At 64.9% G+C, this 57671-nt stretch carries 55 protein-coding genes (2 of these 55 cut by a window edge); 18 read left to right on the top strand and 37 right to left on the bottom strand.

Annotated elements, in window-relative coordinates; translation table 11 throughout:
- From NLR35_RS19495 to NLR35_RS19435, 13 genes are all read right to left on the bottom strand, one after another.
- Positions 1-1154: the 5' end (the start) of a xanthine dehydrogenase family protein molybdopterin-binding subunit gene (locus NLR35_RS19495; protein ID WP_257168144.1), read on the bottom strand. Its footprint begins 1213 nt before the window's first position; the window shows 1154 of its 2367 coding nt (coding positions 1-1154); it begins with the start codon at positions 1152-1154; its stop codon lies off the left edge, out of view.
- Positions 1155-1164: 10 nt separating this feature from the next.
- Positions 1165-1620, bottom strand: a complete 456-nt coding sequence (locus tag NLR35_RS19490) for a (2Fe-2S)-binding protein (RefSeq protein WP_257168143.1) — start codon at positions 1618-1620, stop codon at positions 1165-1167.
- A gap of 18 nt (positions 1621-1638) precedes the next feature.
- A complete protein-coding gene (locus NLR35_RS19485) occupies positions 1639-2502 on the bottom strand; it encodes a xanthine dehydrogenase family protein subunit M (RefSeq protein ID WP_257168142.1) in 864 nt (287 codons plus the stop codon).
- A 6-nt stretch (positions 2503-2508) separates the two neighbouring features.
- On the bottom strand, positions 2509-3486 hold the full coding sequence (locus NLR35_RS19480; RefSeq protein WP_257168141.1) for a biotin-dependent carboxyltransferase family protein: 978 nt from the start codon (positions 3484-3486) through the stop codon (positions 2509-2511).
- Positions 3476-4351 (bottom strand): allophanate hydrolase subunit 1, encoded by an 876-nt coding sequence (locus NLR35_RS19475; protein WP_257168140.1) that lies wholly within the window; start codon positions 4349-4351, stop codon positions 3476-3478. The genes NLR35_RS19480 and NLR35_RS19475 overlap by 11 nt, the downstream gene beginning before the upstream one ends.
- 5 nt (positions 4352-4356) lie before the next feature.
- Positions 4357-5754 carry an acetyl-CoA carboxylase biotin carboxylase subunit gene (locus NLR35_RS19470; RefSeq protein WP_257168139.1) on the bottom strand — a complete coding sequence of 466 codons (1398 nt, stop codon included), beginning with the start codon at positions 5752-5754 and terminating at the stop codon, positions 4357-4359.
- Positions 5755-5769: 15 nt separating this feature from the next.
- Positions 5770-6012, bottom strand: coding sequence for an acetyl-CoA carboxylase (locus NLR35_RS19465; RefSeq protein WP_257168138.1), 243 nt, complete (start codon positions 6010-6012; stop codon positions 5770-5772).
- A 34-nt stretch (positions 6013-6046) separates the two neighbouring features.
- Positions 6047-6775 carry a LamB/YcsF family protein gene (locus tag NLR35_RS19460; RefSeq protein WP_257168137.1) on the bottom strand — a complete coding sequence of 243 codons (729 nt, stop codon included), beginning with the start codon at positions 6773-6775 and terminating at the stop codon, positions 6047-6049.
- A gap of 83 nt (positions 6776-6858) precedes the next feature.
- Complete coding sequence (locus tag NLR35_RS19455; RefSeq protein ID WP_257168136.1) at positions 6859-8046, bottom strand: ABC transporter substrate-binding protein; 1188 nt, start codon at positions 8044-8046, stop codon at positions 6859-6861.
- Between the two features lie 33 nt (positions 8047-8079).
- Entirely contained in the window at positions 8080-9153 is a 1074-nt protein-coding gene (locus NLR35_RS19450) for a branched-chain amino acid ABC transporter permease (protein WP_257168135.1), read from the bottom strand.
- Positions 9154-9155: 2 nt separating this feature from the next.
- The gene (locus NLR35_RS19445; RefSeq protein WP_257168134.1) at positions 9156-10070 is read right to left on the bottom strand and encodes a branched-chain amino acid ABC transporter permease; all 915 of its coding nucleotides are present in this window, start codon (positions 10068-10070) and stop codon (positions 9156-9158) included.
- A 2-nt stretch (positions 10071-10072) separates the two neighbouring features.
- Positions 10073-10795 (bottom strand): ABC transporter ATP-binding protein, encoded by a 723-nt coding sequence (locus NLR35_RS19440; RefSeq protein WP_257168133.1) that lies wholly within the window; start codon positions 10793-10795, stop codon positions 10073-10075.
- A complete protein-coding gene (locus NLR35_RS19435) occupies positions 10795-11619 on the bottom strand; it encodes an ABC transporter ATP-binding protein (RefSeq protein ID WP_257168132.1) in 825 nt (274 codons plus the stop codon). Before NLR35_RS19435 ends, NLR35_RS19440 begins: the two co-directional genes overlap by 1 nt.
- A gap of 47 nt (positions 11620-11666) precedes the next feature.
- Between NLR35_RS19435 and NLR35_RS19430 the strand changes: the two genes are divergently transcribed.
- From NLR35_RS19430 to NLR35_RS19400, 6 genes are all read left to right on the top strand, one after another.
- A complete protein-coding gene (locus NLR35_RS19430) occupies positions 11667-12587 on the top strand; it encodes a LysR substrate-binding domain-containing protein (RefSeq protein WP_257168131.1) in 921 nt (306 codons plus the stop codon).
- Positions 12588-12927: 340 nt separating this feature from the next.
- Positions 12928-13134 (top strand): hypothetical protein, encoded by a 207-nt coding sequence (locus NLR35_RS19420; RefSeq protein ID WP_257168130.1) that lies wholly within the window; start codon positions 12928-12930, stop codon positions 13132-13134.
- Between the two features lie 582 nt (positions 13135-13716).
- On the top strand, positions 13717-14397 hold the full coding sequence (locus NLR35_RS19415) for a hypothetical protein (protein WP_257168129.1): 681 nt from the start codon (positions 13717-13719) through the stop codon (positions 14395-14397).
- 74 nt (positions 14398-14471) lie between these two features.
- On the top strand, positions 14472-16535 hold the full coding sequence (locus NLR35_RS19410; protein ID WP_257168128.1) for a HAMP domain-containing methyl-accepting chemotaxis protein: 2064 nt from the start codon (positions 14472-14474) through the stop codon (positions 16533-16535).
- Between the two features lie 1073 nt (positions 16536-17608).
- On the top strand, positions 17609-18586 hold the full coding sequence (locus tag NLR35_RS19405; RefSeq protein WP_257168127.1) for a sulfotransferase family protein: 978 nt from the start codon (positions 17609-17611) through the stop codon (positions 18584-18586).
- Complete coding sequence (locus NLR35_RS19400) at positions 18583-19347, top strand: sulfotransferase domain-containing protein (RefSeq protein WP_257168126.1); 765 nt, start codon at positions 18583-18585, stop codon at positions 19345-19347. The genes NLR35_RS19405 and NLR35_RS19400 overlap by 4 nt, the downstream gene beginning before the upstream one ends.
- Here NLR35_RS19400 and NLR35_RS19395 read toward each other — a convergent pair.
- The 3 genes from NLR35_RS19395 to NLR35_RS19385 all read right to left on the bottom strand — a co-directional run bounded on the left by NLR35_RS19395 (position 19271) and on the right by NLR35_RS19385 (position 24327).
- Entirely contained in the window at positions 19271-20542 is a 1272-nt protein-coding gene (locus tag NLR35_RS19395) for a hypothetical protein (RefSeq protein ID WP_257168125.1), read from the bottom strand. The genes NLR35_RS19400 and NLR35_RS19395 overlap by 77 nt on opposite strands.
- 172 nt (positions 20543-20714) lie before the next feature.
- Complete coding sequence (locus NLR35_RS19390; RefSeq protein WP_257168124.1) at positions 20715-21761, bottom strand: hypothetical protein; 1047 nt, start codon at positions 21759-21761, stop codon at positions 20715-20717.
- On the bottom strand, positions 21754-24327 hold the full coding sequence (locus tag NLR35_RS19385) for a rhamnan synthesis F family protein (RefSeq protein WP_257168123.1): 2574 nt from the start codon (positions 24325-24327) through the stop codon (positions 21754-21756). The genes NLR35_RS19390 and NLR35_RS19385 overlap by 8 nt, the downstream gene beginning before the upstream one ends.
- A gap of 498 nt (positions 24328-24825) precedes the next feature.
- Between NLR35_RS19385 and NLR35_RS19380 the strand changes: the two genes are divergently transcribed.
- The 12 genes from NLR35_RS19380 to NLR35_RS19325 all read left to right on the top strand — a co-directional run bounded on the left by NLR35_RS19380 (position 24826) and on the right by NLR35_RS19325 (position 38304).
- The gene (locus NLR35_RS19380; protein ID WP_257168122.1) at positions 24826-25770 is read left to right on the top strand and encodes a radical SAM protein; all 945 of its coding nucleotides are present in this window, start codon (positions 24826-24828) and stop codon (positions 25768-25770) included.
- 8 nt (positions 25771-25778) lie between these two features.
- On the top strand, positions 25779-27524 hold the full coding sequence (locus tag NLR35_RS19375) for a fatty acyl-AMP ligase (protein ID WP_257168226.1): 1746 nt from the start codon (positions 25779-25781) through the stop codon (positions 27522-27524).
- 63 nt (positions 27525-27587) lie between these two features.
- A complete protein-coding gene (locus tag NLR35_RS19370; protein WP_257168121.1) occupies positions 27588-28796 on the top strand; it encodes a cytochrome P450 in 1209 nt (402 codons plus the stop codon).
- A gap of 41 nt (positions 28797-28837) precedes the next feature.
- Positions 28838-29086: an acyl carrier protein gene (locus NLR35_RS19365; RefSeq protein ID WP_257168120.1), complete on the top strand. Its 249-nt coding sequence runs from the start codon at positions 28838-28840 to the stop codon at positions 29084-29086.
- Entirely contained in the window at positions 29083-30849 is a 1767-nt protein-coding gene (locus tag NLR35_RS19360) for a TylF/MycF/NovP-related O-methyltransferase (protein ID WP_257168119.1), read from the top strand. The genes NLR35_RS19365 and NLR35_RS19360 overlap by 4 nt, the downstream gene beginning before the upstream one ends.
- 34 nt (positions 30850-30883) lie before the next feature.
- A complete protein-coding gene (locus NLR35_RS34285) occupies positions 30884-32332 on the top strand; it encodes a CmcI family methyltransferase (protein ID WP_257168118.1) in 1449 nt (482 codons plus the stop codon).
- 59 nt (positions 32333-32391) lie between these two features.
- Positions 32392-33426, top strand: coding sequence for a hypothetical protein (locus NLR35_RS19350; protein WP_257168117.1), 1035 nt, complete (start codon positions 32392-32394; stop codon positions 33424-33426).
- Positions 33427-33519: 93 nt separating this feature from the next.
- Entirely contained in the window at positions 33520-34473 is a 954-nt protein-coding gene (locus NLR35_RS19345) for a hypothetical protein (protein ID WP_257168116.1), read from the top strand.
- Positions 34470-35303 (top strand): sugar phosphate isomerase/epimerase, encoded by an 834-nt coding sequence (locus tag NLR35_RS19340; protein WP_257168115.1) that lies wholly within the window; start codon positions 34470-34472, stop codon positions 35301-35303. Before NLR35_RS19345 ends, NLR35_RS19340 begins: the two co-directional genes overlap by 4 nt.
- A gap of 12 nt (positions 35304-35315) precedes the next feature.
- Complete coding sequence (locus NLR35_RS19335; protein WP_257168114.1) at positions 35316-36338, top strand: hypothetical protein; 1023 nt, start codon at positions 35316-35318, stop codon at positions 36336-36338.
- Complete coding sequence (locus tag NLR35_RS19330) at positions 36335-37501, top strand: FAD-dependent oxidoreductase (protein ID WP_257168113.1); 1167 nt, start codon at positions 36335-36337, stop codon at positions 37499-37501. The genes NLR35_RS19335 and NLR35_RS19330 overlap by 4 nt, the downstream gene beginning before the upstream one ends.
- Entirely contained in the window at positions 37498-38304 is an 807-nt protein-coding gene (locus NLR35_RS19325) for a glycosyltransferase family 2 protein (protein ID WP_257168112.1), read from the top strand. Before NLR35_RS19330 ends, NLR35_RS19325 begins: the two co-directional genes overlap by 4 nt.
- A 42-nt stretch (positions 38305-38346) precedes the next feature.
- Here the strand turns inward: NLR35_RS19325 and rfbC are convergent, their stop codons facing one another.
- From rfbC to NLR35_RS19220, 21 genes are all read right to left on the bottom strand, one after another.
- Positions 38347-38871 (bottom strand): dTDP-4-dehydrorhamnose 3,5-epimerase, encoded by a 525-nt coding sequence (gene rfbC, locus NLR35_RS19320; protein ID WP_257168111.1) that lies wholly within the window; start codon positions 38869-38871, stop codon positions 38347-38349.
- A gap of 108 nt (positions 38872-38979) precedes the next feature.
- Positions 38980-39861, bottom strand: a complete 882-nt coding sequence (gene rfbA, locus NLR35_RS19315) for a glucose-1-phosphate thymidylyltransferase RfbA (protein WP_257168110.1) — start codon at positions 39859-39861, stop codon at positions 38980-38982.
- Positions 39858-40748, bottom strand: coding sequence for a dTDP-4-dehydrorhamnose reductase (gene rfbD / locus NLR35_RS19310; protein WP_257168109.1), 891 nt, complete (start codon positions 40746-40748; stop codon positions 39858-39860). The genes rfbA and rfbD overlap by 4 nt, the downstream gene beginning before the upstream one ends.
- Complete coding sequence (rfbB, locus tag NLR35_RS19305) at positions 40745-41821, bottom strand: dTDP-glucose 4,6-dehydratase (protein ID WP_257168108.1); 1077 nt, start codon at positions 41819-41821, stop codon at positions 40745-40747. Before rfbB ends, rfbD begins: the two co-directional genes overlap by 4 nt.
- A 19-nt stretch (positions 41822-41840) precedes the next feature.
- A complete protein-coding gene (locus NLR35_RS19300; protein WP_257168107.1) occupies positions 41841-42776 on the bottom strand; it encodes a glycosyltransferase family 2 protein in 936 nt (311 codons plus the stop codon).
- Positions 42777-43898: 1122 nt separating this feature from the next.
- Entirely contained in the window at positions 43899-44351 is a 453-nt protein-coding gene (locus tag NLR35_RS19295) for a 2Fe-2S iron-sulfur cluster binding domain-containing protein (RefSeq protein ID WP_257168106.1), read from the bottom strand.
- Between the two features lie 3 nt (positions 44352-44354).
- On the bottom strand, positions 44355-44858 hold the full coding sequence (locus NLR35_RS19290) for a luciferase family protein (protein ID WP_257168105.1): 504 nt from the start codon (positions 44856-44858) through the stop codon (positions 44355-44357).
- Positions 44859-44892: 34 nt separating this feature from the next.
- Positions 44893-45882 (bottom strand): 2Fe-2S iron-sulfur cluster binding domain-containing protein, encoded by a 990-nt coding sequence (locus NLR35_RS19285; protein WP_257168104.1) that lies wholly within the window; start codon positions 45880-45882, stop codon positions 44893-44895.
- Between the two features lie 56 nt (positions 45883-45938).
- Positions 45939-46964: a toluene hydroxylase gene (locus tag NLR35_RS19280; protein WP_257168103.1), complete on the bottom strand. Its 1026-nt coding sequence runs from the start codon at positions 46962-46964 to the stop codon at positions 45939-45941.
- 18 nt (positions 46965-46982) lie between these two features.
- On the bottom strand, positions 46983-47285 hold the full coding sequence (locus NLR35_RS19275) for an MmoB/DmpM family protein (protein ID WP_257168102.1): 303 nt from the start codon (positions 47283-47285) through the stop codon (positions 46983-46985).
- A gap of 10 nt (positions 47286-47295) precedes the next feature.
- Entirely contained in the window at positions 47296-47676 is a 381-nt protein-coding gene (locus NLR35_RS19270; RefSeq protein WP_257168101.1) for a Rieske 2Fe-2S domain-containing protein, read from the bottom strand.
- On the bottom strand, positions 47669-47914 hold the full coding sequence (locus NLR35_RS19265; RefSeq protein ID WP_257168100.1) for a toluene-4-monooxygenase system B family protein: 246 nt from the start codon (positions 47912-47914) through the stop codon (positions 47669-47671). Before NLR35_RS19265 ends, NLR35_RS19270 begins: the two co-directional genes overlap by 8 nt.
- A gap of 95 nt (positions 47915-48009) precedes the next feature.
- The gene (locus NLR35_RS19260; protein WP_257168099.1) at positions 48010-49494 is read right to left on the bottom strand and encodes an aromatic/alkene/methane monooxygenase hydroxylase/oxygenase subunit alpha; all 1485 of its coding nucleotides are present in this window, start codon (positions 49492-49494) and stop codon (positions 48010-48012) included.
- A 418-nt stretch (positions 49495-49912) separates the two neighbouring features.
- Positions 49913-50236, bottom strand: a complete 324-nt coding sequence (locus NLR35_RS19255; RefSeq protein ID WP_257168098.1) for a 2Fe-2S iron-sulfur cluster-binding protein — start codon at positions 50234-50236, stop codon at positions 49913-49915.
- Between the two features lie 14 nt (positions 50237-50250).
- Entirely contained in the window at positions 50251-51012 is a 762-nt protein-coding gene (locus tag NLR35_RS19250) for an SDR family NAD(P)-dependent oxidoreductase (protein WP_257168097.1), read from the bottom strand.
- Positions 51009-51626, bottom strand: coding sequence for an HD domain-containing protein (locus NLR35_RS19245; protein ID WP_257168096.1), 618 nt, complete (start codon positions 51624-51626; stop codon positions 51009-51011). Before NLR35_RS19245 ends, NLR35_RS19250 begins: the two co-directional genes overlap by 4 nt.
- Complete coding sequence (locus tag NLR35_RS19240; protein WP_257168095.1) at positions 51623-53062, bottom strand: aldehyde dehydrogenase; 1440 nt, start codon at positions 53060-53062, stop codon at positions 51623-51625. Before NLR35_RS19240 ends, NLR35_RS19245 begins: the two co-directional genes overlap by 4 nt.
- 23 nt (positions 53063-53085) lie before the next feature.
- Entirely contained in the window at positions 53086-53688 is a 603-nt protein-coding gene (locus tag NLR35_RS19235; RefSeq protein WP_257168094.1) for an HD domain-containing protein, read from the bottom strand.
- Positions 53689-53745: 57 nt separating this feature from the next.
- Positions 53746-55554: a PEP-utilizing enzyme gene (locus NLR35_RS19230; protein ID WP_257168093.1), complete on the bottom strand. Its 1809-nt coding sequence runs from the start codon at positions 55552-55554 to the stop codon at positions 53746-53748.
- Between the two features lie 43 nt (positions 55555-55597).
- The gene (locus NLR35_RS19225) at positions 55598-56677 is read right to left on the bottom strand and encodes a PEP/pyruvate-binding domain-containing protein (RefSeq protein WP_257168092.1); all 1080 of its coding nucleotides are present in this window, start codon (positions 56675-56677) and stop codon (positions 55598-55600) included.
- Between the two features lie 82 nt (positions 56678-56759).
- On the bottom strand, positions 56760-57671 hold the 3' portion of the coding sequence (locus tag NLR35_RS19220; protein WP_257168091.1) for a cytochrome P450. The gene runs 345 nt beyond the window's last position; the window shows 912 of its 1257 coding nt (coding positions 346-1257); its start codon lies off the right edge, out of view; its stop codon occupies positions 56760-56762.

Genomic DNA, 57671 nt, shown 5'->3' with positions numbered 1-57671 from the left:
ATGCCGAGCCGCGCCGCGATCTCGTCCGTGTGCCGCTCCAGCGCGAACGTGTTGTAGACGCCGTTGCAGGCTCGGAAGGCGCCGTTCGGGGCGGTGTTGGTGTAGACCGCACGCGACACCAGCCGCGCCGATCCGAGTTTGTAGTTGCCGCCGAGCGTATGCGCGGTCATCGTGGTCAGGAAGATCTGCTCGCCGCCATAGGCGCCACAATCCATCAGCACCACGGCCTCGCGGCCGACGATGTCGCCGTCGCGCGTGACGGCCGAGCGGATGCGGATCTCGGCGTTTTCGCGAAACAGGCAGGTCAGCATCTCCTCCTCGCGCGAGTTGACGAGGCGCACCGGCCGGCGGCTCTTGCGTGCGAGCAGCGCGGCGAACGGCTCGATCGCGAGGTCGAATTTGAGGCCGAAGCCGCCGCCGACCGGCGGCACCGTGACGCGCACTTGCGCCGGCGACACGCCGAGCAGGCGCGCGGTGGCGTTGCGGATGGTCCACGGCACCTGAGTGGAGGTTTCGATATGGAAGCGTCCGTCCTCGTAAGCAGCGACGACGGCGCGCTGCTCGAACGCGACGTGATTTTGCCGGCCGACGCGGAAGCTGCTGTCGACGACCACGACGTCGGGGCGGGTGAAGGCGGCGTCGACGTCGCCGCGCACCACGGTGGCCTCCCAGGCGACGTTGCTGCCGCGCGCTGCGCCCGGCAGCAGAACCTCGTAGCTCTCCCAGTCCGGATGGATCAGCGGCGCCTCCGGGGCGAGCGCATCCGCCATGGTGAGGAGGGGCGTCGTCGGTGCAATCTCGACTTCGATCGCTGCAAGCGCAGCCTGCGCCTGGGCCAGCGTGTCGGCGGCAACGGCGGCCAACGGCTCGCCGTTGTAGCGGATCACGTCGCGCGCAAACAGCGGATGGTCGGCGATGCCGATGCCGATCATGCCGGGGGCGTCGGCGGTGGACACGATGGCGCGGACGCCGGGCATGCGCGCGGCCCGGGAGGTGTCGAGCTTGAGGATACGTCCCGACGCCACATCGGCGCGCAGCACCGCGGCGTGAAGCATGCCCGGGAGATAGCGGTCGACGGTGTAGCGCGTGCGGCCCTGCAGCTTGTCGCTTGCGTCGCGGCGGCGGAAGTCCATCGTGGCTGAGACGTCGGACATGGTTCGCGCCTTATTTCCGAACGACGGTGAGCGCCGCCTCGACGATGCGTTCATAACCGGTGCAGCGGCAGATGTTTCCGGTCAGCGCGGCCCGGATGTCATCGCGCGTCGCGCTGGGCGTCGTGGCCAGCACGTGCGTCAGGCTCACCACCATGCCGGGAAAGCACATGCCGCATTGGACCGCATCGGCTGTTTCAAGCGCGGCCTGAACCGGCGTCAGCACGCCGTTGGTGGACAGCCCTTCGGCCGTGCGGATCTCGCAATTTTCGACCAGCGCCAACGGCGTCAGGCAGGACAAGGTCGGCGTGCCGTCGACCAGCACCATGCAGGCGCCGCAGAATCCTTCGCGGCACACCGGCTTGACGCCGGTCAGGTGAAGCTCCTCGCGCAGGACATCGACGAGCGGCGTGATCGGATCGGCCGACGGTGTCGCCCGGTCGCCATTGATGCTCAAGCTCAGGCCCATGCGCGGCGTCCTCCCATCTCAAGCACCGGCCAGCACGGCGGTGGCCGCGCGCCGCACCAGGCTCGGCAGCACGCTGAGCCGATACCAGGCGGGCACCTCGACGCTGTCACGACCGGTGAAGTCGTCAGCGAACTCCCGAGCCAGTTGGGCCAACCGCTCTGGCTCGATCGGATGGCCGATGAGGGCGGCTTCCAGCCGCTCCCAGCGGCGTGCAATGGGCTCAACCGAGCCGATGGCGACGCGCGCCGTCGCGACGCGTCCCGCGGCATCGCAACTGATCGCGAGGCTGACGATCGCGACGGGATAGTCGCCAGCCTTGCGCAGCGGCAGCCGCGCATGCGCGCTGTTGCGGCCTTTCCGCTGCACGATGATTCTGGTCAGCAGGCGCCCCGGTGCGAGCGTCGACCTGATAGCGAGAAAGCGGACGAGCGGCATCCGCTCGCATCCCTCGGGCGAACCGAGTTCAACCTCGGCATCGAGGCAAAGCAACGCGGGCACGCAGTCCGCGGCGGCGAACTGCGTCGTCGCCATATTGCCGCCGATCGTGGCGGCGCTGCGTATTGCCGGATTGGCTGCGCGCCCGGCTGCCATCGTGAGAACAGCGAATTCGGGCAAGCCGTCCAGCGCCGCCGCGAGTGCCGCGTGCGTGACGGCGGCGCCGATCTCGATCGTCTCGCTCGTAATCGTGACCGCCGTCAGCTCCGGGATTTTGCCGATCGCGACGTAGTTAGCCGCAAGCGGCTCGTGCCGGATCGGCGCGCGCATGATCCAGGTCCCGCCGGCAAAGACGGCCCCCGTCGGTCCGCGGTCGTCCAGCGCAGCCAGTGCGTCCGGCAACGACCGCGCGACGAAGATCGAGCCTTTGGCCATGGCGGTCTGCATGACGAGCTACGCCAGCGCCGATCGCAGCTTGGCCGACAGCTCGGCCTTCTCCTTGCGCGCCGCCAGCGCCGTCGCCATGTCGACCTTGATGAACTTGACGGGCGTATTCGGCTGCAACTGTCCGATCTGATCCATGTCGGCGGAGATGACCGCGCCGACCTGGAAATAGCCGCCGCCGGACACCGCGTCCCGATGCAGCACGATCGGCTCGGTGCCGCCCGGCACCTGGATCGAGCCATAGGGATAGCAGGCATCGGTGATGTTGGAGGGATCGGAGCCCGCGCCGAACGGCGGCTCACGCGGCACGAATTCGAGCGGCTTGCCGCCCTTGAAGCGATAGCCGATGCGGTCCGCCTCGGGGGCGACCTTCCAGGTGTCGCTGAAGAAGCCGATGCCGGCGGCGTCCGTGATGCGATGCCAATACAGGCCCGGCATGACGCGCAGCTCGACCGGCATGCCGGCGGGCAGCCCGCGCAGATCGGCTGCGATGCTGCGGCCTTCTTTGGCGGGAGCCGTTGCCGTGCCGACTGGCAGTTCGTCGCCTGCCTCCAGCTTGCGGCCCTTGAAGCCGCCAAGCGCGCCGAGCGCATAGGTCGAGCGCGAGCCGAGCACGACGGGCACGTCGATGCCGCCGGCCACCGCGATATAGGCGCGCGCGCCCTTCTTCAGGAAGTCGAAGGCGAGCTTCTGTCCCGCCTTCACCTTGAAGGACGACCACGTCTCCTGTGGCACGCCATCGAGCTTCGGCGGCAGCTCCGCGCCGGTCACGGCCACCACCGCGTCGTCGCTGAATTCGAGCTCGGGGCCCATGAACACCGCTTCGAGCACGGCGGCACCTTCGGGATTGCCGACGAGCAGGTTCGCGGCGACCAGCGCGTGCCGGTCCATGCCGCCCGACAGGGGGATGCCGATGTGATAGTAGCCCGGGCGGCCCAGGTCCTGGACCGTCGTCGCCAGGCCCGGCTTGAGAACCTTAATGACCATGGAGAACCCCCTCCAGCTTGCGGTTGTAACCGTCGATGTCGCGATTGAACTCGGCCAGCGAGAACGACACGTCGCGGATGATGGGCGCGAAGCGTCCGGCGTCGACATCGGCCACCGCGGTGTCATAGGCATCGCGGTCGATCGGCTTCCACTTCACGATGTCGCCGGGCTTGAACAGGCACATGAAGTCGCGGAGATAGCTGATGGTCTGATTGGGATCGTAGATCGGCATCGGCGTGACGCCGTACATCTGATAACCGCCGGCGCCGCGCACCGAGTAGATGCAGCTGAAGCAGCCGCCATGGCCGATCGTCAGTTTCGGCGTATCGGTCCGCGGTCGCAGATATTTCGGCGCCTGGATCTGCCGTTGACGCTCGACCATCTGATAGAGGAAGGGCAGGCCGGCGACGAAGCCGACCATCGAGACGAACCACGGCGCGCTGGAATGCGCCTTGATGAAGCCGTCGACGCCGTCGAGATTGTTGATGCGCGCCGAATATTCGAGATCGGTCGCGGTCGGATCCTGGTGGCGCTCCCTGAACCGCATCAAGGTCTCATGGGTCCACGGATCGTTATAGAGCACGGGGATCTCGATGATCCGCGTGGCGATCACGGGCTCGGACTTGTCGGCGGCGGCATCCATCCGCTTCAGCTCGGCGAGCAGGTCGTCGGGCTTGATCACGTCGGGATCGAACTTCACCTGATAGGAGGCATTGGCCGGGCAGATCTCGGTGACGCCCTTGATCTTGGCTTCGCGCACGGCGTTGGTGATGAAGAGGCTCTTGAAGAATGCCTCCAGCGACATCGCCTCGTCGACCTCGGCGAAGATGTGCTCGTCGCCGCCAAAGGAAAATCGGGTCTGCATGGGGGTCACTGGCCTCCTGTTGCGGGCGGGGCAGATACGGGGCTGAGACGTGCCGCGTTGGTGTCGAGCCATGGCTCGAGCCAGGCGGTATGGAAGCGCGCGGCCTGCACATCGGCATCCCGCGCGAGCGCCTGATGCAGCGGCTTGGTCGTGAGCACGCCGTCGATGGTCAACTCGCCGAGCGCACGGGCGAGGCGGCGTATGGCACTCGGCCTGTCCTCGTCGTGCACGATCAGCTTGCCGAGCAGACTGTCGTAGAACGGCGGGATCGTGTAGCCCGGGTAGAGCATGCTGTCGAAGCGTACGCCATTGCCGCCGGGACTGCCGAGGGCGGTGACGGTGCCGGGATTGGGTGCGAAGCCCTTCGCCGGGTCCTCGGCATTGATGCGGACCTCGATCGCATGGCCGCTCAGGCGGACGTCCTCCTGGCGGATGCGCAGCCGCTCGCCGCAGGCGATGCGGATCATCTCGCGCACCAGGTCGATCCCGGTCACCATTTCCGTCACGGGGTGCTCGACCTGGATGCGGGTGTTCATCTCCAGGAAGTAGAAGTCGCCGCTGCGGTCGTCGTAGAGATATTCCAGCGTGCCCGCGCCGCGATAGTGCACCGCCTTGGCCAACGCGACGGCCGAGGCGCACAGCTTCTCGCGCACGGCGGGTGTGAGCGAAGGCGAGGGGGCTTCCTCCCAGACCTTCTGGCGGCGGCGCTGCAGCGAGCATTCGCGCTCGAAGCAGTGGATGACGTCGTGACCGTCACCGAGCACCTGCACCTCGATGTGACGGGCGCCCTCGATCAGCTTCTCGACATAGAGGCCGCCGTCGCCGAAGGCGGCTTGCGCCTCGGCCTGCGCCTGCGGCATCAGGCGGGCGAACTCGTCGGCCGAGCGCGCAATGCGGATGCCGCGGCCGCCACCGCCGGCGGCCGCCTTGATCATCACGGGGAAGCCGGTCTGCTCGACCAGCGCAAAGGCTGCGTCGACACCGTCCAACCGGCCGTTGCTGCCAGGGACGGTCGGCACGCCGGCGGCGGCGGCTTCGGCGCGCGCCGCCACCTTGTCGCCCATCAGGCGGATGGAATGCGCCGTGGGTCCTACGAAGATCAGGCCGGCGGACTCGACCGCGGCCGCAAACTCCGCGTTCTCTGCGAGAAAGCCGTAGCCGGGATGGATGGCGTCCGCGCCGGTCGACCTGGCCGCGTCGAGAATGGCTTCCTGCTTGAGATAGGATTTGGACGCCTGCGCCGGGCCGATCTCGACGCTCTCGTCGGCGAGCCGCACGGCGAGCGACTCCGCGTCGGCCTTGCTGTAGACCTGCACGGTCGGAATGCCGAGCTCGCGGGCCGCACGGATGATGCGGACCGCGATCTCGCCGCGATTGGCAATGAGGAGCTTCTTGATCGACATGGAATCCGGAGCGCCTCAGACCTCGATCTCGGCGATCGGCTGGCCGGCCATGACCGCATCCTCGTTCTCGATCAGAAAACGCACGATCTTGCCGGCCGCACCGGCCTTGACCTCGTTGAAGGACTTCATGACCTCGATCAGTCCGATCGTGTCGTTCTCCGTCACGGTGTCGCCGTCATTCTTATAGACGGGCTGATCGGGCGCGGGCTTGCGGTAGAAGACGCCGGGCAGTGGTGAAAAGATCTGCTGGATGGCCATGAGGTCCCCGTGAGTGATGGTGTTGCCGGCCGCGTCAGCGCGCCGGCAGATAGGAGTGAGCCGCCTTGCGCACGGCCTGTGTGATCTCGACGGCGTTCGGCGTGTCGGAATGCACGCAGATGGAATCGGCGCCGGTCGGGACGTCGTTGCCGGCGACCGTCCGGGTCTTCCCGTCGGTGATGGCGCGCAGACAGCGCGATGCCGCCTCGGTGGCGTCCTTGGCGTCGTGCTCGCGGGTGACGATCAGCGAGCCGTCCGGATTGTAGTCGAGATCAGCATAGTATTCGGCGACGAAGGTGTGGCCGCGACGCTGGTAGATGCTCTCGTGCAAGGTGCCCTTCATGCCGAACAGCGGCACCTTGTAGACGTCGGCGGCGTCGGCGACGGCTTCGGCGATTTCCTCCATCCGCGAGGCCATGCCGTACAGCGAGCCATGCGGCTTGATATGGTTCAGCGGCAGGCCCTCCGCGTCCAGGAATGCTTTGAGCGCGCCGATCTGGTAGAGGATGCAGTTCACCATTTCCTCGCGGCCGATCTTCATCTCGCGCCGTCCGAAGCCCTGCAGGTCAGGCAGAGATGGATGGGCGCCGACCTTGACGCCGTGCTGCTTGGCGAGCCGGACGGTCCTGCGCATATGATTGAAATCCGAGCCATGGAAGCCGCAGGCGACATTGGCCACGTCGATGAGCGGCATCAGGCGCTCATCATCTCCAAGCTTGTAGATGCTGAAGGCTTCGCCCATGTCGCAATTGATGGTGACCATGGTCCCTTCGTCCTCCCGGTTTAGGCTTGCTGAACTTTGTGGAGAGCGGCCGCCGCGACGGGTGTTCGCGGCGGCCGCCCAAGTCACTTCGAGACGAGATAGTCGACTGGAATCTTGGAAGAGATCGTCCACTCGTCGACGACCTTCGGCTTGCCGTTGTCGGTGCCGATGATCAGGTAACGGCCCTGGTTCTGGTGGTGCAGCTCCTTGGTGAAGGTGCGCGGCCCGAACAGGGTCGGCTCGCTGTTCATCTTCTCCAGCTCGGCGACCACCTTTTCGGCGTCCGTCGTCTTGGCGCGCTCGACCGCCTTGGCCCAGACATCGATCATGACGTAGCCGGGGTAGACGTACTGGCTGGACGGATCGGCGCCGGTCGCCTCCTTGTACTTCTTGTTGAACTCGTTGACCTTCGGATTGGGATCGTCGCCGTAGATCGAGCCCTGGACCGGCACGTAGAAATTGGAGAGATCCGGAATGGCATTCAGCCAGTAGCTGCCGTCCATGCTGGAGCCGTTGAGGATCATCGACTTGATGCCGGCGGCGCGGATCTGCTTCACGGCCGAGACGGCGCCCGGCATCATGGTGCAGAGCATGATGGCGTCAGGTTCCTTCGGCAGGCTCTTGATGCGCGTGATCTGCGAGGCGATCGAAGCATCGTCGTTCTTGAAGGTGTCGCTGCCGACGAGCTTGGCCTCCTTCAGGTTCGGCAGCTGCCAGTCGAAGCCGTCGCAGATGCCCTTGTTGTAGACGGTCCAGCTGTCGAGCAGCCGGTAGAAGGTGCGCGCGCCCTTCTTGTTGTAGGCCCATTCGGACATGCTGGCGCCTTGCACGGCGGCGAGCACCGAGGCCGAGAAGGAGTAAGGGCCGACGCCCTGGATGCCAGCCTTGACCGACTCGGCGCACAGGAAGAACGATACCTTGCCGGCGGCCTGCGCCTGCAGCGCAGCGGGCGCGCCGAAATCGTAGTCGCAGGAGACGACGACCAGATCCGCGCCCTGGTCGAGCACGGCAAGGCCTGCCTTGGCGCCTTCGGCCTGGTCGGTCTTGGTATCGGCGGTGACCACCTTGATCTTCTTGCCGAGCAGGCCGCCGGCCTTGTTTATCTCATCGATGCGGATCATCGCCGCGTCCTGCGCCGGCTTGTCATAGGCCTGCATGAAGCCGGATGCCGCGGTCGCAAATCCGACGACGATGTCGTCGGCGGCCTGGGACGGCGTTCCCCACAGCGCTACCAATGCGGCGAGCCCCCCCGCCAATTTCATCACACGCATCAGACTAACTCCTCCGGTTTACAGGATTAAGTGTCAGTTCGACTCTTCCAGCGCGGGCTGGGCCGGACGCGGAACGGCCTGTCGGCGTCGCCAACTTGGCCAGGTCAGCTCGCGATTGCGCATCAGGCCGCTCGGCAGGTAGATCAGGATGACGATGGTGATGACGCCGATCGCGACCTCCTGAAATCCGTTCGGCAGGCCGAGCGTCACGCCATCGATGCTGACGCCCTTCTCCAGATTGCGGAACAGCTCGATCAGCACTGATATCGCGACCACGCCGACCACGGCGCCGCTGAGACTGTACATGCCGCCCACCACGAGCATCGACAGCGTGACAAAGGTCGTCCGCAGATAGAATGCGCCGGGATTGACGATGCTGAGGAAGTGCGCGTAGAGCGCGCCCGCAAGCCCGATGATGAAGGCGGAGACCACGAAGGCGATGAGCCGCTCGCGCACGATGTCGATGCCCGATGCATTGGCAGCGACCGCCTCGTCGCGGGTCGCGCGCAGCGCGAGGCCTGAGCGGGAGATCGCATAGAGATAGGCGATCGCGATGGCGACGGCAGCGCCGAGCCAGCCGTTCCAGACGGTCATGGTCGGCGGGATGCCCACGATCGAACCCTGTCCGCCGGTGACCGAGTCCCAGTTCGAATAGACGTTGTTGACCACGCCGAGCAGGCCGAAGGTCGCGATCGACGCGGCAATGCCGGAAAGACGCATGATGATGCGCCCGACGATCAGCGCGATGATGGCGACGAACAGGCCGGATAGCGGCGTCGCGATCCACATCGAGAGCTTGGTCTGCAGCAGCCAGGCCGGCAGGCCCTTCAGCGTGATCGACTTCATCATCGGCGGGATGGTGAGCCAGGCGGTCATGTAGGCGCCGAGGCACATGAAGCTGATATGGCCGAACGACAGCAGGCCGGAATTGCCGATGAACACATAGAGGCCGACCACGACCATGATGTTGATGAACATCTCGACGACGGTGCGGTTGAAGGCGCGGCTGCCGAACTGATAGCTCAGGGCTGCGATGACGAGCAGCAGCACGGTCAGGATCAGCGGCGTCGCGATGGTCCGCCAGAGCACCGAAGGCCGTTGCGACATGGTCAGACTCTCTGCTTGGCGGATTTGGGCGCGAACAGACCCTGCGGACGCACCAGCAGGACGATGATGACGGCGCCATAGACGAAGGAATCGCGGAACACACGGGCCTCGTTCGGCAGCGTGGCCTGGAAGATGACGCTGGCGGCCCCGATCAGGAAACCGGCCGCCACGGCGCCGGGAACGCTGCCGAGTCCGCCGATCACCGTCGCGATGAACGCGATCAGCATGACGTTGGCGCCCATGTTGATGTCGGCGGTGCCCGAATTGGTGGCGAGGATGAGCCCGATCGCGGCCGCCAGCATGCCGGAGATGGCGAAGGCGAACAGGATGACGCCGTTGGCGCGCACTCCCAACATTCGCGCCATGGTGAAGTTCTCGGCCGCTGCGCGCATTTCCAGGCCGTAGCGGGTGCGCTTGAGGAACAGCGTCAGCGCAGCCAGCACGACCAGCGTGATGACGATGGTGACCACCTGCAGCATCGGGATGCGGGCGCCGAGGATCTCCACGGGCAGTCCGAGCGTCGGCCACAGCGTGATCGATTTGGGACGGCTCGAGTACAGCATGAGAAGGAAGTTGCGCATCGCGAAGCCGAGCGCGAAGGAGGCAATCATCATCGTTGCCGGGTTCGCGTTGCGAAAACGCCGGAATACGATGATCTCGGACAGCACCGACAGTCCCGCGCCGACCAGCAGCAACAGCGGCACCAGAAGCCAGGACGGCAGATTGCCGGCGAACACAATGGCGGCAGCGTTGGTCGACGGCCACAGCATGGCGAAGACACAGAATGCGATGAAGTCGCCATGGGCGAAGTTGACCAGCCGCATCACACCGAAGATCAGCGCGATTCCCAGCGCGCCGAGGGCATAGAGGCTGCCGAGGCTGAGCGCATCGAACACGATCTGCAGCAGTCCTGTCATCGCTAGTGATCCCCGAACCCGAAATAGGCCTGCTTCAGTCGCTCGTCCTTGACCATCTCGCTGGCAGGTCCCTCCAGCACGATGCGGCCGCCGCGCATCAGGATCATCCGGCCCCCGGTCATGAGGGCGCGCGTGGAGCTCTGCTCGACGATCAGCAGCGTCAGCTGGCGCTGGGCACGCAGGCGCATCAGGATCTCGTAGACCTGGTCGATGATCTTCGGCGCCAGTCCGAGTGAGGGCTCGTCGATTGCGATCAGGCGCGGCGAGGTCATCAGGGCGCGGCCGATGACCAGCATCTGCTGCTGGCCGCCGGACAACATGCCGGCGACCGCGTGGCGGCGCTCGGCCAGAATTGGAAACTCGCGGTAGACCGCGTCCAGATCCGCGGCGACGCCGTGCTTATCGGTGCGCATGCCGGCGCCGACCTTGAGATTCTCCTCGATGGTGAGTGCACCGAACACGTTGCGACCTTCGGGAACCATCGAGAAGCCGCGGCGCGCGATCTGTTCCGGCGGTGCGCCCGTGATCTCCTGGCCGTCGAGCGTGATGCGGCCCGACACGGGAGGCACGACGCCTGCGATCGCGTTGAGCAGCGTCGACTTGCCGGCGCCGTTAGGCCCGGTGACAAACAGAATCTCGCCTTGCGTGATGCTGAGGCTGACGCCGCGCAAGGCCGTCAGCCGGCCATAGCGGACAGTGAGGTCATCGACTGCGAGCAGCGTCATCAGGCGGCTGCTCCGTCGACGGCAAGCGCAGGCATGGGCTCGTCGCGCTGGGTTCCCATATAGGCATGGCGCACGGCGTCGCTGTCGCGGATCTGCTGCGGTGGTCCGACCTCGATGATTTCGCCGGAATCGAGCACGAAGACGCGCTCGCACAATTCGAGCACGAGCCCGATATTGTGCTCGATCAGCAGCACGCCGATGTTCAGCTCGTTGGCGATGCGCCGGATGATCGTCGCGAGCTCGTGGCTTTCGTGCTCCGACATGCCGGCCGCCGGCTCGTCCAGCAGCAGATAGCGCGGCGTGCACATGATGGCGCGGCCGATGGCGACGCGGCGCTCGTCGGTATAGGGCAGGGCACCGGCGATGGTACCGCCGAGATGCGCAATGCCGAGCCATTCCATCACGCGCTCGGCCTCGCCGATCGCGTGATGGCGGTTATGACCGAGGCCCACACCTGTGACTTCGAGATTGTCGACGACGGTTAGCTCACGAAATAGCCGGCCTGACTGAAATGTGCGCGCCACGCCCATACGGCGCAACTTATGAGCTGCGACACCATTGATTGTCGGGCCTTCGAGTTCGACGATGCCCGAGCTGGCCTGCTGAAACCCCGTCAAGACGTTGATCAGCGTGGTCTTTCCAGCACCGTTCGGCCCGATCAGTCCGGTGATACGGCCGCGTGGTACCGCCAGCGAAACGTTGGAGAGAGCCTTCAGTCCGTCGAATTGAACGCTGACATCTTGAGCACTCAGAGCCAACTCAACCGAAGCCATCGCAACGCCTCTGGGAACACGAGCAGATGGCTTGATTTCCGCATCGCGCAACGCAATTGTAAAACTCGAAAAAATGTTCGCTGATATCGGAAAATTTGATGTCTCTGACGTTCCGTCAGGTTCGGCACTTCATCGCAACGGCTGAGACCGGCAAGCTCTCGGCCGCGGCTGCGGCGCTCAATGTGACGCAGTCGGCGGTGACCGCGTCGATCAAGTCGCTGGAGACCGAGCTCGGCAAGAAGCTGTTCGAGCGGCACTCGAACGGCGTCACGTTGACCGTCGATGGGCAACAATTTCTCGAGCGCGCCCGGGTGATCGAGGCGAGTGTCGCGGATGCGCTGCGCGGGCCGCATCGCTGGGGGAAGCAGGTCGACGGCGCGGTCGATGTGGCTGTCAGCTACACGGTCGCCGGGTATTTCATGCCGGCCCTGCTGTCACGCTTCTGGCGCGCGTTTCCCGGTGTGACCGTGCGGCTCCATGAGTACGAACGCGATGCGATCGAGTTCAGCCTTGTCAAGGGACGCGTGGATGTCGCGGTGATGCTGGTGTCGAACCTGCACGACCGCGGCGCGATCCGCTCGCGGCTGCTGATGCGCTCGCCGCGGCGGTTGTGGACATGCGCCAACCATCCGCTGCTTCACCGACCCAGCGTCAACCTGTCGGATCTCGCCGGACAACCCTACCTGATGCTGACCGTCGACGAGGCCGAGCGTTCGGCGATGCGGTACTGGCGATGCACTCCGCACGTTCCGAACGTGATCTTCCGGACCCAGTCCACGGAAGCCGTGCGAAGCATGGTGGCGACGGGGATGGGGATCACAATCCTGTCCGACATGGTGTACCGGCCGTGGTCGCTCGAGGGACACCGGATCGACCTCAAGACGCTCGACGACGACGTCCACACGATGGATGTCGGTCTGGCCTGGAAGAGCGGCGCGCCGCTGTCGCCGGCGGCGCGCGCGTTTTGTGAGTTCGTCGTGCTGGCCTATCCGGGAACGGAGCCGGCTCATTTCGATTAGTTCCGTGAACGGCCGCACGATGACCGTGTGCGGAAACCACAGACGGCCGATCGAGGCAAGAGCTCGTTCGATCGATCGAGAGTCTGTACCGCCGGAATCATCAGCCTTCAGAGGGCGGTTGCGGTGCTGCCCGCGCCTCCGATGCTCGCATTGACGGCAGCGCGCCGGCATCAGCTGACCATTCTGTCCCGCAACCTCCGGCACTTCGAGTCGCTGGGCGTTGCCGTGCGCGATCCGTTTGCGGCGCTGCCGTGAACATGACGAGAGGACGGTGGTTCGAGACGCGCCGCCATGAAGACTCTTCGTCATGGGCACGACCGGTGGCGCGGTGCTCCTTACCATGAGGGTCAAAAGCCGAGGGCGGCATCTGCTCGGCATCGGCGTCCCCAGGAAGATCGCCGCCAACGCGTTGCCGTGCACGCCATCGGCCTACATCATGGCGCGTCTGCTTGGCGGCGACCATCACGTCGCCGCCCGCATCATCAGCGTTCAGACGGCGCTGGCCGTGGCGACCATGCCGCTGATCCTCGTGCTGACGGCACAATAGCCGCGATCGGCAGCCCCGAGCGCAGGCTTGAGTTCGCTGTGTGAATCGAAGCTGCTTGGTTCGCGTCAGTGCCTCTCAATCCCGGCGCCTCTTCGTCAAGAGAGGACGTTCACTCAGGTGGAACTCGGGCGGAGATCACCGCGAGATGGCGAAGCCATGCCTGCTGTTTGCGACGTGAGACCGGATGCAGGCGTGATGTCCCACGCCGGCGTTGCTGAGGACGACCATAACGTCGCCGACGTGCTGGTTGATCCGAAGGATCGCTCGACGCGAGTGAGCATGTCGCAGTTTGAGCAGTCTTGCGGACGCGTTCGAAAGAGCGGTGTCGCTCGCACTCGCCTCTTACCTGATTAGATCATGCGTCTCGTTTCGGCGGCACGGCCGGTGATCGTCGGCGATGCATCAGTCATGCATTCGCAAGTGACGTGCCATGCGCAGTCACCGCTGCGATCGCGCACTCATTTAAGCGCCTCTTAAAGGTAACCCGATATTCGGCTTGGCGAGCTCAACTCAATGAGACGACAAGGCGACAAGATGCGGAATGCGATGGGACGGCGGCAGTTTTTGTGCGGGTGTTGTGCGGTGCTTGGCGCGCAGGTGGTCGGCGCCGCCATGCTGCCAGGTCGCGCCAACGCGGCAGGCGAGCCTGAGATCGTTCCGATCGAGTTCGCGAGCTTCCACGATCAGACGTTCAAGAACGAATATCTGCAGTTCATGAACGTCACGATCCCCGCCGGAGGAATGGCGGCCTACCACAGTCATTACAGGGATTTCGCGCAGGTCTATCTGGCCGTCTCGAATGCGGAGGGGACGCCGCTCGGCGGGAAGCCGCTGATCGTTCCCCGCAAGGTCGGGGAGGTCCTGTTCACCAACTACACGAAGAAGCCGGGCGTCCACCAGGTCGTCAATGTCGGCTCAGGCGATTTCCGGATCGCTGGCTTCGAGCTGTTCGACTCCGAGCCGGGCCGGTTCACGCCGGCCGCACGTCCCGAGCCCTATGTCACGGTCATGGACAATCATCGGGTCCAGGCTTGGCGATTGATCCTGCAGCCTGGCGAAACCGCGCCGGCGATGCGCCAGGTCGCGCCTGGCGTGCGGATCGTGGTGCAGGGTGGCGAACTCATCGAGGGCCGCGAAGGCAAGCCGGACCACAGGCTGAACCTGAAGTTCGGCGACTTCGCCTGGCAGGACATCGGGCCGGCGCGAACGATCCGCAATACGGGCAAGTCGACCATCGAGCTGGTGGAATTTGAACTGAAGTAGGGCAGGGCGCGCCGCGCGGGGGCGCTCAGTGCGCCCTCGGGCACGGGTTGTCGTGGGAATGGGGAGTTGAGGACGTGTCCATCAAGCGGACGGGAATTGCCATCGCGGCGTTGATGTCGGGCGTGATCGTCCTGACATCCGGCCTTCAACTCAGCGAGCGCTGGGGCGCCTATCAGAATGCGATCGCGGCGCACGCCCTCGAGGCGCGGCTGGCGGCCGGCTTCGATGCGGTGGGAGCACTGACGGTCGAACGCGGTCCCGTCAATCGCGCCCTGATCGGCAAATCTCCGGCTGACGGTGCCGTGCTGAAGGAGTTCGCCGACAATCGCCGTACGAGCGACGAGGCGCTGGAGAAGCTGACTGTGCTCGCGCGCGGCGACGACGACCTGACGCAGCGGGTCAAGGCAGCCATGGCGAAGATTGCCGCCGTGCGCGACGAAGCGGCCGCCAACTGGAGCAAGCCGCTCACCGAGCGTGGAAGCGGCATCGCTGCCAAGGCGATGCGCGACTACGCCGATGCGATGGCGAGCCTGAACCAGCTGCTCGAAACCGGCATCAAGGAGACGATGCGGCTGAGCACCACGGCCGGCAATCTGCTCGACGTCGCCCAGAAGGGCTGGGTGATCCGGCAGACGGCGGGCCAGGTGTCGCTGCTGATTTCGGGGCTGGTCACGGCCGGCCGTTCGGCCACGGCTGCGGAGCGGGATGAATTGAACGTCGCGACTGGCCAGATGGCGCGGCTGTGGGCCGAGATCCTCGATCGCGGCGACGACGCCCATGCGCCCAAGGCGACGCGCGCGAGCGTCGGCGAGGCGCGTGAGCGTTATTTTGGCGCAGACAAGACGCTGCGCGAGGCGCTGATCAAGGCCGCATTCAACGCCACGCCTTATGAGGTGTCGATCGACGATTGGCGCAGGCAGGCCACGATGGCGAACGCCTCGCTGCTCGGCATTCGCGACGCCGCGTTGCGTGATGCGCAGGCCGTCGCCGAGCAGGACGAGGCCGACGGGCTCAAGGGCATCCTGTTCGCCGGTGCAGCCATCCTGTTCGTCCTGGGATTGTCGGCGGCGTCGTCCGTCCTGCTGGTGCGCCATCTGCTCAACCCGATCGCGAAGCTGTCGGAGGTGATGACCCGGCTCGCCCGCAACGAGGAGGCCGAGGTGCCGTTCGCCACGCGCAAGGACGAGATCGGCGGCATGGCTCAGTCCGTGCAGGTCTTCAAGGAGGCCATGCTCACCACCAACCGGTTGGCCGGCGAACAGGCCGCCGAGCGCATCGTCAAGGAAAAGCGCGCGATGCGTCTCGAAAGCCTGGTGCGCGATTTCGAGGCCAAGGCGGGCGCCATGGTGGCGCAGCTGGCCTCCGGCGCGACCGAGTTGGAGACGACGGCGCGTTCGATGTCCTCGACCGCGACGCAGACCAAGGGGCAGGCGACCACGGTGGCCACCGCGGCCGAAGAGGCGAGCATGGGCGCCAGCACGGTCGCCTCCGCGGCCGAGGAGCTGACCGCCTCGATCACCGAGATCAGCCGCCAGGTCGCGCAGTCCTCGACGATCACTGGGCGTGCCGTTGCAGATGCGCAGCGCACCGACAGGATCGTGCAGACCCTGGCGGAGGGCGCCGAGAAGATCGGCGAGGTCGTCACGCTGATCCAGGCGATTGCCGCGCAGACCAATCTGCTCGCACTGAACGCGACGATCGAGGCGGCGCGGGCCGGCGAAGCCGGGCGCGGGTTCGCGGTGGTTGCCTCCGAGGTGAAGATGCTCGCGACGCAGACGGCGTCGGCGACGGCGGATATCGGGGCGCAGATCTCGCAGATCCAGGCCGCCACCAAGGAAGCCGTCGACGCGATCCGCGGCATTGCCGGGACCATCGAAGAGGTCTCCTCGATCTCGAACGCGATCGCTTCGGCGGTCGACGCGCAGGGTGTTGCGACGGGGGAAATCGCCCGCAACGTTCAGCAGACCTCACATTCGGTCAAGGACGTGACGACGACGATCACCGGCGTGAGCAAGGCGGCGACCGAAACCGGCGTCGCAGCAGGCGAGGTGCTCAACGCGGCCGACGGACTGTCGCGACAGGCCGAGCAGCTGAAGACCGAGGTCGGCAGCTTCGTCGAGGAGGTCCGCGCCGCCTGATCGGCGCGGCTCGGACGGCGAGCTCTCTTCAACGGCTCGAGGAATGAGCAGTTCGTCGAGCTGTTGCTCGAAGTGTTCCGGATGTGGACGAGGATTCGGTCGACACCGTAGCGATCGTCGTCCAACTGAGGATCTGCCCGACGAGCAACCCTTGCATACCCCGCATGCACCAACTGCCCGTCGTGCCGGTTTGTCGCGCACTTCTCCCTTGTCACGTCGGGCAAATCAGCTCCACATTCTCGCGCATCCCGGCTCGCTGAAGAGGGACGTTTCGCGATCGTCACGAGCGTCGAGCAGGGGTTGCGATGGGCGCGTTGCTCTGCAGCCTGGTCTCATGATCGGGCCGACGAACAGAGTGAGGCGACGGCGAAATGGTGTGGTCCTGGCGTCCCGAAGCTGACGCCAAGCCGGCGGTGATGATGAGCCGCAGGCGACGGGGGCAAGACAGCCGGTCCCCGGGGAGAGCGCCTATAAGTCGCAAAACCGTCGCGCAGGGAAGGCCGGATATTGGGCTATACCTGTGGTTCTGCCGCGTGCTTGTTTGCTGCACGCGGACCGCGGGTATCAGCCGATACCCGGTCTTCCCTGCGCCTCTTCTTTTCGAGGGAGAGGTCGACTGATGGGAGAGCTCGGGCGCAGGACGCCGCGAGATAGCCGAGGCATGCCTGCTGTTTGAAACGTACAGAAGGGCGCGAGACACGGTTGCTTGCTGGCGTTTGCTGGATGCGCTTGTAAACGGCTCGCTTGCCGGTGAACTGTTGGTCTCGTCGACCGGCCGCCGCAGTTTCATCCAACAGCTTCGAGAGTCCGAGTGGTCGTCTCCGCGATGGTCGTCGGCTCGCGGGATGCCGGCATGGCCTGCGAGATGTGCAACCTGCCAACCAGCCGCGACGGTGCGGTGGCGCTCCAGGTGGAGCGCGTGCTCCACAGCGTCGGTTCCGGCCAGGATGGATTTCCCCGGCGGACGATCCAATAGGTTTGCCGGGGACGGTGCAGGTGTGATTGAAGTGATGGCCCGAATGCTCGGCTGCGGCCGGAGTCGGGAGGGCGGGTAGGGAGCCACGGACTGTTCGATGATGCAATCTTCGTCGCAGGCTTATGCCTGCATCGTTCTCGGCATGCATCGCAGCGGAACCTCCGCGTTGGCTCATCTGCTATCGTGCCTCGGCGCGACGCTGCCGCTACGGCTCAGCCCTCCAGGCCCCGATAATCCCGAGGGCTATTTCGAACCGGCCATGCTGGTCGCTCTGCATGAGCGGCTTCTGACCGCCGCGGGCTCGGTCTGGTTCGACGTGAAGCCGTTTTCCCTCGCCGCCGTTCCCCGCGATGTCGCGGCCGGGCTGATCGGTGAAATGGTGCAAGCCATGGCGGAGGATTTCCCCGAGGCGGCTCTGCCGGTGATCAAGGATCCGCGCATGTGCCGCTTCTTCCCGCTGTTCCGCCAGGTGCTCGGGCTGGCGGGACGGGAGAGTTGCGTCGTGCTGGCCCTGCGTCACCCAGCGGAAGTCGCGGCCTCGCTCGCGACGCGGAACCGAATGTCGGCCAGCTATGCCGGCCTGCTCTGGGCGCGGCATGTGATTGCGGCCGAACAGGACAGCCGTGACGTGCCCCGCATCACCTTGCGCTATGAGGACATGCTCGCGGACTGGCGAGGAACGGCCGCGCGAATTCGCACGCTGCCGGGCCCCTGGCACGCCGAGGATCCGGAAGACGCGCCCGTGAAGCCGTCGTTGCGTCACCACCAGGCGCTCCAGTCGACCGATGTCTTCGGTCCTGGCTTCGGTGGTCTGCTCGACCGCCTGCATGAGTCTCTCTCGAGCCTCGCCGATGCGGATGATGATGGCGGGCGGGCGGACGTCGATGCGGCGGCGGCGGAGGTCCTGTCCTGCGCGGCGAGGATGTCGCTCTCCACCGAGATCGAATTTCTCAACCGCCGGCTCACGACGGCCCATCCGGCCTGGGCATCGGATGATCCGGAGCGCGACGAGCAGGCCATGGCGGAGCTGTTCGAGCAGTTGAACAGATCGCTGTATCAGGGCAGCAGGCGGTGAGTGATCGGGTCGGGCTGTTCGTGGCCGGCGTACAGAAGGCCGGCACCACCAGCCTCGACGCCTATCTGCGGCTCCATCCCGGCCTCGCCGGCGCGTCCGTCAAGGAAACCCACGTCTTCGATGACGAGAGCCAGGATTGGAGCGAGCCGGCGGACGAGCGGCTCGAGTCCTACTATCCGCTCTCCGCGCGGAAACGAGGCCGGCTCCGGTTCGAGGCGACTCCGATCACGAGCTTCTGGCCGCCCGCTCTGGCGCGCGTGAGGCGCTACAATCGGCAGGCGCGGATCATCATCATTCTGCGCGATCCCATCGAGCGGGCCTGGTCGCATTGGTCGATGGAACGGCATCGTGGCGCTGACAACCTGGACTTCGCGCAGGCCATCCGTGATGGGCGCCGCCGGATGACATCGGGTGAGCGCGGGCCGGCGCTGCGCGCCTTCTCCTATGTCGAGCGCGGCTTCTACGCGGCCCAGGTTCGGCGCGCGCGCAGGCTGTTTCCGGATCGGCAGTTGTTGTTCCTGGAGTATGCGCGGCTGTTTGCCGATGTGCCCGCGGCGCTGTCACGGATCGCCGATTTCTTAAGTCTTCCCGCGTTTCCGCCGGTCCCTTGCATTCGGGCCAATTCGAACCCGCGACCCGGCGAGAGAATGTCGCCAGAGGATGTCGCGTATCTGCGAGAGATCTTCAGAAGGGATGCGCAGGAGGCGGTGGCGCTGGCGGGGATCGAGGCCGCCCACTGGCTGACCTTCCGGACCCGCTGAACGATCCGGCTCGGTCTTTCGCTGCCGCGGCCAGCTGGGCAAGCGCACCGCAGCAGGCGACCGGCAGCAGAAACAAATAGCGGACATCGCAGGCGATGCCGATGAGGGCGAAGCTGGCGCAGAAGGCGAGCGCTGTGCCGAGCAGCAAGACCATCGTCACGTCGCCGCTCCGGCGACGGCGCAGCAGGACGGCGCCAAGCGCCACGGCCAGAAGCGCCCACGCACCGTTGACGAACAACGGCGTGCCGAACCACCGCGTGGCATAGGCATAGAGCGCGCTGTCTTGCGGACGCGCACCGCGGCTGAGCCCGAGCGCTGATATTTGTTCGGCAGGCCCGTCCACGCCGACCCAGACGGGCAGACATTCCCTGACGTCGGAGGGAAACACCATCCAGCGGAAGACGGCCGCACGATGCGCCAGCCAGGCGCCGGGATTTTGCCGCACCATGCGCCACCACTGGCCGCCATCCAAACCCGTGCGGGTGAAATAGGCGATGACCTCCGGCGTCTTCATCACCCGATCGAGCCGGCTCGCCTCATAGTCGCGGCGGAAGGCGGCCGTGACACGGGCCGCGTCGTCGGTGTCGGCCGCGGCGCCGTCGAAGGGGGGCGCGCCATGGGCGATCATGCCGACGATGTCGTATCGCTGCAGGACGATCAGGCCTTTGGCGAAGCCGCTTCCGACCGGCTGCGTCGCCACCCTCGCGATCGCGGCCTGCGTCGCGAGGAAGGCCACTCCGACAAGCAGAAGCCATGCGCTGCTCGCGAGGATCCTCCGTCTCAGCCCAGCGAAATTTGTCATCGGCCAGGCAAGTGCCGCCGCCGCGAACACCGGCACCAAAAGTCCGTTCTGGCGCGTGGCCATGGCAAGCGCCGCGAGCACGGCCGCTGCGGCGAAGCAGAACAGGCGGGCGGGGCGCCTCGCCTCGCGGTCCGCCTGCACGAGGCAGGCAAAGGTCGAGAGGGACAGATTGGCAAACAGCACGTCCTTCCAGACGATGCCCTGATAGATGAGGAGGAAGGGTGTGGCGATCAGCAGCACGAGAGCCGCGCTCGCCAGCCAGTTCAGAGGCCGGCGCCCTGCGTCGCCTCCGGCCAGTGCGATCAGCGGCAAATAGAACAGAGCTGACACGCCGACGAGATAGAGCGCCGTGCCTGGGAGGACATGATCAAAGAAGCCGAGCAAGGCCGACATGAGCGGAGGGTGGAAGCCGGCGAATACGCCGGTCCGCCCTTCCGTGAGCTGTACGATGGAATCGTAGGAGAGGTGTCCCGGCGCATTCACGGCGAGCGAGACGAGCCAGATCAGGAGAATGAGGCCGCGCATCATGCGTGAGCCGTCCGCCTCACGGAGATGCGCGGCAGGCTCATGCGGGATATCCGGCAAGGCGCGCGAAGTCGCGCGAGGCGACGGCGAACGGGTCTGCCACCTCCGCCCGCAAGGCGGCGTTGGCGCGCCAGGATCGACGATGCGCGCGGGGAATCGGCCGGCCATCCGCATGGCTTCCATAGGCCCACCAGCCGGCCGGCAAGTCCCGCGGCGCATGGGATGCGAGGGCGGCGCCGTACCAGGCCATCACTTCGTCCAGCGCGCTGCCAGAACCGGAATAACGCTCCAGCATCGGGCGGCCCGCGCCGGTGAACTTGGTGAAGTGGAAGAAGCAGAGCGGGGCGCCCGCTGCGCGGATGACGCCGTCCTGCCCGATGGTCAGGGGGCGGTTCGCGAGATTCCAGCTTGCGACATTGCAGCCGGGATCGCGCAGGATGTGGGTGGAGGGGAAGAAGGCCGGCACATGGTCGCACCAGCGCTGGTCGGTGAACAGCCCGGCGGGAATGTCGTCCACGCAGAACAGGCGCAGCCGGTCCGCCCACCAGCGGGCGAAGCGGCGTCCTTCGGGGCGCGACGATACGGCGATGAAGCCGAGATTGTAGATGCCGTGCTTGAGGGCGCCGATTTCATTGTCCAGCACGCCAGCCACCGTGGGCTCGGGATCCAGGAGGTGCGGAGTCAGAACGATGTCTGCCACCTCGAGCCGCTCGGTGATGGTCGTGAGCGGCGCGAACACTGCAATGTCCGGATCGAGATAGATGACGCGGTCCGCGCCTTGCGCCTGCATGTGCAGCATCATGGCGCCCTTCACTGCGGTGCAGGCTTCGACGACGTCGTGGCCGAACAGCCAGCTGCGCACATCCGGAATGGGCAGGTCTTCCGCCGGGACCACATGGTCGAAGGCCGCTGTCAGTGCTTCCATGGAGAAGCCGGGGGGCGGCACGTCGACGAGACACAGCCAGAGCACCCAGTCCGGATGGGCGCGGCGCAGGCTCGTGGCGAGCACGAGGGCGCGGTCGGCATAGGCGAGGGATGCGGACGTAAAGCAATGCACGGGGTTGCCAGGCAGGCTGCGGTCAGGCATGGCGCGCCAGCGTCCGCTTGCGGGCATCCCCTCGTCGCGCCAACAGCCATTCGGCGCTGGCGCCGCCGAACACCATCATGTGCCGCGTGGCCGGGGAGCGGGCGCACAGCTCTTGAATGGCGCCCGAGATGAACAGCGCCTGCAGCGCTTCGGCATTGTCGAGAACCAGCCCGCGTCCCGGCGCGTACTCCGCGATGGCCACGGGAATATGGCCCGCTTTCGGGTGGGTGATGAGCAGGGCGCCGGCCGCCAGCGCCTCATGGGCGGTGAAGGAAAACGTTTCGAAGCATTCCGACCAGTTGATGACGACGTCGACCTGTTCGGCGGCGATCATGTCGGCCATGGCTGTCCGTTTGTTGGCAGCGACGTCCACGTTCACGCGACGAATATGAGGCGGCAACGGATGGCCGAGGTCGAGCCCCAGTTGGAGGAACGCGTAGCGGTCGTCGCCGGCGAGCACCTCCGCCAGCGCGGCAAAGGTCGCCCAGCCCTTGTGCGTGTGCCGCATGCCGACATGGGCGATGCGCAGCCGCTGGTCCTGCGCTCGCTGGCGGGTCGGCAAGGGCAGGGGGACCAGGCGAAGCGGCGGCACGATCTCGCCTGATGAGGCCCCGCCCGCCAAGCCGATGCGTTCCTGCCAGAAGGACAGCGCGGTCCGGGAAGGAGCGAGGAAGGTCGGTGCACTGGCCGCGAAGAAAGCGCGCAAGCGGTCCATATGCGCTTCCCGGCTTGCGCCATAAGCGCAGATGCCGCAGGCGGCGGACTGCGCCTGCGGCGCTCCGCAGAAGACGATGTCGTTGCGCAGCAGGAACGGGTTCGAACAGAGCGTTCCGAAATCGTGCAGCCAGACGATGGCCTGCGGCGATCCGGCCGCCTGGTGCAGGGCCAGGATCTGTTCCGGTGCGTGGCCCGAGAAATGATGGATGATCGTGGCCAGGACCGCGTTCTCCTGGTCGAGGCCGGAGAGTACGGCCATCAGGTCCTCGACCGACGCGGTGCCAAGGAGCACGCCATCCAGCCGCACGGACAGCACGTTGGGCTGGGCCGGGGCCAGGCCGCTGGTCGGCTTCGTGGGCGAAAGATGCAGGTAACTCACCCCTTCGCCGGCAAAGGCCTGCTGTTCCTCGCAGATGACATTCTGAACGCCACCCGTATAGATCGCGTAGTCATCATGGCTGACGCTGAGGACCAGCGGGGTGCGCGAGACCGCGCGCGTCAGACTCTCCGCGCTCAGCGTCGGTGTCACCGGTGCGGCGGCGGCAGGCTGGCTGCGTTCCCACGCCGACCTCAACGGCAGCTGCCACGGCTTTTCCGTGGCTGGCGCCGCCGTCGGCTCCGGAGGCGCGACCGCGTCCTTCGCGGGCGTGACATCGGAGTTGAGAGAGGGCTGCGGCAGCACGGCCCGCCGCCGACGGCGCATGGGCCGCTCGAGCGACGCGAGATGATCCTCCAGCAGCGCCAGCGAAATCGGCGCATCACGCGGGATGAGATCTCGCCACTGAAGCGCATCGAGGATGCGCGCGGGATTGCGTTGCACGAGTTCCGTTTTCAGGAAAGGGAAACCGCACCGGCGCACCAGAAGCCCCGCGAAGTGGTGGACGGGGTTCAAGGGCAGGTCGAGCAACTGGCGGCGCAGGCCGAACAGGCCGGGACCGCCGGGCCTCAGCCTGAAGCGGGGAAGCTGCGCGGAAAGCGCGGCGACGTCCGTGTCGGAGCGCAGCATTTCCGCTTCCAGCGTCTCGTAGTTCCAGATCGCCGCGACCCTGTGGCCGAGATCGCGCATATGGCCGCTCAGGGCGACCTCGAACCGCTTCACGACGCGCCGTTTGGAAACGCTGAGCCTGCGGTCCCTCAGGAAGTCCGCGAGATCCGCGATGGCATCGCCGCCGCGCGCGAGCAGGAAGTAGGATTGCAGGTGCGGGGCATATTGGACGCTGTCCGTCATGCCGAACAGGCCCTCTCCGCCGCGCCGCATCTCGGCCAGCGGGCCATCCAGCGGATGGATCGGGCCGAGCACGGAATCGTTCACCAGCAGCAGTTCGTCGATGTCGTCGACAAGGTCGGGGAGGAGGGTGATCGCATCAACCCAGCTTCCGAAATCCAGCCCGAAATTGCGCCGGTGCAGGACGACGTCCACGCTGTCGCGGATCGAGGCGAAATCCTCCTCCGTAAAATGAGGAGCGGCTGACACGAACACGATGCGAAAGCCGAGGCGCGCATAGTCCCGCAGTTGACGGGCCACCATCGCGCTGACGCCGGAATAGGGGGCAAAATGGGCATAGATCGCGACCGAGCGACCCTGGCCTCCACCAGTACCATCGAACCGGCGCAGCAGCCGACGTTCGGCGCCGCCCCAGTTCTCCCGCACGTCCAGCACGGCATCCCGACCGGCGAGGCCGAGCTGCCAAACGCCGACACCTGCCCCGACGAGCAGTTCGACGACTCTGGTCAAAAACCGCGCCGGCCGGCGGCGGCGATAGGGCATGTCGCTCAGGTCTGTAAGCCCTTGGCGCAATCCCGGTGCGGTCATGTTCTGAGCCGCGACGAACGTGTCGTTCTCGTTCATAATACTCGCGGACGTGAAAAGTGCTGGAGCAGGCCGATACTAGAACCGAGCTTCAGCAGGAACGTGAAAGCAAGAGCTTGTCTCCTAGGCAAATTGGTTGGCATTGTAAAACACGAATTGTGCGCGGGGGAATTGACCGACGCACCGCGCTCCTTCGTCGACGGCAAATGGACAGTGCGGGCCGCCTTCCCGATGGTGTGCGCCGAGATCGCTATGAGGCGTCCCGCGGCGCACGCACTTGTCCACAGGAGCGGGCAAGCAGCAATCCTTTAGTCCGCGCAAAAGAATATGCGCAGGTCTGTTTCATCATGCATCTGCTCAGCGGGATGCTTATGCCCTTTGCCGCGCTTGACGCCTTGTGAAAGCTTACAGTACGAGAGTCTGCATCATTGGGAGTTGCCGCGGGTTGAAGTGCGAAGAGGTCGCAAAAGGCCACGCGCGCTGATCAATCAGCTTTTGTGAGCTGCAACGCAGCTCATTGTCAGTAATGCATCGTCCATGGCTGCTTCGCTGAGTTCTCAATTGGATCATTCGGAGCGTGCTTCGCTGCAGCGGCAACTGACCACGGTTCATTTTGACGTCGTTGGCGGCTGTCAGTTGCGGTGCGTGGGATGTCCCAATTCAGGGCTCAACCCGAGGCCGGAGTTCATTTCGCCGGATCTGTTCCGGCGTTGCCTCGCAAACATCGACGTGCAGAAGATCACCTTGCTGCGGCTCTTCAATTATGGCGAGCCGCTGCTGCATCCGCAGCTCGAGGAGATCGGGCGCAGCCTGCGCGACTGCCCGACCGATATCAACTGGATCGAAATCTCCACCAATGCCCAGTGCAATGCCGAGGACAGGCTCGAGGCGCTGGTGGCAATGGGCGTCGTCAATCTGCTGACCATCAGCTGCGACGGCGATGGTACGCCCGCGCAATATGAGGCGCTGCGGCCACCGGCCAAGTGGTCCAAGCTCATGTCCTTCCTGTCCGTCGCCCGTGATCTGGCGGCCCGCTACCCGAGGCTTCATCTGCGGGCGCGGTGCGTCATCGAGGCTCCCGAGGACAAGCGGCGCTGGCGGGACGTGCTGAGGCCTTATGGCGTCCATCCGGAGTTCAGGGGATGGCTCCAACTGCCTGACAGCATCCGAGACAAGGCGCGGGACAAAGTGCCGATGGGCGAGGGAGGCTGCGCGATCGCGGCCGATCCGCATAACCTGTACGTGGATCATCGCGGCAACATCGTCCCGTGCTGCTTCCATCCGGGCGCGGCCTTTCTCGGCAATCTCGGCGAGAGCCGTTACAGCACCCTGTTTGCCTCGGAGACGCGTGCGGCCTTCCTCGACGCCCTGGTCTCGCGGCGCGCCGACATGCCGGTGTGCAGCCGGTGTGACGTGGGGGCCGACCTCAATGTCAGCCCGTCAACGGAAGCGGTGAAGCGCTTCCGGCAGGGAGGGCATTAGCGGTGCATATGCGCGGGCGCGACGACGGCCCAGACGGAGGTGCCCGGACATTCCAAGCCAGCCTCGCCCATGTCCTGCATCACCACGCGAATACCATTTCCGGCAAGATCGCCCTGCGCTTCCTGGAACGGGGCGAGGGAGACGGGACAAGCCTGACCTATGGGGAGCTGGATCTTCAGGCCCGCATCCTGGCGGAGCGATTGGTCCGGGAGGGGGCGCAAGGCCAGACCGTGCTGCTGGTCTATTCCGCGGGCCTTGCGTTCGTCGTCGGCTTCTGCGCGTGCCTTTACGCTGGCGCGATCGCCGTCCCGACGCCCTTCATCACACCGTCGCGCTCGGCGCCGCGCATCGCGGCCATTGCCGCCGATGCCCGCCCACGTGTCGTTCTGACCTGCGCGCCGCTTGCGGCCGACGCAACGATCCGCGGCGCCTTTCCCGCCGATCTCTCCGGCGTCCCCTGGATCGTGACCGATCAGGGCATGTCGAACGAGCGGGTGCGCTCGGAGCTTCCTGTCATCGTGCCGAACGATCCGGCCTTTCTCCAGTACACCTCCGGCTCGACCGCGGATCCCCGGGGCGTGATCGTGACCCACGGCAATCTGATGGCCAATATGGAGATGATCCGCACGGCCTTTGGTCATGATGCGGAGACGCGCATGGTGAGCTGGCTGCCTTTGTTTCACGACATGGGGCTGGTGGGCGGGCTGCTTCAGCCGCTCTATGTGGGTGGCCTTGCCGTGCTGATGTCGCCGATGGATTTCATCCAGCGCCCGTTGCGCTGGCTGCAGGCGATCGCGCGCCATCGCGGGACGACCAGCGGCGGTCCCAATTTCGCTTATGCGCTGTGTGCGGATCGCATCCGGCCCGATCAGATCAGCGGCCTCGACCTGCGCTCCTGGCGCGTCGCCTTCTGCGGTGCCGAGCCGGTGCGGGCCGATGATCTGCGCCGCTTTGCCGAGCGCGCGGCCCCCGCCGATTTCGATCCGAAAGCGCTATTTCCCTGCTACGGCATGGCCGAGACGACGCTGTTCGTATCAGGCGGGCCGGCCGGCAATGGGCTTTGCTGTGTTCGGGAGCCTGCCACCTCGCTAGGTGGCGAGGGCGCGGAACGTGTGATCTGCGGGCAGGGGACCGTCGGGCAGACTTTGGCCATCGTCGATCCGCAAAGCCTGCGTCGCCTGCCGGAGGGAGAGGTGGGCGAGGTCTGGGTGGCCGGCCCCCATGTCGCGGCAGGATACTGGCAGCAGCCGGCTCCCTCGGAGGCGACCTTCCGGGCCCGGCTTTCCGATGACGCGGAGGCCGGACCATTCCTGCGCACGGGCGACATGGGCCTGATGCGCGGCGACGATCTCGTCATCGTGGGCCGCCTGAAGGACGTGGTGATCGTCCACGGTGCCAAGCATCACCCGGAAGATATCGAAGCCACGGCCTGCCGGGCGCATCCTGCCTTGGCTCCGACGGCAGCTGCCTTCGCCATTGATCGCGACGGGAGGGAAGGGCTGATCGTGCTTCAGGAAGTCAAGCGCGGCCATATTGCCGATCCGGAGCTGGAGCGCGCCGCCAAGGCCGTCGCGGCTGATATTTGCGAGAATTTCGGCATGCGACCGTCGGATGTGGTGCTGGTGCGACCGGGGGCTCTGCCGCGCACCACCAGCAACAAGATCAGGCGCCGCGCCTGCCGCGACGCCTACGTGTCTGGGGAACTCGCGCCCTTCCGGCTGGACGCAGCGACACTGTGCCCAGTAAAGCAGTAGCAAGACGCAATGGGGCGCCGGTTCGGGCCACTCTTTCATTTTCGGCAAACGTGAACGGGGCCAATGCTTGATCTTGGGGCATTCAACAGCTTGGCGGCTGATCTGCGTGAAGACCCCTATCCGGTCTATGCCGCCCTGCGGGAGCGCGCGCCGGTGTTCTGGACCGACGCAGAGCAGGCCTGGGTTCTGCTGCGCCACCGCGAGGTGAGCGAGGCATTTGCCAATTCCAGCCACCTGACCCTCGATCTCGGACAGTTCGTTGGTGACGTGGCTCGCGCGCTGGGTGAGGACCCGGTGGAGCTGCTGCGCCTTCTCGAAATGGTCCTGTTCTTTCGCAATCCGCCCTCGCACGGACCGCTGCGCTCGCTCGTGGCGCGGCTGCTGGCGTTCCGCTCCCAGGCGAGTTGCGCTGCTGCGGTGGAAGCCATCGCCGAGCGCCTGATCGGCTCGTTGGCGCGCGATGGCGGCATGGACCTCATGACCGACTATGCCGACCCGCTGCCGCCTTTGTTCATGGGCTGGCTCTTCGGCCTTGCCGACGAGGACGCGCTGTGGCTCGCCCGCACCCTCGCCGGTGTGCCCGTCATCCTCAACCGAGGTTGTTCGATCCGGGACTACCGAGCGGCCAATCGCAGCCTTGGGACAGCCCACGCTTTCCTGCGGCAGCGCATCGCGGAGCGCCGTCGCACGCCGCCGGATGATGGCCTGTCCCTGCTGGTCAGCCTGAATGATGCAGCCGAGCCGGCGCTGGATGACGAGCGGCTGGCGGCTCTTGCCAGCTTCGTGTTCATGGCCGGATTCGAGACCACGTCAGCGTTGATCGGCAACAGCCTGTGGCTGCTGCTGAGTCATCCCGACATCTATGACCGGGCAACAGGCAACCCCGATCTCATTGCCGGCGCGGTGAACGAAGGGCTGCGGCTGGAGCCTCCCATCCAGCAGGTTCGCCGCCGCGCGAACGACGATCACTTGATCGCGGGCTGCCGTATCAAGGCGGATCAGCAGATTATTTTGATGATCGCTGCCGCCAACCGGGATCCCGACGCGTATCAAAACCCGGACCGCTTCCTGCCGGATCGTGTCGGCCCGCCGGTGCAGTCCTTCGGGGGCGGCATGCACAACTGTCTCGGGGGATGGATCGCCCGTCTCGAGGCCGGTATCGCGACGGCCGCGGTTCTCAAGGGACCGCGTCCTCGCGTCGAGTTGCCGAAGCCCGTCTGGCGACCTCATCACAATCAAAGACGTATGAGAAACCTTCCCGTCCAGATCTGATCGTCAGCAATTTTCGAAATCAATTCTACAGGTAGACACTCATGTTGAAGGCAGACGCGGTCAGAGCGTGGATCATCGGCTTTCTCGTTTCGCTGCTCGATGTCAGCGAGTCCGAGATCAAAGGTGATACCCGGTTTCACGTGATGGGATTGAACTCGGTCGATGCGGTCGTGATGGCGGGCGCGATGGAGGAGCATTTCGACGTCGAGATCGAGGCCACGCTCTTCCTGCGCAACTCCACGATCGACAGCCTGCTTGCCGACATGCAGGCCAACGGCATCGTCGAATGAGCACGGGACGTCCCGAGCTCAGCCTGATCGTCATCAGCTACGAGATGGCGCGGGAGCTGCCGCGCACGCTCTACAGCCTGTCGCCGCGCTATCAGCAGGGCATCGCGGCGGATGACTACGAAGTAATCGTCATCGACAACGGTTCGACCCATCCGCCCCGGCTCGAGGATTTCGCCGATCTCGGGATGAACCTGCAGATCCACTGCTTTCCTGATCCCAAGCCTTCACCGGTGCGTGCCATCAATCACGGCCTCAGCCTGGCGGCCGCTCCGTTGGTCGGTGTCAACATCGACGGCGCCCGCTTGGCCAGCCCCGGCCTGCTCGACGCGTGCCGGCGCGCGGCACGGACCGACGCTGACGCGGTGGTGACGACGCTGTCGTTTCAGCTTGGGCCCGGCCCGCAGTGGATCACGATACAGCAGGGCTACGATGCCGTCTGGGAAGACCGGCTGCTGGATACCATCGATTGGCGCAACAACGGCTATCGCCTGTTCGAGATCAGCCCCTTCGCCGAGAACATCACCCGAGGCTGGTTCGGGCCGCTGAACGAAAGCAATCTGATCGTCATGCAGCAAGGTCTCTGGCAGGCGCTCGGAGGCTTCGATCCGGCTTTCGAAAGCCCCGGTGGCGGCGCCGCCAATTCCGATCTCCTCCGGCGCGCGCTCGAACATCCCGGCACACGGCAGGTGACCGTGCTGGGAGAGGGCGTATTCCACCAGATCCACGGCGGGACCCACACCAACGCCGCGTCGCTCGACGTCTACAAGAACGCTGCTCGCGAATACTACCGGCTGCGGGGGCGGATACGCGTCGTGGATGCGGAGCGTAGCTATTTCGGCCCGGTGTCACGCGCAGCGGCGGAAGCCTATCGCCGCCAATTGGCCGCTGGCCATGCCGCGCCTTCTGAAGCCGCCACCGTGATGCGGGCTAGTCCCGATGCACGGAGCAGATATCTGAGCCTGCTGAAATCCGTTCTACTGAATGAGACGGGGCTCGAAACCGAGGTCGCGCTCGATTCACTCCGCGGCATGACGCAGGTGCCCCCGGCGTTCTGGTCGGATATTCTCTATGACGTGCCTGGCAAGCTGGGGCTGGCGCTGGAGGAAAAGCGCCGCGTCCGTGCGATGGGCTTCGACACGCTGAGCGGGGATCCCGGCCGATCCCTCGGCTATACGATGATCGGCCGCAAGCGCCTCGACCATCTGGAATGGTGCGTCACCACTGCGCTGGACGAGGGCGTGGCCGGTGACCTCATGGAATGCGGTGTCTGGCGCGGTGGCGCCTGCCTGCTGATGAAGGCCATTCTGGATCTCAGCGGGGACCAGGACCGCAATCTCTGGCTCGCCGATTCCTTCGCCGGCCTGCCGCCGCCCTCGCAGCCGGAAGATCAGGGCTTGGATCTTTCCCGCGAGCATTTTCCGTCGCTGGCGGTCTCGCGCGAGCGGGTGGAGCGGGCCTTTGCCGATTTCGGGCTGCTCGACGCGCGCGTGCGATTCCTGCCCGGATTTTTTGCCGACACGTTGGCGGGATGTGCGGTCGAACAACTGGCGGTGCTGCGGCTGGACGGCGACCTCTACAGCTCGACGATGCAGGCGCTGGAGGCACTTTACGACCGCGTCTCCCCCGGCGGCTTCATCGTCATCGACGATTACGGCGGCCTCGGCCAATGCGCGCAGGCCGTCGACGCGTTCAGGGCGGCACGCGGCATCACGAGCCCCATCACCATGATCGATTGGACCGGCGCCTTCTGGCGCAAGTCTTGACCCCGCTCTTGAACCTTCGCCGGAGGCAGCGTCCGTGTTCCAATTCTGGCCAAGCGTCGTCAAACCCATTCTTCAGGCGATCGACGCCCGTCGCGTCATCGAGATCGGGGCGGGGGACGGCCGAAACTCCCGCTATCTCGCCGCCTGGGCGAAGACGGCCGCGGCCCGGGTGGAGATCGTCGACCCGGAGCCGGGCTTCGACATGGAAGGCCTGCGCGATCGCTTTCCTGATGCCATCGGCCTCCACCGCCGCCCCAGCCTGGAGGTCTTGGCCGATCTGCTCCCGGCGGACGCGGTGCTGATCGACGGCGACCACAACTGGTACACCGTGCATCACGAACTCCAGGCGATCTATGGCGTGGAAGGCGCATTGGACGCGCGGGCGCCGGTCGTAATTTGTCACGACGTGGAGTGGCCCTATGGGCGGCGCGATCTGTATTATTGTCCCGAGCGCATTCCCGCGGACTTTCGCCAGGACTACCGCATCGGCGGTGTGCTGCCGCAGGACCGCGGCCTGTCACCGGGCGGGTACAGTGCGGGCTCGTATCACGCGGAAAACGAGGGTGGCCCGCGCAACGGGGTGAGGACCGCCATCGAGGACTTCCTGGCGCGCCGGCAAGGCGAATTCGAGGTGGTCTGGCTGCCGATGCTGTTCGGTCTGGCGGTGATCGCGCCGAAGGCGCGGCTTGCAGCATCGGATCAGCTTGCGGCGATCCTCGCACAACTCGACCTCAGCCGCCCGTTGCGCAGCCTTTGCAAGATCAGTGAGCTCGAGCGGCTCAACGCCAACCGTCCGCAACTGGCCGCCGCGGGCGCCGGGACAAGGCAGGGCACAACGGCCCGCAGTTTTTCCAGCGCACTGCCTGACGATGTGCTGATCGCCTTGCTGAAGGGCAGCCTTGGCTATCGCTACAAGGGCCGCGCGATGCTGCTCAACCCGCTGGACATGGCAAACTATCTCGCCTTGCTCGGCCAGTTGAAGCCGGCGGCGGTGATCGAGGTCGGCAGTCTGGAGGGCGGCCGCACGCTATGGCTGGCGGATACCATGGCGGCTCTCGGCCTCCCGGTGCGGGTCATCAGCATCGATCTGCTGCCTCGCGACCACGGGGGTCATCCGGGCATCGATGCGCGCGTGGGCGACGCCCGTCATCTGGCAAAGGTGCTGCCTCCGGACGACGTGCGAAGCCTCGGGCATCCTCTGCTGGTCATCGAGGATTCCGCCCATGACGAGGACACCTGCGCCGCCGTGCTCGACTATTTCGATCCGCTGCTGGCGGCCGGTGATTATGTGGTTGTCGAGGATGGTGCGTTTCGCAGCGACGGGGACAGCCAACTCGGCTCGACATCGCTGTCGCCGCCGTCCCGTGCGATCGACGCCTTTCTGAGCCGGCGGGCCGCGGACTACGAGATCGACGCGGCGTATTGTGACCGTTTCGGTTACAACGCCACCTTCAATTTCAATGGTTGGTTACGGCGGCGATGAACGAACAATTCCGATCAGGCCAACAGGAGGTCCCGAGCGCTGCGCGTCGGCGGCCAGCCTTGCTCGATAACGCGTTGCTCGATCAGCTTCGCAAGACCGTCGTCGCCGTCACCGAGCCATGGTGGCGGGGCGAACTGGTCAGCGAAAACCGGTTGATCTACGGCGCCAACATTGCCGGTACGCGTCCGCCATTGTTCTGGTGCTTCCAGGGGTATGAGGAGTTCGCCAACTTCGCGGGTGCCTTGGGGCCGGACCAGCCGCTTTACGGCATGCGGTCAGGGCATATGGTCGTGGCCACCAGCGCCGAGATTCATATGCACCTGGCGGTCAGCTATGCCGCGGAAATCCATTCGCTCGGACTGCCCGGTCCGTTGTTTCTCGGCGGCAACTGCCAGGGTGCCTTGCTCGCCCAGAAGATCGCGCAGATCCTGACGACCGCGGGCGAGGCCGTGTCATTGCTGGTCAGCCTCAACCCCTTTCTCTTCATGCCATACCCCGGACGCACGGCGATCATCGTCGGGCAGCATGACTGCACCAATCCCTTACTTCGCCTCCATGATGCGGAGGCCCTGCTGCGCGCCAACATGCCGCAGAGCACGGTCGATACGCTGCCCTATGAGCACGGCAGGATCTTCAGCGGCCGAATTCTCAGCCTGTTGAGCGAGGTCGTGCTTCGGCGCATGGATGAGGCGCTCGACACTTATCCGGGTGGATTTCCCATCTGGTCCGCGCGTGCAGAAATAGCGGCGCCCTCCACGATGACGGCAGCCGCAGGCAGCCTGTTTGATGTGCCGGTGACCTTGCGCAACACGTCGGACATCACCTGGGGACCGACCAGCCAAAGCGGCTTCTCGCTCGGCAATCACTGGCGGCATGCCGACGGCAGCATCGCGCAATGGCTCGACGGCCGCCAGCCGCTCAATCATCCGCTCCGGCCCGGTGACGCGGTGGAGATCAATCTCCTCGTTCGCGCGCCTGCGAGAGCCGGCGACTACCGGCTGGAGATTGACGTCGAACATGCCGGGGTGATGTGGTTGAGTGAAATCGGCGTTCAACCGGCCACCTGCCGGGTCCCCGTTTCTCCATCCGGATAGATCGCGCCGCGGTGCGCAACGGTTCGGCTCATCGAGCCTGTTCGAGAGTCTCAAAGTGTCGAATACCCTTTCGGAACATCGTGTGAGATCAATTTGACGGACGTGTTGATTGGATCAACGGGTTTTGTTGGCGGGCACCTGGCTCGGCAGCACGATTTCGGCACGTTGCTGAACAGCCGCAACATCACGGACTCTTCCGGCAGCGCATTCGACACCTGCGTCTGCGCGGCGGCGCCAGGCTCCATGTTTCTGGCGAACCGCTTCCCGGAGGCGGACCGCGCGCGGATCGAGACGCTCAAGTCGAACCTTGCTGCTATCAAGGTGGAGAGCTTTGTCCTGGTCTCGACCATCGCGGTGTTCGACGATTTCTGCGCCGCTGACGAGAGTGATATCCGGCACGCGCAGGCGTCCGCCTATGGCCGTCACCGCCGCGACCTCGAACTGTTCTGCGCCGCCCGGTTTCCCCGCTGCCTGGTGGTGCGGTTACCGGCTTTGTTCGGTGCGGGGCTGAAGAAGAACTTCCTGTTCGACATCCTCAATCCCATGCCGTCGATGCTTCCGCGTCCACGGCTCGAGGCGATGGCCGGCAGGCTCGATCCCGTCTTGGCCGAGGGATTGGCGAGCATCTATGAATGGGACGACGCCTTGGGCCTCTTCGTCATCAACCGCGAAGCCCTGGAGGCCAGCAACCGCCGGCGTGACTATGATGCCGCCGTCCGGGAGATCGGTTTTGCTGCCGAACTGTTCACCTCGCCGCAGACGCGCTTCCAGTTCTATGACATGAACCGGCTTTGGAGCGACATCGCCCGCTGTCTCACAGCCGGCGTCGATCTGGTCCATCTGGCCCCGGCGCCACTCTCCGCCGCCCATGTCTACGCCACCTTGACTGGCCGGCCGACGCCCGCCAGCGAAGCGAGGGTTCATCGCGAGGATATGCGTACCCGCTACGCGGCGTTGTGGGGGCACGCGGGCCCGTACATCGAGACCGAGGAAGACGTGCTCTCCCGCCTCACGCGCTTCTTTGCCGAGGAGAGGCCCGCCGCATGAAACTCGCGATCTCCAACATCGCCTGGTCTCCGGAAGAGCGCGCCGGCGCCTATGCCTCGATGCGGCGTCACGGGGTGGCCGGGCTTGAGATCGCCCCGGGCCTCTTCTTCGCCGGCGCGGCCGATCCGTTCGCGCCTGATGAGGCGGAGGCCGCGCCTGTTCTGGCGGAGGCGGCCGACGCGGGGCTCGCCCTTGTCTCCATGCAGTCGCTGTTGTTCGGCGTGCAGGGCGCAGCTCTGTTCGGCGATGCCGACGCGCAGGCACGCTTCATCGCCGGCATGCACCGGGCGATTGCCTTGGCCCGGCGCTTCGGCATTCCCAATCTGGTGTTCGGCTCCCCCACTCAACGCGTCGTCCCGGAGGGGCTTGCAGCCGACGCCGCGCGAAATATCGCGGTCGGCGTCTTCCGCTCCTTGGGCGATGCGGCGGCGGCGGCACGCACGCGCCTGGGAGTCGAGTTCAATCCCGCCGTTTACGAAACGAATTTTCTCACGACGCACGACGAGGTCGCGGACTTCGTCGCTGCGGTCAACCATCCCGCCGTGACCATCATCCTGGACCTCGGCGCCTTGCACATGAATGGACATTTCGAGGATATCGAGGCCATCGCAGCACGCCTCGCGCGCCATGTCAGCCACGTGCATGTCAGCGAGCCGCTGCTCGGGCCCGCGCCGGCACAGCCGGAACAGGCGGCGCGCGCCATGCGAGCGATGCGGGCGGCGGCATATGACGGCTGGTTCTCGGTGGAGATGAAGCGCCCTGGCGATGGCCTTGCCGGCGTGGATGCCGCGCTGGAGCGCCTGACGGCAGCGGCCGCCTTGGCCGAATGACGGGGGACTGAGATGACCGATCGCCCTCCCACCGAAGAGCTCTTCGTCTCCGTCTGCATTGCCGATCCCGAGGGTGAAGCGGCAGCGTGCATTCCGGTTCTTCATGTGCTCGCCGCGCGTCTGGCGGAGCGCTTCCGCTACTGGGAGATCCTGCTGGGGATCCCGGCCGAGTCCGAGCATCACTACTACGAGCTGGCGAGCCGGATCCCCAATCTGCGCTTGCTGAAGATCCGCGCGGGCACGCCGTTCTACCGCCGCCGCGTCGCGATTGCCTCCGAGGCCATTGGCGACGCCGTGGTGCTGACCACCCCTTCGGAGCTTTCAATCGTCGATCCGGTGAGGGCGCTGGAAATGGCGGCGGGCACCGGCTCCATCGTGATAGGGCGATTGGGCGGGTCTCATGCGCTGCGACGCGCGCTTCGGGTTCTTGGCCGCGGCGCGGGCTTCCGGGTGGATCCGCGGGACATGCAGACCGTCGCTTTCCCGCGCACGCTGCTGAACATGCTGCTGGCCCATCCCGACCGCACCCTCGCCATGCGCTTCCCGCCGTCCGACAGCGCGATCCCCGTCCGCTGGATCAATGCCACCGGCCAGAGCGTCCGGCGCTCGCTGTCCGCGACCGAGTTCGCCCGCAGGCTCGACCTGATGCACAGGTTGCTGATCGCCTCGGCGCCGCGGGTGCTGTCCACGCTGGCGATGTTCTCTCTGCTCGTGGTGGCCTCTGCAATAGCCTACGGCATCTACTGCGTCACGGTCTGGCTGATCTTCTCCAAAGTGCAGCCGGGTTGGTTCACCATCTCGATCGTCACCAGCCTGACGACCGGATTTCTCGGCAGCGCCGTCTTCGGACTGTCGATCGGCATTCAGCGGCTGATCGACCTTCTTTCCGCTGATCTCAACGAGGACATCGTCGACGAGATCGCCGCAGTGGACCTGTTCGGTCGCGCCGTTCGCGAACTCAACATCGAGATTGCCGGACAGGGCGCCGAACCGGTGCAGGGCGGTGCCAGGGGCGGCGAGGCATCCGCCGAATGACCCGCCCGCGCGTCGACTTCCTGGTCATCGGAGGCGGGTTCTACGGGTGCAACCTCGCGCTGCTGCTGCGCTCCATCAGCGAGGATATCACCATCGTAGAGGCGGGGGACCGGCTGATGAACCGCGCTTCGCGGGTCAATCAGGCGCGGGTCCATACCGGCTTCCACTATCCGCGCAGCGCGTTGACCGCGGTCAAATCCATGGTGCTGCACCAGCGCTTCGCGCGTGATTTCCCGGACGCGGTGGTCGACAGCTTCCAGATGCTCTACGGCATCGCGCGACGCCGCTCGAAGGTGTCGGCAAAGCGGTTCTATCGCATGTTTTCCGACATGGGTGCGCCGATCGCGCCCGCAGATCCGTCGCGCGCGGCGCTGTTCGATCCGCACACGATCGAGGCCGTGTTCGACTGCGTCGAATATGCCTTCGACTCGACGGTGCTACGCGCCGGCATGGCCGAACGGATCGCCGCCGCCGGCATCGAGTTGCGGCTGCAAACGGAGGCCATCCGCCTGGAGGAACGGCCCGACGAGGTGGTGGCGGAGCTCGCCAACGGCACCTCGATCAGCGCCCGCCATGTCTTCAACGTGACCTATTCGCAGATCAACACGTTGCTGAAGACCGCAGGGCTCGCCCCGGCCGAGGTGAAGCACGAGCTTGCGGAAATCGCATTGGTGCGCCCGCCCGCTCAGCTCGCGCCCTATGGCTTCACCGTGATGGACGGGCCGTTTGTCTCGATGATGCCGTACCCGGCGGAGCAACTGCACTCACTGACCCATGTGCGCTACACGCCTCATGCGAGTTGGACCGACGCGACGGCGGGGCGCCCGGCCTATGACGTGTTTCGCGGGCTCGAGAAGACAAGCCGGCATCGACATATGATCCTCGACGGCGCGCGTTATGTTCCTGCGCTTGCGGAAGTCGAGTGGGCGAAGTCCCTGTACGAGATCAAGACCGTCCTGTTGAGAAACGAGCGGGACGACGGCCGCCCGATCCTCTATCAACGCCACCCGGCGGACTCACGGATCATCACCATCATGGGCGGCAAGATCGACAACATCTACGACCTGTTCGATCTCATCCGCATGAGCCGGCCCGAATGGGCCGGCGTGAACGAAGGCTACGTCCACGGAGAAGCTCCGCGGCGCCTGGGAGCAGCCGAATGAACCACGCCTCGCCTGATACGACCTTCCCGGCGGATTGGGATTTGCCAGCCTTCGAGACCGAGGTGAGAGAGCCCAGGCGGCATAGCCATGCCTTGGTTATCCCCGTCATCAATGAGGGAGAGCGTATCCGCGCGCAGCTGCGCCGAGTGGAGGCCGCTCAGCTGCCTGTGGACGTGGTGATCGCCGATGGCGGCTCGACGGACGGCTCTCTCACTCCGGACATCCTGGCGGCGACCGGTGTGCGTGCGGTACTCACGAAACGCGGACCAGGCCGCCTCAGTGCGCAATTGCGCATGGCTTATGCGTGGTGCCTGCAACAGGGCTATGCCGGAATCGTCACGATCGACGGCAACGGCAAGGACAATGTGAACGCCATCGCGGTGTTCGTCGAGTGCCTCAAGGCCGGCGACGACTACGTCCAGGGGTCGCGCTACCGAAAGGGCGGGAAAGCTGTCAACACACCGCTTGAACGCACCTTGGGCAACCGGCTGATCCACGCCCCGCTCATGAGTCTTGCCGGGAGAAGATGGTTCACCGACACCACCAATGGCTATCGCGGCTACTCCCGTCGCTATCTGCTCGACCCGCGGGTCGCGCCCTTCCGCTCCGTGTTCATGAACTACGAGCTGCTGTTCTACCTCACCGTTCGTGCCGGGCAGCTCGGCTACAAGGTCCGGGAAATCCCGGTGGAGAGATCCTACCCAAGGAGCGAGCCGACGCCGACGAAGATCAACGGCGTCGGCCCGAAGCTGGCCGTGCTTCGTCAGGCCATCGACGCCGCCCGCGGCCGCTTCGCGCCCTGAGAGGGCTTCGTTGCAGCGGCCCGAGCCGCCGGCAACTGCGCGTTATTCGTCGTCGGCGGCAGCATCTTTCAGAGAAAGGATCGGTGTAGCCGTCGGCCACGCAATCCGAATCTGCGGGTCGTTCCAGGGAATGACGCGTTCGCTCGATCGATCGTAGTATTCCGTTGCCTTGTAAAGGACCTCGGTGTTGTCCTCCAGCGCCAGGAAGCCGTGAGCGAAGCCCGGGGGAATCCAGATCTGCCGTCGGTTCTCAGCGCTCAATTGCTCACCAACCCAGCGTCCATAGGTGAGCGAGTCCTGGCGAATATCAACGGCGACGTCAAAAATCGCCCCTCGAACCACGCGAACGAGCTTGCCTTGCGCATGTGGCGCGAGCTGATAGTGAAGCCCGCGCAGCACGTCCTTGCGGCTGATCGAGTGATTGTCTTGAACGAACTCGGTGTTCACGCCGGTGAGGCGGACGAATTCGCGCTTGTTGAAGCTTTCGAAAAAGCAGCCGCGGACATCGTCAAAGACGGTGGGCTCGAATACGACGACATCAGGAATGGCGAGGCGGATGATTTTCATTGTACGTTTCGATGCGATGGCAAGACGGATCGCCGATGCTGCTCACGATGCATCCGCGCATTCTCGAGGGCGATGCTGGGAGCGGCCTGCGGAGCGGCGTTGCTTCCGTTACACCGTCTGCTCCCGAGGAAGGCTTTCAAGGTAGTGCCCGTAGCCGCTCTTTCCCAAGGGCTTGGCCAGCGCGAGCAACTGTTCATCGCTTATCCAGGACTTTCTCCAGGCGATCTCCTCCGGGCAAGCGACCTTGAAGCCTTGACGTTTTTCGAGGGTGGCGATGAATTGACCTGCTTCGAGCAGCGAGTCGTGGGTGCCCGTATCAAGCCAAGCGTATCCACGACGCAGGACTTCCGTTCTCAGTTGGCCATCTCTGAGATACAGCCGATTGAGGTCGGTGATCTCCAGCTCTCCGCGCGTCGAGGGCTTCAAAGACCTTGCCCGCTCGACCACCGTATTGTCGTAATAGTAAAGTCCCGTAACGGCATACGACGACCGAGGCTGCTTCGGCTTCTCTTCGATGCTCACGACCTGGCCGCGGGAGTTGAATTCGGCTACGCCATAGCGTTGAGGGTCCTGGACGTGATAAGCGAATATCGTCGCTCCCTCGGAGCGAGCGTTGGCTTGCGAAAGCAATTGGTCGAAGCCGTGCCCGAAAAAAATATTGTCTCCGAGCACCATGGTGCACGCGCTCCCGGCCAAAAAGTCCTCGGCGATCAAGAACGCTTGCGCCAGACCATCGGGGGAAGGCTGCACAGCATAGGCCAGGTTGATGCCCCATTGATGGCCATCGCCCAGGAGGCGTTGAAAGCGGGGCAGATCGTCCGGCGTAGAGATGATCAAAATCTCGCGCAGACCGCCCAGCATGAGCGTTGTCAGCGGATAGTAGATCATCGGCTTGTCGTAGACAGGAAGAAGCTGCTTCGAAAGCGACAGGGTTGCGGGGTGAAGGCGGGTTCCAGAGCCGCCTGCGAGGACAATGCCTTTGCGCGTCATGTTGGGTTCTCGATCAATGCGCGAACGGTTCGCTCGACCCCTATCCGCCAGTCCGGCAACAAGACCTCAAATTGCTGGACCAGCTTGGTGCAGTCCAGTCTTGAGTTGAGAGGGCGGCGAGCTCGCGAGCGGTAGTCTTCCGATGTCACCGGGATGACAGCCTCCGGGCTGCAAGCGAGTTTCTCGCCATGTCGGTGGGCGATCTCGAGAAGGTAACGCGCACAACCGTACCAAGTCGTCTCGCCCGCACAAGAGAGGTGATAGATACCCGAGCGGACCTTGGTGGTGAGGATGTGCTCGAGAGCGCGCACGGTCACGTGGGCGACCGTGTCGGCCCCGGTTGGGGCGCCGGTCTGGTCGAAGACGACCCTCAAATGGTCGCGAACACGCGCCAGTGTCAGGATCGTTCTGATGAAGTTGCTCCCGTGGGGCGCGTGGAGCCAGCTCGTCCGAAAGATCAGGTGTCGACATCCTGACTGCTCGATCGCAATCTCGCCTTCGCGCTTTGTGAGGCCATACACACCAAGAGGATCGGTTTCGCTGGTTTCAGTATAGGGCGAAGTTGAAAACCCATCGAACACATAGTCGGAAGAGTAATGGACCAGCCAGATGTCTCGCGCTCGCGCGAATTCTGCCAGGACCCGGACGGAGTCCACATTGACTACTCGCGCGCGCTCTGGCTCGACTTCTGCTTCGTCGACATCGGTATAGGCGGCGGCATTGATAATGACGTCTGGTGATTGCGAAGCTAGGAACGCTCGTACGGAATCTGGACGATCAAAGTCAGCATCGCTGCGCCCGGCCAGGGTGAGGCTATAGGTCGCGGGCACTGCACGCTGGAGTTCAGTGCCGACCTGCCCATCCTTCCCAAAGATCAAGAGTCTCATTCGTCGTGTTTCTGAGCCCAATCTCGATAAGCGCCGCTGGTCACGTCCGCGACCCAGTCCCTGGCGTTGAGATACCAGTCAACCGTCTTTTCAAGGCCGATTTCGAAGGTTTCGACCGGTCGCCAGCCGAGATCGCGTCTGATCTTATCCGCATCTATAGCATAGCGCCGGTCGTGCCCAGGCCGATCTTTCACAAACTGTATTTGCTCCGCATAAGATCGTGTGTCTGGGCGCGGTCTGATGCGATCGAGGATCGTGCAGATCGTGGTTACCACGTCGAGATTGGTTCTCTCGTTGTTCCCACCGATATTGTAGGTTTCGCCGGGCCGGCTGTTGGCCAGGACCAGCCGAATGGCACGGCAATGATCGCCCACGTAGAGCCAGTCACGCACGTGCTGTCCGTCACCGTAGATTGGAAGCGGTTGAATCTTGAGAGCTCGATCGATGATCAGCGGGATAAGCTTTTCCGGAAACTGGTAGGGCCCGTAATTGTTTGAACAGTTCGTAATCATGGTCGGCAAACCGTAGGTATGATGCCAAGCTCGCACGAGGTGGTCTGACGCGGCCTTTGAGGCGGCGTAAGGGCTGTTTGGCATATAGCGATCGGTCTCGCTGAACGGTGGGCCGGCTGGCGTGAGCGAGCCGTAAACCTCGTCTGTGGAGATATGCAGGAAGCGAAAGCTTTCTTGCTCGTGAGCCGGTAGTCCTAGCCAGTATTCTTTTGTGCACTCCAGCAGGCGGAAGGTGCCCTCGATGTTGGTGCTGATGAAATCTCCGGGTCCGTGAATGGACCGGTCGACATGCGACTCGGCGGCGAAATTCACGATCGCGCTGGGCCTCATGCGAGCCAGCAACGATTGAACGAGATCCACGTCGCCGATGTCGCCCCGCACGAACATATGCTTCGGGTTGCCATGCAAAGCCGCTAGATTCTTGATGTTGCCGGCATAGGTGAGTTTATCCAACGTGACGACGGGCGAATCATTCGTTGCGAACCAATCGAGTATGAAGTTCGCGCCGATGAATCCCGCGCCACCGGTAACCAAAATGGTGCGGGACCCAAGCTCCGCCATCGCCGCAATCCCCATCGATTCAAAATCGCCTGAACGTTGCCGCGATCTTAAGACCGATGTTGTCGAGAGCTGTCTGCCGATAAACGCCGGATCGCTTCAAATTGCCTAGACGAGACGGCAGGGTGCCAATCCTGGCTCTCTTGAAAAGCTCGAAGGTCTTGCGGTTTTCGGGTGTCATCTGGGACATAAAATCTTGAAGAAAGCTGATATTGGTATCGATCCATCGAGCAAAGCGCCCGGCGCTGAGCATCTGAATTCGCCGCAGGCGCGCCGACAGGTGCCGGTTTGATCCTTGCGCATTCGAAGAGTGCTGCCGGTAAGAAAGGCTCGGAATCGAATCGTAACAGACTGCCCCCCCAACCGCTGTGACGAGTTGGTAGGTGGCCCAATCGTGCGATACGATCTCATTCCTGATTTGCTCGACGAGTCGTTTTGCAGCGCGATTGAATACCATCGTATTGCCTCCGCCGATATTCTCGACGAGTGCGTTCTGAAAGCTCGGTGGTCGGACGAACAGCGGTGAACGTCCGATTGGTCTACCAGAAGCGTCGATCAAATCGGTACGAGAGCAATACAGCCCTGGTACGTCTTCGGGTATCGTGTCCAGCCAAGCCACGGCGCGCTCAAGCTTGTCTGAGTGCCATATGTCGTCCTGGTCGCTGAAGGCAAAATAATCGCCTTCGATGGTTGGATGCTTGACGAGGCTAAGGTAGTTCGCCGCAAATCCACGTTGGGGTCCGACCACAATCTCGACAGCCTGCTGCACTGTCGTTTTGAAGCGCTGGATCAAATTGAGCGTGTCGTCCTCTGATCCGTCGTCGGAGACGTAAAGTTGCCATTCGCGATGGGTCTGCCGCTTGTATGAGTCGAGTTGCTCCGGCAGATACAAGGCTCCATTCCAGGTTCCAAGCAATATTGCGACGCGCTTGGTGGATAAAGACGGATGATCTTTCATTTTGATTGTACAGGTATTCATCTTTCACTGGCAGGCTTCATCACAAGATACCCTGGGTCTGGTCAATACAAGGACTATTCTGTCGGGCTGACGGACCGAGCGTCGTCCGCGTCTGCCATGGAAGCTCGAATGGGTCGCAACTAAGAACGCGTGCGACATGTCGGGAATTGTCTCCCGCAGGCTCTAACGGCCGCAGGCAGGCAAGTCGAGCCAAGCCCGCCGACGAATGGCGGTGCTTTCGGTGATCGGCGGAGGCAATCGGCTGAACGACAGGCTCGGGGCGGCGATCATCGAGCTTGTGGAGAACGTCGAACTCTTTGCGGGTCAGGTGGTCGAGGAAAGTCCGCCAAGGTGCGGACGCGACTAGGCCGAGCGAGAGTTGGAGGACGTATTCGCTTTTGATAAAGTATTATAATACCGCTCATCCTAAGGCAATTTCTGTGAGGCTGATCGAGTCGGAGAGCTGATATCAGAGTGAAAGGACGAGCAGAAGTGGTCGTGTCATTCGAGAGCGGGTGAGTCGGTCGCGTCTGTCACGGACATTCGCGATGCACGGACGGAGGGTTTGACTTCATGCCGATGCATGGCTGGTCGCGCCTGGGGCGAGCGGCGAAAGTTCAGCTCATCATGCGAAGCATGGTCGGAACGAGACGACCGCAATCCGCTGCGTGGCGACAAGCAAGGCTAGAATCCAGCGACGATCAGGGATGAGCGAGCGCCGGCGGGAGCGGGACGGAGGGAGGGCGTCACCCGACCGGAGGACCGTTATGAAAGGGTCGTTGTCACGGTCACGGTCTTCCGGTGGTACGGCGCTCCTCACCGGGAGGGGGGAGCTCCGCACCTCCGAGCGGCAGCTGAATCGAGACCAGCGTGCTCATGGAGAAGGTTGAGGCTTTGCCTCGGTACTCCTTCGCTTTCGCTAATCGACTGGATGATCCTCTGCCCGACGGGCAACCTCGCATGCCCGGTATGCACTAAGTGTCCGTCGTGCCAGTTTGTCGCGCACGTCTCCCTTGCACCGTCGGATCAGATCATCTTCGCATTCTCGCGCATCCCAGCTCGCTGAAGAGGGCTCGTTTCGCGATCGTCACGCGCTGTTGCGAAGAAGGCCGTGCACCAGGATCATGACGAGTGGTCATCGCGCGTGTCGACGTGGGCCGCGGCGCGTCCGCGACGGAAACGGGAGCGGGCTCCCGGCGGATAGGCGCGTGCAAGACAGTTGTGCTCGATCCGATGTTGCATCATGTCTCTGCGGGTTTGACGCTCATCCTGGCTCAGGATGAGGTCGGAACGCGGCATGGTCGAGCACAGCAGAAGAAAGCCGGCCTCGACGTCCTCGGGATATACCGTGAGCGCGCCGGAGCGATCGACGCTGCCCGCCAGAAGACGCGCCGCGCAGGCGATGCACCAGCCTTGCTCGCAGATGTAGGGACTGTCGATTCCGGCATCGATCATGGCATAGAGGAGATACTCGTCCGCCGCCGCGAGGAAGCTGTAGATGCGATCCGGCCGCTCAAGCCGGACGAGAAACTGCTTGGCGTCGCCTGTATTGGACTTGGCCGAGAGCTCCGTCATCGTTCACCACCGGCTGTCCGGGAGCGCGACTTCGCCGATGCGGCCGGTCGCGTAACAATGCGCCGCCGCGATGATGCGTATGGCAATGGCCAGCTCGCTCTCATCGCGCGGCGCGTAGATGATCAGGCTCTGCGGCGGCACGGCGCCGGCCATGTAGCGCGCGAAGGGATGCACCGTGCCCCAGCCCTTGGCCGCAACCTTCTGCGCCCATTTGGGCCGCAAGGCCAGGTGCAGTGATCCATCCGGACGAACGATGAGCCAGACCGGGGCGAAAACGAACGCCTCCGGCTGGCCCATGGCGTGGGCGCCATCGAGCGCGAAGGCGCGGCCGGCGGCCTTCAGCGGCGCAGGGACCTCGTCGACGCCGGACAGCGCGCGCGCGTAGCAGCCAAGTTGCGCGGCGAAACTGGGGGATGCGGCATCGTCGAGCTGGTGGCATGGCCATGTCGATGCCAGTCGCGGGCGGCCGCCGCGACGTGCCGCAAGGCGGCGCAGTCCCGGGGCCATCGCCCAGGCCGGGGGAATCCCGTGCAACCTTCGGCTAGCCGAAACTGTCATAGTGAAGCTGCGTGATCGGAACGTCGGCGCTGCGCAGCAGCGACTTGACTGCGTTCACCATCACCGGAGGTCCGGCGACGTAGAACTCGGCCGCGGCCGGCGCGGCGATCGTCGATGTGATGGCGTCGGTGACGAAGCCCGACGCATGCGGCCAACCCGGCGGCGCGATTTCGACCACGGGCAAATAGCGGGCGTGGGGAATCCGTGCGACCGCCGCCGCCAGCATGTCACCAGCGGCGAGATCGGTCGGAGCGCGTGCGCCGTACAGGATATCCACCGGCGCTTCGAAATCGAGACGCGCGGCGGCCGCCTCGCGCAACATCGCAAGGATCGGGGCGACGCCGGTGCCGCCCGCCACGAACACCTTACGGCCGGGCTGGCGCCGCAAGGTGCAGGCGCCGAACGGCGCCTCGATGGTGAGGCGCGCGCCGGGCGCCAGTGCCGCGAGCGTATTGCTGCCTCTGCCGCCATCGTAGCGCTTGGCGATGAACTGCAGGAGTCTGCCGCCGGGCAGGTTGCACATCGAGTAGCAGCGCCGCAGGCTATCGCCGAGATGCAGGATCGCATATTGGCCGGGCCGGAAAGCGATCGGCTCGGACGTCTCGAAGCTGAACTGGCGAATCTCCGGCGCGAGATCCTCGACATCCGATAGGATCGCCTCTCGCTCGACGCATCGCGGCACCGGCGCGGACCATTCGCCGGGACCGCGCGCGATGGTGATGTCGGAGATCGCGCGCGACTGGCAGGCAAGAATGCGGTTGCGCCGCGCATCGCGCGGATTGACGGCCGGCGCACCCGGAAACATCAGATCGACCTGTCCGTCGACGATCGTCACCTTGCATGCCCCGCAACTTCCCCAGCCGCATTCGTAAGGCAGCGCGACGCCCCCACGCCGCGCGGCCTGCAGGATGGTGGCATGGTCGGCGATGTCGACTGCGACACCATCGGGCTCGATGCGGAGTTGCCGGGTCATGAAGGCCATCCTTCCGGGCTTGGCGGTTTGCGCAGCACACGGACCGCGCCTGCCAACTACAAGCCGCACTCCGCAACCAGCCTGGCCTGGGCGGTCATGGTGCGGTTGAGGATCGTCTGCATACCGTCGGCGGCCGGCGCGGTGGACAGCGCCTCGCTGAGGCCGCGTGCGGCGCGCTCGCCAAGCGGCAGCCACTTGGCAATCCACTCCCGCAGCAGATCCGCATGTGCCGGAACCTTGCCTATGGCGTAGGCCACCAGGGCCTTGGTGGTCTCGACCGCATAGGCTTCGTCGTAGTTGCGGAAGTCGTCGTGCAGCAGCGCCAGCAGGTCATCGTCGTTCGCGCGCGCAAGCTCGGCAATTTCGCGATTGAAGATGTGATCGAAGATCGGCCGCAGCACCAGATTGCGGGAGACGAAGGCCTCGCCCCAGTCATAGGCGATCAGCTGCTTCTCGACCAACTCGCGCAAACCCTGCCATTGCGGTGCCTGCGTCCAGATCGTTCGGGCAATGCCGCTGTCGGCGAGCTCCGGGCGTCCGGTATCGAGCGCGAGCGCCTTGGCCAGATAGGCCTGGCGCTGCACCCGGCGCATCTCGTTGCCCATCTGGAAGTAGAAGGTGTTGGTGACGAAGGCGGACGGCGCCATTTGCGCGACATAGGCCGCGCTCATCTGCATCGCATGTCCGGGGAAACGCACCGGCAGATAGGCCTGGCCCAGGAAGTCGAGCCACGCAGCCGGCAGCTTGCGATAGCTGTCCTGGCGTTCGAACTCGTCGATCAGATTGTCGCAATAGACCTCGCGATCCTTCTGATCGGTGACATAACGCCGATAGGTGTAGGTGAGGGGATCGCGATAGCCCTCCCAATCATCGAGGTTGAACCTCGAGCCCTCGCGATTCTGCAGATAGAACTGGTTGACCGGCCAGCTCTCCGACAATTCGAACGGCGCCGGTGCGCGGCGGAAATGGCTGTGGAACTTGTAGGTGACGGCCTCGTATTCCGACGGCAGCCGGCGTTCGGTCCACAGGCTCCAGGTCTTCTTCTGCTTGCGCGCAGCCGGCTTCGCGGTCATTGCGGTCATGACGTGTCCTCCCGGAATTTATGCTGTATGGATGGTCCAGACCCATTCGTCGTCCATCGAATCGAGCCGGCCGCCGAACGACACCAGGCTCGGCTCGATCTCGGCGAGCCGGAACGGCCGGCCCAGCGCCGCCTGCATGCTCTTCTGCGTCAGGCGAAAATTCCGATCGGCCTGGATGCGGACGTAGCCGCCGCGGTCCTCGACGACGATCTCGGCGTCAGGATTGTCCTGCTCGCTTGCTGCGATCACGGCGTCGATGATGTCCTCGTCGACGCCGCGGATGACGGGGCCGACCAGTTTCGGTGCTGCTGTCGTGGTCATGAGCTTCGTCCTATGCATCCTGTTCGGTCTTGTGGCGCAGGCGGCGCAGCCGGCCGTCATGGGGCACGCCGACGAGAATGGCTTCGCCTTCCTTCTTCACCTCGTAGCGGAAGAGGCGGCAGTCGCGCGGGTTGAGGCCGCGGCCGTCCTCCATGCTGAACTCCCACTCATGGGCCGAGCAGGTGATGGTGCCGGCTTGGAAATCGACCTTGCCGTCGGCCAGCAGGATCTCCTGGTGCGGGCACATGCCCTGGAAGCAGCGCAGTTCGCCGCCCGGCAGATGCACCACGATCACCTCCTCGCCGTCGACCTCGACGCCGAGAAAGTCGCCCTCCCAGAGGTCGTCCAGAGTGGCGACTTGCCGCCATGTCACGCTGGCATCGTCAGACATAGGCCACCTCGATCCAATCCATCGGCTGGATGCCGGATTGCGCGACCGTCATCGACGACGGCAGCTCGCGGCCGTTGTGATAGACGCATTTCGGCGCGCTCTTCTCGGCGACGCGCAGTCCGACTGCGTGCTGCGCGACCTTGTCGGCCACGATGCTCATGTCGTCGCTGTCGTCGACGGGGATGAGCAGGACGACGAAGTCGCCGCGGAAATTGGCTTGGAGCGGGAACAGGGCCACGCTTGCCTCCCAGATGTGTTGTTATCTGTTGTGATGTCGCGGTCGGGCCGCTCGTGAGCGGCGCCTCTCTGTCTATGCTGTCAGCCGCGAGCAGATCACTCCGCCGCGAGGCGGGATGCGCCGTGCCAGGCGTAGTCCTGGGCGTCGTTGCCGGCGACGTCGGGCGTGATGCCCATGTATTGCAGCGCGCCTTCCAAGGTCGGCGGCTGGATGTGGCCGGCCAGGAAGCGGTCGACAATCGAGAGGTGAGTATCGTAGCGCTCGGGCTGGCTCTTCCACACCCACTCGCAGACCTCGCAGCAGAAGTTCAGCTTGCGGCCGTTATGCGTGGTGATGCGCGGCGCCTTGCCGATGCTCGGGCTGCAGATCGGGATGTGGCAGCAATTGCAGACGATCGGCAGGGTCGCCGGATAGGTCTTCTCGATCTGGCCGGTGCGCACGTTGTCGCCGATCACGTCCCACTTCTTGCCGAAGCGGTCGTTCCAGCCGGGATATTTCTGCTCCAGCCAGTCGCGCTCGGCGGCGGACACGCCGGCGTCCGGATTCCACCACACGGTCGGTCGCCAGAACCAGACGCCCATGTGATAGGCGTGATGGACCCAGTCGAGCTCCGGCAGGAAGTGCTCCTCCCAGTACCATGGCACGTTCATGCCGAGGTCCTTGAACTGGTCCATGAACTGCCGGCAGATCCAATCCTGCATGAACTCCTTGAACGACATCGTCCGGCTTTCCAGCGGCGTGTAGTAGTCCATGGAGATACCGGTCAGCAGCGCGAACAGCTTCCACGATCGCCAGAACATCTGGTCGACCATCTTCTGCGCCTCGGCCTTCCTGCCGTTGTTGATCATGATCTTCAGTGTCGGCTCGCCCTGCTGCGAATGCCGCGCCTCGTCGGTCTGGATCGAGGAGATCAGCGCACCGAACTCGATGTCGCCGACATGCAGCGCGTCGGAGGCCATGCCGAGGAACTGCAGATTGGTGAAGCCGGTCTCGAACGTAAATGTGAGCTGGATGGCCGTCGACATCGCATCATTGGCGGTGAACATGTCATCGAACAGGCTCCGCGCCGCGATCACGCCCCATTCGTTGGTGTGCATCGCCTTGTGAGCCCAATCGAATTGCGGGTCCTTTCCGAGCAGGCAATAGGGGAAGTAGATCTGTGCCTGGCCGTGGCGGCACTCGTCCAGCGTCCCGAACGTGGCCATGTTGCGCCAGGCGGCGGCACGGCCGAACCGCGCCATGCGTGCCTCTCCGATCGAGGCGAAATATTCCGGAACCGGAATCGCGCCGTAATGCGCCTTGATCGCCGACTTCCACCCGGCATCGAGATTGTCATACAGATTGGAACGCGCGATCGTCGAGCGGATCGAATAGATGCCGTCGTCCTTTCCGGCCTGGTTGTGGACGTATTCGCGATAGGTCAGCTTGTACGGCTCGTCCCAGCCCCACCATTGCTCGCCATGGATGCCGAAGCTCTTGGAAAGCTCCTCGGGGAAGACCTCGTCCTCGCTGACATAGGAGAAGGCCCAGTTCATGTCGCGGGCTGTATCGTAATAATCCCGCCGCTGCAGCTTCGGCATCGTTGCTCCTCCCGAGCTTGATGGTCGCGTTCGTTCTTCTTCGTTGCGGCCGCTGCGCCGCCCTTGAACGGGCGGACATTGTGCGGCTGCTGTCGGGCGCACGATCTCTTTTCTTGGATTGATCGGTCGTCGCTCGATGTTACGTGTTCAGTGTAGAACCCGTTCTTTGGTTTTTCTTTAGGTCGTCCTGAACACCCAGATCGACGGCAACTCGCGGCGATGCGAGCGCAGCCGACCCGCGGCGAATGCGGCTTTGTCACCCACGGGATGATGCGATGCGAGATGATGAATCGGTAGCGTCGATGATCGACGCGTTCGTATCGACGCGACGTATTGGCCCGCTCGAGCGAGCAGCTCGGGGCGCGTCATCAGCCGGTCATGTGGAGGACACGAGGAGGCCGGCGCTGCCTCCGGACGATCAGCGGCTGCGGCCGACGACGCGCAGCGTCAGTCCGTCGAGGGCGTCTGTGATTGCGATCTGGCACGCGAGGCGGCTCTCCGGCCGCACGTCCGTGGCCTCGAATTCGAGGACGTCGGCCTCGATCTCACCCGCCGGGCCGACACGGTCGAGCCAGGCCTCGTCGACGTGGCAATGGCAGGTGGCGCAGATGCAGGAGCCGCCGCATTCGCCGATGATACCGTCGACACTGTTGCGCTTCGCTGCCTGCATGGCGCTTTCGTCGCGCTCGGCATCCACCGTCCGCACCGTGCCATCGGGCTCGATGAAGGTGATCCTGGGCATGAGCGTTCGCGTCCCTAATTGAACTGCCGGCCGCCGTCGACGATGAGGGTCTGGCCGGTGATGAAGGCGGCTGCGGGCGAAGCGAAGAACAGCGCGCCGCCGACCATGTCGTCGACATCGGCTGCGCGTTTCAACGCTCCGCGCGAGACGCCGTATTCGGCGGCATTCTCCATCAGGCCGAGGCTGGCCTCGGTGAGCGTGAAGCCGGGCGCGATGGCGTTGACGGTGATCTTGTCGTCGCCGAGCTCGCGCGCCAGCGCGCGGGTCATCGCGATCACGGCGCCTTTCGAGGACACGTAATGCAGCCACATCGGCGAGCCGCTCATCACCGTCGCAGAGGAGACGTTGATGATGGCGCCGCCGCCGATGCGTCGCATCCAGGGGGCGGCGGCCTTGCTCATCATCCACACCCCCTTGACGTTGACGCGCATGACGCGGTCCCATTCGGCCTCGGGGATTGCCTCGAAGCCGCGGCGCTCCAGCCCGGCATAGATCGCGGCATTGTTGACGAGAACATCGACACCGCCCATGCGTGCGGCGGCGAACTGTGCCAGCGCTGTGGTGGACGGCTCGCTCGCGACGTCGACCTCGGCGGCATGCGCCTGGCCGCCCGCGTCGCGGATCAGCCGCGCGGTCTCCTCGACCCCGCCGAGGCGGATGTCGGCGGCCACGACCTCCGCGCCTGCGGCGGCGAAGGCGAGCGCGAAGCCGCGGCCGAGCCCGCCGGCGGCGCCGGTGACGACAACGCGCTTGCCATGCAGCTGGATCGTGCTCATGCGGACACCTGGATATGCAGCAGGTCGGTCATGTCAGCGGAGGCCGTACTCTCGGCGATCAGCGCCTGGGCCATGGTGGTACCGGCATCGGTCAGCATCGACGGCAGCACGAAGCTCTCGAGCATCGCGAGCGTCTCCTTCGGCGGCGTGTCGAACCAGCCGCCGATCGTGGCGACCCCGTGGCCGGTGAAGCGCCACAGCTTGTCGGCATCCTTCATCAGAGCATCCTCCCGCGAGATCGCGGCCTTGCGGGTGTCGTGGCCGTCGATGATCGCCAGGATGGTCTCGACCTGCAGTCCGGGAATGGCGAGCCGCTTGAACGCCTCCGCCGCAATCTTCACGCCCTCGATCTCGTGGGCGCGCTGCAGCTCGGGATATCTGGGATTGGGACCGACGGCAGCGGCGAGCTGCTCCGGCGGAAACTTCTTCCAGCCGACGTCGTGCATGAGGATCGCAGGCAGCACGATCGAGGCATCGACGTCCGGATGCAGTCGCAGCAGCGCTTGGCCCAGCCGATAGGAAATCAGGGTGTGCTCATCGTTCGAGCGCACGTCGAGCCAGGGCCGCGCGGCCAGCCAGATCGGCAGATCCTGGTCGCGCAGGAAATACGTCATCGCAGCTCCGCGTCGTAGGTGAGATAGATCGTCTTGTATTCGAGATAGTCCTCGACCCCGTAGAGGCCCTTCTCGCGGCCGATGCCGCTCTGCTTGATGCCGCCGAATGGCGCGCGCTGGCTGGAGCGCTGGATGTCGTTGACCCACACCGAGCCGGCTTCGAGGCGTTCGGCCAAGGTCAGTCCGGTCGCGAGATCGCGCGAGAACACGAAGGCGGCGAGGCCATAGACCGTCGCATTCGCCAGCCGCAGCGCCTCCCTGCGATCATCGAACGGAGCGACACCGAGCACCGGCCCAAAGGTTTCCTCGGTCATCACGAGAGAAGCGGGATCGGCATCGGCAATGACCGTCGGCGGCAGGAACCAGCCCTTGTCGTAGAGCCCGCCCGTGAGCCTTGCGCCTCCGGTCAGCAGCCTCGCGCCGCGAGAGCGCGCATCGGCAATCTGCTGCTCGCTGTTGCGGAAGATCTTCTCGTTGACGAGGGGCCCGAGCGCGCAGGTCGAGATCAGGCCGTTGCCGACGTCGAGCTGCAGGACCTTGTCGGTGAGCGCATCGAGGAATCTCGCATAGGCGGCCCGCTCGACATAGACGCGGTTGACGCGGTAGCAGAACTGGCCGGAATTGGCGAAGGCGTGGCGCGCGATCGCCGCGGCCGCTACGCCGACATCGGCGTCGGCGCAGACGATGGCCGGACACTGGCCACCGAGCTCGAGCGTGACGCGCTTCATCGTGCCCGCGGCTGCCGCGGCAATCGCCTTGCCGGCCCGCGTGCCGCCGGTGAAGGCGATCTTGCGCGGCGTCGGATGCTCGATCATCTGCATGCCGATGTCGGGGCCGCGGCCGGTCACGACGTTGAAGCAGCCATCGGGATAACCCGCCGTCTTGAAAAGCTCGGCGAGCCGTAGGGTCGACAGGGGGGTGTCCTCGGCGGGCTTGGCGACGACCGTGCAGCCGGCCATCAGCGCCGCGCCCAGCTTGAAGCAGAGCAGGGTGACCGGATAGTTGAACGGCGTGATCGCGATGACGACGCCGACGGGCTCGCGGGTGATGATGATTTTCTCGCCGGCCACGCCCGTCAGCGGCATCTCGGCGTGCAGGCGCAGGCCTTCCTCGGCATAGACCTCGAGCAATTCGGCCGAGCGCTGGATTTCGGTGATGGCGCCCGACAGCGGACGGCCGAGCTCGCGGGTCAAAAGACGGCCGAGCTGCTCGGCGTTCTCGCGCATCAGCCGCGCGGCGGCCTTCTGCAGGCGTGCGCGCTCCGCGACTGGCGTTGCCTTCCAGGCCTGGAATGCCGTCTCCGCCGAGCGGATCGCGGCGTCGACGTCGGCACGACCGGCGTCGGGAACGCAGTCGATGGTCTCGCCGATGGCGGGATCGAGCACGTCGAAGGTCGCGCCGCTCAGGGCTGCAACCCAGCGGCCATCGATGAACATGTCCATGTCCGCGGGCCCTCGGCTCAGATCAGGTCGAGCATCAGCGCAACGCGGGTCTTGGCCAACGCCTCCTCGGCCATCTGTCGTCCGATCTCGGTCTCGAGCAGGGCGAACTGAGCCGTCAGGCGCGCGGCATATTGGTGTGGCGTCATCTTGAACCAGTCGCAGGCGACGGCGACACCCGTGGTGGTGAAGCGCCACAGCTTGTCGGCGTCGCGCACGATCCGGTCGTTGAGCGAGCGCGGATAGGGGCGGGTGTCGTGGCCGTCGATGATCTCGGCGACTGCGACGATGACGGCTTCCGGCCAGTCGGCCTGCTCCAGCACCGCGCGCGACATGCGCACGCCTTCGCTCTCGTGCAGGAAGCGCACGTCGGACTGCATCATGTTCGGGCCAAAGCCCTTCTCGATGATGTCGGTCATGTCGATCGAGTACCAGCCGATGTCGTGCAGGATGATCGCGAGCGAGACGATGTCCTCGTCCGCATCTGGATAATGTGCCAGCAGCTTGCGCGCATAAGCGTAGGACAGCGGAATATGCACATCGTTCTTGCGGGCGCGCATGTACGGCTCGCTGATGCGCCACACCTGATCGTAGCGGCTGCCGATCTCGGGCCTGTCGAGCATTGCAATGTCCAATCTTGCGGGGAAGGCCGGCGCCACCGGCCTTCCAGGGTTCGTGGGTCAGGAGAGAACGGTGACTTCGCCGGTCGAGCCGTCGACGCGCAGCATCTGGCCGTTCTTGATCGAGGAGCTTGCGCGCCCGGTGCCGGTGACTGCGGGCAGTCCGTATTCGCGGCACACGATCGCCGCGTGGGACATCATGCCGCCGATATCGGTGACGATCGCGTTGATCTTGCCGAAAATCGGCGCCCAGCTCGGCGCGGTCACCGGCGCCACCAGGATTTCGCCCTGTTCGATCTGGCCGAGCTCGTCGGCCGAGCGCACCACGCGGGCGCGGCCCTCGACGATGCCGGGCGAGGCGGCCATGCCGGACAGCTTGGTCGTGTTCGCCGCACCGTCGAGCCAGCGGCCGATGCTTTCCGTGGTGATGCCCCAGAGCATGATCGTGAACGGCTCGGTGATCACATCGGGCGGATTGTTGAGCGCGGGCTGCGGCGGCGTCGTCGCCAGCGCCGCAAGGATCTTCTTGCGCCGCTCGATCTCCGGCGGCCAATAGGTCGGACCGATCGCAGGCGCGCCGACCGCCCAGCCATTGCCGTAGTCGAACAAGGCGTCGCGCACCTCCTGGCGATTGAGATAGAACAGGTCGTCCGCGTCCTTCCAGAAGCCGGCATCGCGGAAGATCGCGCCGAGCTCGCGCATCTTGCGCCAGAACACGCTCATCGACCAATGCTCGATGTAGAAATTGTGGTTCTCGACGTAGGGGAACACGGTGCGGGCAAGCCCGAGCTTGCCCTCGAAGGCGGCGCGCGCATCGGCATCCAGCATCTCGGCATATTCGGAGGTGATGCGGTCGCGCTCGCGCGCGATGGCTTCCGTCGGTCGGTCGATCTCCTCGCCGCGCTGGACGCGGACGATGTAGTCCCTGATGTAGCCGAGCGGGATGTCGAGATGCTCGATCCAGTATTTGTCGGTCGAGTAGAAGCCGTTGCCCGAGGTGAAGTTGAACCAGGGGTCCTGCGCCTCCGTCCAGGCCTTCAGCCATTCGGCGCCGTTCGGTTCACGACCGACTGCAGCCAGTGTCTCGTCGACCGGGCCGCTCTTCATTGCCTCGGTGACGCCGAGCTTCACCGCGAGCTTGGCGAGCTTCTTCAGCTCGTCGTCGGGACGGAACAGGTCGACCTCGACGCCCTGCACCATCTTGGCGATCGCCTGGTCCGGAATGGTCGGGAACTGACCCTTCATGAAGCTGAAGAAGTCGAGATAGGCGGCGTAGCCGAGATTCAGGAACTCGAAATGATACTGCCATGTCTTGTACAGCAGCTGGATCGCCCGGTCGTAGGTCTCGGTCAACGCATAGGTGTTGTCGAGGCCAACGCCGCCCGTGATCCAGTCGAGCGGCACGGCATCGGGCAGCGGCTCGAAGCTGAGCGCCTCGAGGTCGGCGATGTTGGCGCGGACCTTCTTGTCCCAATTGGCCAGCAGGCGATCCCAGTTTTGGAAGTAGTAGCCGGCGCGCTCCATGAAATGCGGCACGCGGCCGCCGATCAGCTCGGGCGCGACCGCGACCGGGCTCATGTAGCAATAGCCGTTGTGGATGCGGTACTCGACGCCGTTGGCCGGCGGGATCAGATAATGCCGGGTGTTGTATTGCCCGAGGCACTTCACGGCAAACTCGACCGTGACGGCATCGAATGGCTTGAACGGGCTCGGCCAGTGCTGCGAGTCGCAGAACCAGAACTTGCCGTCCTCCTTGTCGCGCAGGCTGTTCTGGAACTGCAGATAATAGGGATAGAGCTTCTCCCAGCCCTCGGCGCCAGCAGGCGTCTTCAGGTCATAGGGACTCGGAAATTTCGCGTGCGCCGTCATGGTCGTTTCCCCTCATTGTCTCTGTTGTTCTTTGTCGTGATGCTCAGCCCTTGGCCTGGATCGGTGCGAGTAGCGTCCCCAGCACGCCGGCAATGCCGGTTTCGTAGACGGCTGTCGTCTGCTTCTTCTTCTGGCTCCACACCGTCTCTGGCCGGCTCTGTAGCGCCACCAGGTTCTCGTCCTCCGGCAGATCGGCATCGATCGCCCATTCGACGTCCTGCGGGCAGCCCATGCTGCGCTCGAGCGATTTGGCGAGCCGGGCGACGGCAAGGACCTGGGCATTGGTCAGAGAGGGCAGGGTGCGCCGCTCCGGTGCGATGACACGCTCGACGGTGCGTCGCGCCGCCCGATCGGCGACCAGCTCGAAATCCTTCTCGGAGATGCGCTGCTTGATCACCTGCAGCAGCACCTTCTCGACGACGAAATTGTCCGGCGTGATCTCGCCGGAGACCACCGGCTCGCCAAGCCCGAACGCGGCATCGATCACGATCTTGGTGCGATCGCCGTTGATCGGATCGAGCGTCATCGCCACGCCGGCCGCTGATGCATTGACCATCTTCTGGACGCCGACCGACATCAGCACGTCAATCTGGCCGAGCCCGTTCTCGGCGCGGTAGGAGATGGCGCGGGCATTGAACAGGCTGGCCCAGCACGCCTTGACCTTTTCGACCACGGCATCCTCGCCGACAACCCAGAGGTAGGTGTCCTGCTGGCCGGCGAAGCTGGCATCGGGCAGATCCTCGGCCGTCGCCGAGGAGCGCACGGCGACCGGCAGTTGGCCATCGGGCGACATCCGGCGATAGGCCTCGCGGATCGACTGCTCGACCACGCCAGGCATCGGCTGGGCGATGATCGCGTCGCGGATCTCGTGGGACAGCTTCTCCTCGTCATCGACGTCGTCGAGCACGATCCGCGACAGGCGGTCGCTGATCGTCGCCTCGAGCCCGTTGCTGCGCAGATGCAGGGCATAGGCGTCAGTCGCGACCGCAAAGCCTGCGGGCACGCGCACGCCTTGCGCGATCATGCGCGCGAGGCTGGCGCATTTGCCGCCGATGCGCGGGAAGTCCGCCTCGCACGCGGCTTCGAAGGGCACGATGAAGGATGCGGCTGCGTTGGCGCCCATGCGTCTGTTCCCCACCTTGTGACCCGGATCGCTTCCGGGCTTTGTTGATTGTGAAGCGCGTCCCGAAGACGAACGGGGCGCGTCAGGCCACGTCCCATTCGATCCGAAGCGCCGTCGGCACGCGAAACGAGATGTTGTGAACGAAGTCGTTCGTCTGGTCGGCGGCCAGCCGCAGGCCGGGAAGCCTGCGTGTCAGCTCTCCCAGCGCGATTGCGAACTCGATGCGGGCGAGCTGCTGGCCGACGCAGGTATGGATGCCGTAGCCGAACGCCAGATGGCTCCGTGCATCGCTGCGCCGGACATCGAAGCGGGCCGGTTCGGCGAACACGGTCTCGTCGCGGTTGGCGGAGCCGATCAGCAGCAGGATGTTGGAGTCCTTCGGCACGGGCATGCCGCCGATCTCCGCGTCCTTCAGCGCGCGCCTGCGCCATGCCACGATCGACGGGCTGAAGCGCAGCGATTCATCGACGGCGGTCGGAATCAGCTGCGGCTCGGCGATGATGGCTTCCCAGTTCTCACGCCGCTGCAGCAGCTCGCGCATGCCGTTGGCCATCAGGGTCGTCGTGGTCTCGTGGCCGGCGAACAGCGCGCTGTAGAGCACGCCGGCGATCTCCTCGTCGCTGATCTCGGCGCCGTCCTTCTGAAGCCGCACCAGATCGCCGGGCAGATCATCAGTCGGATTATCGTGGCGCTGGCGCACCAGATCGCGGCAGTAGTTCCAGTATTCCACCATGTTGTGGGCGTGCTGGATCTGCGCGTCGTCGCTGAGATCGCCCCAGGTCAGGAGCGCGCGACTGACCGCCCAGGACTTCACGCGCGGCACGTCCATGTTGGGAATGCCGACCAGCTTGAACAGCACCAGCGCCGGCACGTCATAGGCGAACTCGCGGAAGAAGTCGGCATGGCCGCGCTCGGCGAAGGCGTCGATCGCCTGGTTGACGATGGCCTTGATCTCCGGCTCGATCGCCCTGAAGCGGCGCGGCCCGAAACAGCC

The sequence above is a fragment of the Bradyrhizobium sp. SRS-191 genome, assembly GCF_024586915.1.
GTDB lineage: Bacteria > Pseudomonadota > Alphaproteobacteria > Rhizobiales > Xanthobacteraceae > Bradyrhizobium.
Note: the sequence above shows the minus strand (reverse complement) of the source record. Positions and strands in the feature narration are given on the sequence as shown.

Coding starts and splice junctions, on each gene's coding strand:
- NLR35_RS19460 (WP_257168137.1), bottom strand. CDS start 6,775: ATGGTCACCATCAATTGCGACATGGGCGAAGCCTTCAGCATCTACAAG.
- NLR35_RS19290 (WP_257168105.1), bottom strand. CDS start 44,858: ATGGCCCCGGGACTGCGCCGCCTTGCGGCACGTCGCGGCGGCCGCCCG.
- NLR35_RS19330 (WP_257168113.1), top strand. CDS start 36,335: ATGACCCGCCCGCGCGTCGACTTCCTGGTCATCGGAGGCGGGTTCTAC.
- NLR35_RS19285 (WP_257168104.1), bottom strand. CDS start 45,882: ATGACCCGGCAACTCCGCATCGAGCCCGATGGTGTCGCAGTCGACATC.
- NLR35_RS19490 (WP_257168143.1), bottom strand. CDS start 1,620: ATGGGCCTGAGCTTGAGCATCAATGGCGACCGGGCGACACCGTCGGCC.
- rfbA (WP_257168110.1), bottom strand. CDS start 39,861: ATGACGCGCAAAGGCATTGTCCTCGCAGGCGGCTCTGGAACCCGCCTT.
- NLR35_RS19485 (WP_257168142.1), bottom strand. CDS start 2,502: ATGCAGACCGCCATGGCCAAAGGCTCGATCTTCGTCGCGCGGTCGTTG.
- NLR35_RS19445 (WP_257168134.1), bottom strand. CDS start 10,070: ATGACAGGACTGCTGCAGATCGTGTTCGATGCGCTCAGCCTCGGCAGC.
- NLR35_RS19365 (WP_257168120.1), top strand. CDS start 28,838: ATGTTGAAGGCAGACGCGGTCAGAGCGTGGATCATCGGCTTTCTCGTT.
- NLR35_RS19275 (WP_257168102.1), bottom strand. CDS start 47,285: ATGACCACGACAGCAGCACCGAAACTGGTCGGCCCCGTCATCCGCGGC.
- NLR35_RS19375 (WP_257168226.1), top strand. CDS start 25,779: ATGCGCGGGCGCGACGACGGCCCAGACGGAGGTGCCCGGACATTCCAA.
- NLR35_RS19255 (WP_257168098.1), bottom strand. CDS start 50,236: ATGCCCAGGATCACCTTCATCGAGCCCGATGGCACGGTGCGGACGGTG.
- NLR35_RS19450 (WP_257168135.1), bottom strand. CDS start 9,153: ATGTCGCAACGGCCTTCGGTGCTCTGGCGGACCATCGCGACGCCGCTG.
- NLR35_RS19260 (WP_257168099.1), bottom strand. CDS start 49,494: ATGCCGAAGCTGCAGCGGCGGGATTATTACGATACAGCCCGCGACATG.
- NLR35_RS19300 (WP_257168107.1), bottom strand. CDS start 42,776: ATGAAAGATCATCCGTCTTTATCCACCAAGCGCGTCGCAATATTGCTT.
- NLR35_RS19380 (WP_257168122.1), top strand. CDS start 24,826: ATGGCTGCTTCGCTGAGTTCTCAATTGGATCATTCGGAGCGTGCTTCG.
- NLR35_RS19280 (WP_257168103.1), bottom strand. CDS start 46,964: ATGACCGCAATGACCGCGAAGCCGGCTGCGCGCAAGCAGAAGAAGACC.
- NLR35_RS19230 (WP_257168093.1), bottom strand. CDS start 55,554: ATGACGGCGCACGCGAAATTTCCGAGTCCCTATGACCTGAAGACGCCT.
- NLR35_RS19325 (WP_257168112.1), top strand. CDS start 37,498: ATGAACCACGCCTCGCCTGATACGACCTTCCCGGCGGATTGGGATTTG.
- NLR35_RS19440 (WP_257168133.1), bottom strand. CDS start 10,795: ATGACGCTGCTCGCAGTCGATGACCTCACTGTCCGCTATGGCCGGCTG.
- rfbD (WP_257168109.1), bottom strand. CDS start 40,748: ATGAGACTCTTGATCTTTGGGAAGGATGGGCAGGTCGGCACTGAACTC.
- rfbB (WP_257168108.1), bottom strand. CDS start 41,821: ATGGCGGAGCTTGGGTCCCGCACCATTTTGGTTACCGGTGGCGCGGGA.
- NLR35_RS19395 (WP_257168125.1), bottom strand. CDS start 20,542: ATGTCGGCCTTGCTCGGCTTCTTTGATCATGTCCTCCCAGGCACGGCG.
- NLR35_RS19250 (WP_257168097.1), bottom strand. CDS start 51,012: ATGAGCACGATCCAGCTGCATGGCAAGCGCGTTGTCGTCACCGGCGCC.
- NLR35_RS19240 (WP_257168095.1), bottom strand. CDS start 53,062: ATGTTCATCGATGGCCGCTGGGTTGCAGCCCTGAGCGGCGCGACCTTC.
- NLR35_RS19270 (WP_257168101.1), bottom strand. CDS start 47,676: ATGTCTGACGATGCCAGCGTGACATGGCGGCAAGTCGCCACTCTGGAC.
- NLR35_RS19455 (WP_257168136.1), bottom strand. CDS start 8,046: ATGCGTGTGATGAAATTGGCGGGGGGGCTCGCCGCATTGGTAGCGCTG.
- NLR35_RS19225 (WP_257168092.1), bottom strand. CDS start 56,677: ATGGGCGCCAACGCAGCCGCATCCTTCATCGTGCCCTTCGAAGCCGCG.
- NLR35_RS19465 (WP_257168138.1), bottom strand. CDS start 6,012: ATGGCCATCCAGCAGATCTTTTCACCACTGCCCGGCGTCTTCTACCGC.
- NLR35_RS19295 (WP_257168106.1), bottom strand. CDS start 44,351: ATGACGGAGCTCTCGGCCAAGTCCAATACAGGCGACGCCAAGCAGTTT.
- NLR35_RS19370 (WP_257168121.1), top strand. CDS start 27,588: ATGCTTGATCTTGGGGCATTCAACAGCTTGGCGGCTGATCTGCGTGAA.
- NLR35_RS19475 (WP_257168140.1), bottom strand. CDS start 4,351: ATGCAGACCCGATTTTCCTTTGGCGGCGACGAGCACATCTTCGCCGAG.
- NLR35_RS19480 (WP_257168141.1), bottom strand. CDS start 3,486: ATGGTCATTAAGGTTCTCAAGCCGGGCCTGGCGACGACGGTCCAGGAC.
- NLR35_RS19385 (WP_257168123.1), bottom strand. CDS start 24,327: ATGAACGAGAACGACACGTTCGTCGCGGCTCAGAACATGACCGCACCG.
- NLR35_RS19430 (WP_257168131.1), top strand. CDS start 11,667: ATGTCTCTGACGTTCCGTCAGGTTCGGCACTTCATCGCAACGGCTGAG.
- NLR35_RS19340 (WP_257168115.1), top strand. CDS start 34,470: ATGAAACTCGCGATCTCCAACATCGCCTGGTCTCCGGAAGAGCGCGCC.
- NLR35_RS19390 (WP_257168124.1), bottom strand. CDS start 21,761: ATGCCTGACCGCAGCCTGCCTGGCAACCCCGTGCATTGCTTTACGTCC.
- NLR35_RS19235 (WP_257168094.1), bottom strand. CDS start 53,688: ATGCTCGACAGGCCCGAGATCGGCAGCCGCTACGATCAGGTGTGGCGC.
- NLR35_RS19360 (WP_257168119.1), top strand. CDS start 29,083: ATGAGCACGGGACGTCCCGAGCTCAGCCTGATCGTCATCAGCTACGAG.
- NLR35_RS19420 (WP_257168130.1), top strand. CDS start 12,928: ATGAGGGTCAAAAGCCGAGGGCGGCATCTGCTCGGCATCGGCGTCCCC.
- NLR35_RS19245 (WP_257168096.1), bottom strand. CDS start 51,626: ATGACGTATTTCCTGCGCGACCAGGATCTGCCGATCTGGCTGGCCGCG.
- NLR35_RS19470 (WP_257168139.1), bottom strand. CDS start 5,754: ATGTCGATCAAGAAGCTCCTCATTGCCAATCGCGGCGAGATCGCGGTC.
- NLR35_RS19335 (WP_257168114.1), top strand. CDS start 35,316: ATGACCGATCGCCCTCCCACCGAAGAGCTCTTCGTCTCCGTCTGCATT.
- rfbC (WP_257168111.1), bottom strand. CDS start 38,871: ATGAAAATCATCCGCCTCGCCATTCCTGATGTCGTCGTATTCGAGCCC.
- NLR35_RS19405 (WP_257168127.1), top strand. CDS start 17,609: ATGATGCAATCTTCGTCGCAGGCTTATGCCTGCATCGTTCTCGGCATG.